At 71.1% G+C, this 56,700-nt stretch carries 50 protein-coding genes (2 of these 50 running past the window's edge); 21 read left to right on the forward strand and 29 right to left on the reverse strand.

Annotated elements, in window-relative coordinates; translation table 11 throughout:
- A protein-coding gene (locus ACIBH4_RS18045) for a Gfo/Idh/MocA family oxidoreductase (protein WP_362765851.1) crosses the window boundary here: on the reverse strand, nt 1-799 show its 5' portion. Its footprint begins 293 nt before the window's first position; the window shows 799 of its 1,092 coding nt (coding positions 1-799); its start codon is at nt 797-799; the stop codon falls past the left edge of the window.
- Nucleotides 800-1,062: 263 nt separating this feature from the next.
- Between ACIBH4_RS18045 and ACIBH4_RS18050 the strand changes: the two genes are divergently transcribed.
- Nucleotides 1,063-2,034 (forward strand): LacI family DNA-binding transcriptional regulator, encoded by a 972-nt coding sequence (locus tag ACIBH4_RS18050; protein WP_362504238.1) that lies wholly within the window; start codon nt 1,063-1,065, stop codon nt 2,032-2,034.
- Nucleotides 2,031-2,984, forward strand: a complete 954-nt coding sequence (locus ACIBH4_RS18055; RefSeq protein ID WP_362765854.1) for an aldose epimerase family protein — start codon at nt 2,031-2,033, stop codon at nt 2,982-2,984. The genes ACIBH4_RS18050 and ACIBH4_RS18055 overlap by 4 nt, the downstream gene beginning before the upstream one ends.
- Before the next feature lie 142 nt (nt 2,985-3,126).
- On the opposite strand, the gene ACIBH4_RS18060 is transcribed toward ACIBH4_RS18055, so the two are convergent.
- From ACIBH4_RS18060 to ACIBH4_RS18075, 4 genes are all read right to left on the reverse strand, one after another.
- Nucleotides 3,127-3,771: a LysE family translocator gene (locus tag ACIBH4_RS18060; protein WP_362765857.1), complete on the reverse strand. Its 645-nt coding sequence runs from the start codon at nt 3,769-3,771 to the stop codon at nt 3,127-3,129.
- A 52-nt stretch (nt 3,772-3,823) separates the two neighbouring features.
- Nucleotides 3,824-5,338 carry a DUF6297 family protein gene (locus ACIBH4_RS18065; protein ID WP_362765860.1) on the reverse strand — a complete coding sequence of 505 codons (1,515 nt, stop codon included), beginning with the start codon at nt 5,336-5,338 and terminating at the stop codon, nt 3,824-3,826.
- An 80-nt stretch (nt 5,339-5,418) separates the two neighbouring features.
- Nucleotides 5,419-6,060: a heme ABC exporter ATP-binding protein CcmA gene (gene ccmA / locus ACIBH4_RS18070; RefSeq protein ID WP_362504250.1), complete on the reverse strand. Its 642-nt coding sequence runs from the start codon at nt 6,058-6,060 to the stop codon at nt 5,419-5,421.
- A 101-nt stretch (nt 6,061-6,161) separates the two neighbouring features.
- On the reverse strand, nt 6,162-7,028 hold the full coding sequence (locus ACIBH4_RS18075) for a LysR family transcriptional regulator (protein WP_362765863.1): 867 nt from the start codon (nt 7,026-7,028) through the stop codon (nt 6,162-6,164).
- 75 nt (nt 7,029-7,103) lie between these two features.
- On the opposite strand from ACIBH4_RS18075, the gene ACIBH4_RS18080 reads away from it, so the two are divergent.
- Nucleotides 7,104-7,628: a cysteine dioxygenase family protein gene (locus ACIBH4_RS18080; protein ID WP_362504256.1), complete on the forward strand. Its 525-nt coding sequence runs from the start codon at nt 7,104-7,106 to the stop codon at nt 7,626-7,628.
- 61 nt (nt 7,629-7,689) lie between these two features.
- On the opposite strand, the gene ACIBH4_RS18085 is transcribed toward ACIBH4_RS18080, so the two are convergent.
- The 4 genes from ACIBH4_RS18085 to ACIBH4_RS18100 form a co-directional block, all read right to left on the reverse strand.
- Nucleotides 7,690-8,436 carry a PspA/IM30 family protein gene (locus ACIBH4_RS18085; RefSeq protein WP_362504259.1) on the reverse strand — a complete coding sequence of 249 codons (747 nt, stop codon included), beginning with the start codon at nt 8,434-8,436 and terminating at the stop codon, nt 7,690-7,692.
- A 10-nt stretch (nt 8,437-8,446) separates the two neighbouring features.
- The gene (locus ACIBH4_RS18090; RefSeq protein WP_362504262.1) at nt 8,447-9,178 is read right to left on the reverse strand and encodes a hypothetical protein; all 732 of its coding nucleotides are present in this window, start codon (nt 9,176-9,178) and stop codon (nt 8,447-8,449) included.
- Nucleotides 9,178-11,019 (reverse strand): substrate-binding and VWA domain-containing protein, encoded by a 1,842-nt coding sequence (locus tag ACIBH4_RS18095; protein WP_362765866.1) that lies wholly within the window; start codon nt 11,017-11,019, stop codon nt 9,178-9,180. The genes ACIBH4_RS18090 and ACIBH4_RS18095 overlap by 1 nt, the downstream gene beginning before the upstream one ends.
- Before the next feature lie 243 nt (nt 11,020-11,262).
- The gene (locus tag ACIBH4_RS18100; RefSeq protein ID WP_362504268.1) at nt 11,263-12,609 is read right to left on the reverse strand and encodes a M20/M25/M40 family metallo-hydrolase; all 1,347 of its coding nucleotides are present in this window, start codon (nt 12,607-12,609) and stop codon (nt 11,263-11,265) included.
- 281 nt (nt 12,610-12,890) lie between these two features.
- Between ACIBH4_RS18100 and ACIBH4_RS18105 the strand changes: the two genes are divergently transcribed.
- Nucleotides 12,891-14,285, forward strand: a complete 1,395-nt coding sequence (locus tag ACIBH4_RS18105; RefSeq protein ID WP_362504271.1) for an aspartate aminotransferase family protein — start codon at nt 12,891-12,893, stop codon at nt 14,283-14,285.
- A gap of 104 nt (nt 14,286-14,389) precedes the next feature.
- Nucleotides 14,390-15,505, forward strand: coding sequence for an alanine dehydrogenase (ald, locus tag ACIBH4_RS18110; RefSeq protein WP_362504274.1), 1,116 nt, complete (start codon nt 14,390-14,392; stop codon nt 15,503-15,505).
- 94 nt (nt 15,506-15,599) lie between these two features.
- Here ald and ACIBH4_RS18115 read toward each other — a convergent pair whose 3' ends face one another.
- The 7 genes from ACIBH4_RS18115 to ACIBH4_RS18145 all read right to left on the reverse strand — a co-directional run bounded on the left by ACIBH4_RS18115 (nt 15,600) and on the right by ACIBH4_RS18145 (nt 23,119).
- On the reverse strand, nt 15,600-17,009 hold the full coding sequence (locus ACIBH4_RS18115) for a tetratricopeptide repeat protein (RefSeq protein ID WP_362504278.1): 1,410 nt from the start codon (nt 17,007-17,009) through the stop codon (nt 15,600-15,602).
- Nucleotides 17,010-17,304: 295 nt separating this feature from the next.
- Nucleotides 17,305-18,486: a sulfite exporter TauE/SafE family protein gene (locus tag ACIBH4_RS18120; RefSeq protein ID WP_362765869.1), complete on the reverse strand. Its 1,182-nt coding sequence runs from the start codon at nt 18,484-18,486 to the stop codon at nt 17,305-17,307.
- 303 nt (nt 18,487-18,789) lie between these two features.
- Nucleotides 18,790-19,995: a hypothetical protein gene (locus ACIBH4_RS18125; RefSeq protein WP_362765872.1), complete on the reverse strand. Its 1,206-nt coding sequence runs from the start codon at nt 19,993-19,995 to the stop codon at nt 18,790-18,792.
- Nucleotides 19,992-20,510: a sigma-70 family RNA polymerase sigma factor gene (locus ACIBH4_RS18130; RefSeq protein ID WP_362504287.1), complete on the reverse strand. Its 519-nt coding sequence runs from the start codon at nt 20,508-20,510 to the stop codon at nt 19,992-19,994. Before ACIBH4_RS18130 ends, ACIBH4_RS18125 begins: the two co-directional genes overlap by 4 nt.
- 120 nt (nt 20,511-20,630) lie before the next feature.
- The gene (locus ACIBH4_RS18135) at nt 20,631-21,254 is read right to left on the reverse strand and encodes a Uma2 family endonuclease (protein ID WP_362504290.1); all 624 of its coding nucleotides are present in this window, start codon (nt 21,252-21,254) and stop codon (nt 20,631-20,633) included.
- A gap of 93 nt (nt 21,255-21,347) precedes the next feature.
- Entirely contained in the window at nt 21,348-21,995 is a 648-nt protein-coding gene (locus tag ACIBH4_RS18140) for a response regulator transcription factor (RefSeq protein ID WP_362504293.1), read from the reverse strand.
- Nucleotides 21,992-23,119, reverse strand: coding sequence for a sensor histidine kinase (locus ACIBH4_RS18145; RefSeq protein WP_362765875.1), 1,128 nt, complete (start codon nt 23,117-23,119; stop codon nt 21,992-21,994). The genes ACIBH4_RS18140 and ACIBH4_RS18145 overlap by 4 nt, the downstream gene beginning before the upstream one ends.
- A gap of 131 nt (nt 23,120-23,250) precedes the next feature.
- On the opposite strand from ACIBH4_RS18145, the gene ACIBH4_RS18150 reads away from it, so the two are divergent.
- Nucleotides 23,251-25,017: a gamma-glutamyltransferase family protein gene (locus ACIBH4_RS18150; protein WP_362765878.1), complete on the forward strand. Its 1,767-nt coding sequence runs from the start codon at nt 23,251-23,253 to the stop codon at nt 25,015-25,017.
- Nucleotides 25,018-25,205: 188 nt separating this feature from the next.
- Here ACIBH4_RS18150 and ACIBH4_RS18155 read toward each other — a convergent pair whose 3' ends face one another.
- Nucleotides 25,206-25,382: a hypothetical protein gene (locus tag ACIBH4_RS18155; RefSeq protein ID WP_350946585.1), complete on the reverse strand. Its 177-nt coding sequence runs from the start codon at nt 25,380-25,382 to the stop codon at nt 25,206-25,208.
- Between the two features lie 137 nt (nt 25,383-25,519).
- Between ACIBH4_RS18155 and ACIBH4_RS18160 the strand changes: the two genes are divergently transcribed.
- Together ACIBH4_RS18160 and ACIBH4_RS18165 are read left to right on the forward strand one after the other, a co-directional pair.
- Nucleotides 25,520-26,431 carry an SURF1 family protein gene (locus ACIBH4_RS18160; protein WP_362765881.1) on the forward strand — a complete coding sequence of 304 codons (912 nt, stop codon included), beginning with the start codon at nt 25,520-25,522 and terminating at the stop codon, nt 26,429-26,431.
- A 29-nt stretch (nt 26,432-26,460) separates the two neighbouring features.
- Complete coding sequence (locus tag ACIBH4_RS18165) at nt 26,461-26,778, forward strand: DUF3817 domain-containing protein (protein ID WP_350946587.1); 318 nt, start codon at nt 26,461-26,463, stop codon at nt 26,776-26,778.
- Between the two features lie 201 nt (nt 26,779-26,979).
- On the opposite strand, the gene ACIBH4_RS18170 is transcribed toward ACIBH4_RS18165, so the two are convergent.
- Nucleotides 26,980-27,171: a hypothetical protein gene (locus ACIBH4_RS18170; protein ID WP_350946588.1), complete on the reverse strand. Its 192-nt coding sequence runs from the start codon at nt 27,169-27,171 to the stop codon at nt 26,980-26,982.
- Between the two features lie 359 nt (nt 27,172-27,530).
- Here ACIBH4_RS18170 and ACIBH4_RS18175 point away from each other — a divergent pair, with 359 nt between their 5' ends.
- Complete coding sequence (locus ACIBH4_RS18175) at nt 27,531-28,451, forward strand: helix-turn-helix domain-containing protein (protein WP_362504306.1); 921 nt, start codon at nt 27,531-27,533, stop codon at nt 28,449-28,451.
- Nucleotides 28,452-28,525: 74 nt separating this feature from the next.
- Here the strand turns inward: ACIBH4_RS18175 and ACIBH4_RS18180 are convergent, their stop codons facing one another.
- From ACIBH4_RS18180 to ACIBH4_RS18200, 5 genes are all read right to left on the reverse strand, one after another.
- Complete coding sequence (locus tag ACIBH4_RS18180; protein WP_362765884.1) at nt 28,526-29,878, reverse strand: hypothetical protein; 1,353 nt, start codon at nt 29,876-29,878, stop codon at nt 28,526-28,528.
- 177 nt (nt 29,879-30,055) lie between these two features.
- On the reverse strand, nt 30,056-31,612 hold the full coding sequence (locus ACIBH4_RS18185) for a serine/threonine-protein kinase (protein WP_362504311.1): 1,557 nt from the start codon (nt 31,610-31,612) through the stop codon (nt 30,056-30,058).
- Nucleotides 31,605-33,464 carry a hypothetical protein gene (locus tag ACIBH4_RS18190; protein WP_362504314.1) on the reverse strand — a complete coding sequence of 620 codons (1,860 nt, stop codon included), beginning with the start codon at nt 33,462-33,464 and terminating at the stop codon, nt 31,605-31,607. Before ACIBH4_RS18190 ends, ACIBH4_RS18185 begins: the two co-directional genes overlap by 8 nt.
- Nucleotides 33,461-35,029: a serine/threonine-protein kinase gene (locus ACIBH4_RS18195; protein ID WP_362765887.1), complete on the reverse strand. Its 1,569-nt coding sequence runs from the start codon at nt 35,027-35,029 to the stop codon at nt 33,461-33,463. The genes ACIBH4_RS18190 and ACIBH4_RS18195 overlap by 4 nt, the downstream gene beginning before the upstream one ends.
- A gap of 417 nt (nt 35,030-35,446) precedes the next feature.
- Entirely contained in the window at nt 35,447-36,295 is an 849-nt protein-coding gene (locus ACIBH4_RS18200) for an arylamine N-acetyltransferase (protein WP_362504320.1), read from the reverse strand.
- A gap of 238 nt (nt 36,296-36,533) precedes the next feature.
- Here ACIBH4_RS18200 and ACIBH4_RS18205 point away from each other — a divergent pair, with 238 nt between their 5' ends.
- The 3 genes from ACIBH4_RS18205 to ACIBH4_RS18215 all read left to right on the forward strand — a co-directional run bounded on the left by ACIBH4_RS18205 (nt 36,534) and on the right by ACIBH4_RS18215 (nt 42,228).
- Nucleotides 36,534-37,514 carry a GNAT family N-acetyltransferase gene (locus ACIBH4_RS18205; RefSeq protein WP_362765890.1) on the forward strand — a complete coding sequence of 327 codons (981 nt, stop codon included), beginning with the start codon at nt 36,534-36,536 and terminating at the stop codon, nt 37,512-37,514.
- 193 nt (nt 37,515-37,707) lie between these two features.
- Entirely contained in the window at nt 37,708-38,397 is a 690-nt protein-coding gene (locus ACIBH4_RS18210) for a response regulator transcription factor (protein ID WP_362504327.1), read from the forward strand.
- Nucleotides 38,398-38,664: 267 nt separating this feature from the next.
- On the forward strand, nt 38,665-42,228 hold the full coding sequence (locus ACIBH4_RS18215; RefSeq protein ID WP_399172428.1) for a DUF4153 domain-containing protein: 3,564 nt from the start codon (nt 38,665-38,667) through the stop codon (nt 42,226-42,228).
- 139 nt (nt 42,229-42,367) lie between these two features.
- Here the strand turns inward: ACIBH4_RS18215 and ACIBH4_RS18220 are convergent, their stop codons facing one another.
- The 3 genes from ACIBH4_RS18220 to ACIBH4_RS18230 form a co-directional block, all read right to left on the reverse strand.
- A complete protein-coding gene (locus tag ACIBH4_RS18220; protein WP_362504333.1) occupies nt 42,368-42,799 on the reverse strand; it encodes a hypothetical protein in 432 nt (143 codons plus the stop codon).
- 115 nt (nt 42,800-42,914) lie between these two features.
- The gene (locus tag ACIBH4_RS18225; protein ID WP_362504336.1) at nt 42,915-43,232 is read right to left on the reverse strand and encodes a hypothetical protein; all 318 of its coding nucleotides are present in this window, start codon (nt 43,230-43,232) and stop codon (nt 42,915-42,917) included.
- Nucleotides 43,229-43,459 carry a hypothetical protein gene (locus ACIBH4_RS18230; RefSeq protein ID WP_362504339.1) on the reverse strand — a complete coding sequence of 77 codons (231 nt, stop codon included), beginning with the start codon at nt 43,457-43,459 and terminating at the stop codon, nt 43,229-43,231. Before ACIBH4_RS18230 ends, ACIBH4_RS18225 begins: the two co-directional genes overlap by 4 nt.
- A 330-nt stretch (nt 43,460-43,789) precedes the next feature.
- Here ACIBH4_RS18230 and ACIBH4_RS18235 point away from each other — a divergent pair, with 330 nt between their 5' ends.
- From ACIBH4_RS18235 to ACIBH4_RS18245, 3 genes are all read left to right on the forward strand, one after another.
- Nucleotides 43,790-44,944, forward strand: coding sequence for a hypothetical protein (locus ACIBH4_RS18235; protein ID WP_362504342.1), 1,155 nt, complete (start codon nt 43,790-43,792; stop codon nt 44,942-44,944).
- 72 nt (nt 44,945-45,016) lie between these two features.
- The gene (locus tag ACIBH4_RS18240) at nt 45,017-45,718 is read left to right on the forward strand and encodes a hypothetical protein (RefSeq protein ID WP_362504345.1); all 702 of its coding nucleotides are present in this window, start codon (nt 45,017-45,019) and stop codon (nt 45,716-45,718) included.
- Nucleotides 45,719-45,886: 168 nt separating this feature from the next.
- Entirely contained in the window at nt 45,887-46,486 is a 600-nt protein-coding gene (locus ACIBH4_RS18245) for a hypothetical protein (RefSeq protein WP_362504347.1), read from the forward strand.
- 81 nt (nt 46,487-46,567) lie between these two features.
- Here ACIBH4_RS18245 and ACIBH4_RS18250 read toward each other — a convergent pair whose 3' ends face one another.
- Nucleotides 46,568-48,277, reverse strand: a complete 1,710-nt coding sequence (locus tag ACIBH4_RS18250; protein ID WP_362504349.1) for a glycosyl hydrolase family 8 — start codon at nt 48,275-48,277, stop codon at nt 46,568-46,570.
- Nucleotides 48,278-48,480: 203 nt separating this feature from the next.
- Between ACIBH4_RS18250 and ACIBH4_RS18255 the strand changes: the two genes are divergently transcribed.
- The 4 genes from ACIBH4_RS18255 to ACIBH4_RS18270 all read left to right on the forward strand — a co-directional run bounded on the left by ACIBH4_RS18255 (nt 48,481) and on the right by ACIBH4_RS18270 (nt 52,979).
- Entirely contained in the window at nt 48,481-50,004 is a 1,524-nt protein-coding gene (locus ACIBH4_RS18255) for an amidohydrolase family protein (protein WP_362504352.1), read from the forward strand.
- Between the two features lie 210 nt (nt 50,005-50,214).
- On the forward strand, nt 50,215-51,324 hold the full coding sequence (locus tag ACIBH4_RS18260; protein ID WP_362504355.1) for an alanine racemase: 1,110 nt from the start codon (nt 50,215-50,217) through the stop codon (nt 51,322-51,324).
- Nucleotides 51,325-51,349: 25 nt separating this feature from the next.
- Complete coding sequence (locus ACIBH4_RS18265; RefSeq protein WP_362504357.1) at nt 51,350-51,736, forward strand: Rid family detoxifying hydrolase; 387 nt, start codon at nt 51,350-51,352, stop codon at nt 51,734-51,736.
- Between the two features lie 31 nt (nt 51,737-51,767).
- Complete coding sequence (locus ACIBH4_RS18270) at nt 51,768-52,979, forward strand: hypothetical protein (protein ID WP_362504359.1); 1,212 nt, start codon at nt 51,768-51,770, stop codon at nt 52,977-52,979.
- A gap of 175 nt (nt 52,980-53,154) precedes the next feature.
- Here the strand turns inward: ACIBH4_RS18270 and ACIBH4_RS18275 are convergent, their stop codons facing one another.
- Nucleotides 53,155-53,709: a TetR/AcrR family transcriptional regulator gene (locus ACIBH4_RS18275; protein WP_362504362.1), complete on the reverse strand. Its 555-nt coding sequence runs from the start codon at nt 53,707-53,709 to the stop codon at nt 53,155-53,157.
- 110 nt (nt 53,710-53,819) lie between these two features.
- On the opposite strand from ACIBH4_RS18275, the gene ACIBH4_RS18280 reads away from it, so the two are divergent.
- Together ACIBH4_RS18280 and ACIBH4_RS18285 are read left to right on the forward strand one after the other, a co-directional pair.
- Nucleotides 53,820-54,539, forward strand: a complete 720-nt coding sequence (locus ACIBH4_RS18280; RefSeq protein ID WP_362504365.1) for an alpha/beta hydrolase — start codon at nt 53,820-53,822, stop codon at nt 54,537-54,539.
- 461 nt (nt 54,540-55,000) lie between these two features.
- Nucleotides 55,001-56,461 carry an alpha/beta hydrolase gene (locus ACIBH4_RS18285; RefSeq protein ID WP_362504368.1) on the forward strand — a complete coding sequence of 487 codons (1,461 nt, stop codon included), beginning with the start codon at nt 55,001-55,003 and terminating at the stop codon, nt 56,459-56,461.
- Between the two features lie 94 nt (nt 56,462-56,555).
- Here ACIBH4_RS18285 and ACIBH4_RS18290 read toward each other — a convergent pair whose 3' ends face one another.
- On the reverse strand, nt 56,556-56,700 hold the end of the coding sequence (locus ACIBH4_RS18290; RefSeq protein ID WP_362504371.1) for a LysE family translocator. 476 nt of this gene lie beyond the right edge of the window; the window shows 145 of its 621 coding nt (coding positions 477-621); its start codon lies off the right edge, out of view; its stop codon occupies nt 56,556-56,558.

Consider the following 56,700-nt stretch of genomic DNA (forward strand, 5'->3'; position numbering starts at 1 on the left):
ACTCGACCCGGTCCTCGGTGTAGGTCAGCCGGATCCGCCCCCTCTCGCCGTGCACGATGAGGTACGGCTCATGCCGCCGGTCCGCGCACAGCGAGGCCGCGACCGTCACCGTCGTCCCGTCGTCCATCCGCACCCGTACGCACGAGGTGTCGTCCGCCTCGATCGCGTTGGCCCGGTAGAGCTCGACCTCGACGTTCTCCACCGCCGCGCCGGAGACGGCGAGCGCGGTCGCGGTCGCGTGCGCGAGCGGGTTGGTGAGGACGCCGTCGCCCGTGGGAACGCCGCCGGCCTCGCGCCTTCCCGCCCACGGCACCCGGTCGTAGTAGGAGTAGGGACGCTCCCACGCGCCCGCCGCGCCGATCCCGGTGACCCGGCCGATCGTCCCCTCGGCGACCATTCGCCGGATCGCGGGGATCGCCTCGGAGCCCAGGCTCTGGAATCCCACCTGGCAGGCGAGCCCGGTCTCCCCGGCCACCGCGACGATCCGCAGGTAGTCGGCGTACGTGGCGGCGGGCGGCTTCTCCAGCAGCACGTGCGACCCGGCGCGCAGCGCCTTCTCCGCCAGCTCGGCGTGGGTGTGGATGGGGGTGCACAGGATCGTCACGTCGGCACCGGTACGCCCGATCAGCTCGACCAGGTCATCGGAGAACTCCGCGCTCTCGGGCAGGTCGTCGACGGGCCGCACGTCGCATACCCCCGCGAGCCTCACCAGCCCGGCCTCGGTCAGCCGCCGCACGTTCGACAGATGCCACCAGCCGTGCCCGTGCGCTCCGGCGAGCACCACGCGAACCGGTTCCATTGCGCCATCTCCCATCGCGGTCCCGGGCCCCGGCATCCTGCAACCGGTTGCAAGAAACATTGATGACATCTGCGATTAACGTCAAGGGCCCAATTTAGTAAGGCGCTTCCCATCTGCGCGTTTTTCGATATTTCCGATCGCCAGGGCGACGCGATCGCTCCCGTATCGTTTGGCGGACCGTCCGATCTCGACGTTGACAGTCGCGCAACCGCTTGCACTAATGTGCTTCAAGGCCCCATGGTGGGCCAGGGCGAAGGAGCACGGTGGCAGCGACGATCAGGGATGTGGCACGGGCGTCGGGGGTGCACGTCTCGACGGTGTCCCGCACCTTCTCCGCGCCGCACCTGGTGAACGCCGAGACCCGCAACCGCGTGCTCGCCGTCGCCGAGGAGCTCGGCTACCGGCCCAACCGTGCCGCGCGGGCCCTCACCACCGGCAGGACCCACAACATCGGCCTCATCGTCGCCGACATCTCCAACCCGTTCTTCCCGCCGCTGATCAAGTCCGCCCAGGCGCAGGCCAGAGCCCGCGACTACCACGTGTTCGTGGCCGACACCGACGAGGACCCGCTGGTCGAGGAGGAGCTGATCCAGACGCTCGCCAAGCAGGTCGACGGGGTTCTGCTCTGCAGTCCCCGGCTGTCCAACCGGGTCATAGAGCGCCTCCGCGCCGACGTGCCGTTCGTGGTCGTGAACCGCAGGGTGAGAGGCATGCCGACGATCCTGATGGACGTCGGCCAGGGCGCCCGCCTCGCGATCGAGCACCTGACCCGGCTCGGCCACCGCAGGATCGCCCTGCTTCTGGGGCCGACCGGCTCGTGGACCAGCGGTGAGATGCGCGCCGCCGCGACCGCGATGGACGGCGTCGAGCTGGTGATCCTCGGCCCGAACGCGCCCACCGAGCAGGGCGGCCTCGCCGTCGCCGCCGAGGTGATCGCCGCAGGGGTGACGGGCGTGCTCGCCTACAACGACCTGGTGGCCATCGGCCTCATCGAGGGCCTGTACGAGCGCGGCGTACGCGTCCCGGACGAGGTCAGCGTGGTCGGCGTCGACGACATCGTTCCCGGACGGCTGAACCGCCCCAAACTGACCACCGTGGCCATGCCCACGGCCGCCGCCGGGCGGATGGCCGTGGACCTGCTGCTGCAGTCGTTCGACGCCGGCGCCACCCCCACCCTGGCCACCCTGGACACCAGCCTGGTCGTCCGTGAATCCACCGGAGAGGCACGAAAATGAGCTTCGGAACCACCCCGTCGGGCGAGCGAGTCGAACGGCACGTGCTGTCGAACGGGCCGATGCGTGCCGCGATCCTCAGCTACGGGGCGATCCTGCAGTCGCTGGAGGTCTCCGGCGTCAACGTGGTCCTCGGCTACGACAACCTCGGCGACTACCTGACGCGCAGCCGCTACTTCGGCGCGGTGGTCGGCCGGTACGGCAACCGCATCGCGGGCGGACGCTTCACCCTCGACGGCCGCGACCACGAGCTGCCGATCAACAACGGTCCCAACAGCCTGCACGGCGGGCCGCACGGCTTCGACACCCGGGTCTGGCGGATCACCCACGCCTCGGACACCGCGGTGACCCTGGAGTACGTGAGCCCGGACGGCGAGGAGGGCTATCCCGGCACGCTCACCGTCGCGGTCACCTACACGCTGACCGCCGACGCGATCCGGATGGACTATCGCGCGGCCACCGACGCGCCGACCGTGCTGAACCTCACCAACCACTCCTACTTCAACCTCGCCGGGGGCGGCGACGTCCTCAAGCACGTGGTCCGTATCGACGCCGACCACTACCTGCCGGTCGACGCCACGCAGATCCCGACCGGGGAGATCGCCCCGGTCGCCGGGACCCCGTTCGACTTCACCTCGCCGCACGAGATCGGCGAGCGGGTCGCCGACCCGCTGCTCGGGGACGGCTACGACCACTGCTACGTCCTGCGCGGTGGCATGGAGGTCCGCGAACCCGCCGGAGGGCTCACGATGGAGGTCACCACCACCGAGCCGGGCGTGCAGTTCTACACGGGCAACTTCCTGGACGGCGTCGCCACCGCGTACGCGAAGCACGCGGGCCTGTGCCTGGAGACCCAGCACTTCCCCGACTCGCCCAACCAGCCCGACTTCCCCTCGGTGGTCCTGCGGCCCGGCGAGCGGTTCGAGTCCACCACCACCTACCGCTTCACCTGACGGGCACCGGGCCCTCCGGAAGAATTTCCGGAGGGCCGGGCAGGGAGGTCCTTCCGAGGGTTCGGGACTCATGTCCCGCCAGGCTCCTCGGCGGGCCGGAAAAGGGAGGGCGGAGGAGGCCGAGGCGGGGTGTCTGCCCCGCTCAGGCCTTGGCCGCGGTGCTCTCGCCGCCGAAGGCCGCGACGGCTCCCAGGCCGAGGTAGACGAGGCCGCTGGTGACGTCCAGGCGGCGGCGGGCGCGGGCCGAGCGGCGCAGGCGGCCCGCCACGGCCGAGGAGAGCAGGGCGAAGGCGCCGTCGCTCGCGATGCCGAGCACCGTCCAGATCAGGCCGAGCAGCACGATCTGCGGGGCGATCGGTCCGGCCTGCGGGTCGGCGAACTGCGGCAGGAAGGCGAGGAAGAAGATCGCGGTCTTCGGGTTGAGCACGTTGACCACGAAGCCCTCCCAGAACATCCGGGACCTCGTCGCCATCCTCGGCTCGAAGGAGTCCTCTCCGTTCGAGCGGGTCATGAGCTTGCGCACGCCCAGCCAGACCAGGTAGGCGGCACCGAGATACTTGACGATCATGAATCCGGTCGACGAGGCCGCGAGCAGGGCACTGATGCCCAGGGCGGCGGCGGCCACGTGGACCAGCGAGCCGAGGTGGATGCCGAGCACCGATATCAGCCCGGCGGACCGGCCTTGGGCGACGCTGCGGGTCACGATGTAGAGGACCGCGGGCCCCGGTACGAGCAGCAGGGCGAGGGTCGCGGCGGCGAAGAGCGCGAGTGTGGACAAATCCGGCATAACCGGATCGTAGAGGCGTCGTCTCCCCGGCGCCTCGCATTTTCACCGTCGGTCAGCTCCGCACGGACGCCGCCCGGAGCAGATAGCCCAGCAGGACGGCCGTACCGGCCAGAGCCTGGACGGCGAGAAAACCGGCGAGGGAGGACGGCCGGAGACCCAGGGCGAGCGTCAGCGGGAGGCACCCGAGCACCGCGAGATCCACGCCGGTCAAACCCCAGGTGAGCGGGCCTGTCGGTATCGCCCCTCCCGGCGTCTCGATGACCGGCATGGAGTGGTCGATCGGGTTCCGGCGGGCCATCCGCAACCCTCCGGCGGTCAGCGCGGGGGCCGCGAGCGGTCCGAAGAGCCACCACGGGCCCGTTCCGAGCGCGCCCGTCAGGGACATGAAGGCGAGGGCGACGGTCAGCCAGGCGCCGCCCAGCAGCGTCGGCAACAGCGATCTGGCGGCCAGAGCCGCGCGGGCGCCGACCCCGAGGAGCCGGGCCAGAGCCGGATTGTCGCCGTCGCGGCGCGCGCCCGAGATGCCCGCCGTCGCGGCGGTCAGCGCCCCGGCGAACACGACTCCCGTCACGACCGCGCCGACCTCACCGGCCGCGAGCGCCGCCAGCGCGGGCAGTGCCGCACCCCCGAGCAGGGCGGCCAGGCGGCCCGGGCGCCGTCCAAGGCGACGCCAGTCCTGCCAGGCCAGGGCGAGCGGTGCGGGCAACGGCGGCCAGGGGCGCGAGCGCAGGGTGCGTCCCCGCCAGTGGTTGTCCTCGGCGATCCAGGTCAGGGCCGACGGATCCATGCCGACGGCGGCGGTGCTCACGCGACCCGCCCGGGTGGAGGCGGAGAGCACGGTCCGCGCCGGAATCCCGGCCAGGGCCGACCACGCCCTCCACCCGAGCAGGGCGGCCGCCACGGCGGCGAGGGCGGCCACCGACGCGCCGTGCGAGGCGGGCGCGTTCGCGATCTCGGCCACGAAGCGCCGCGTCGGGCCGCTCGCCGCCGACAGCGCCGCCGCCGCTGCCAGCAGGGCGGTCACGACGACGACCGCGTTCAGCCACGGCTGCCAGCTCTGTGACGACTGGGCGAGTACGGTCAGTGCCATGCCGCCCACACTCGCCGAGACACCCAGGATCACGGCGGTGGCCAGTCGCAGCGCGAGCAGGTCCGGCGCGCCGAGGACGGCGAGCGCACCCACCCCGAGCGCGACCCCGGCCAGGACGGACCCCACCAGGAGAATCGTCGCCGTCCGGCCCAGCACACCACGGCGGTGCAGCGGGGACAACAGCAGCCAGGCGGCGTCGGCGGACGGCAGCGCGACGGGACCGATCGCGCGGGCGGCGAGGAGAAGGCCGGCGTAGGCGAACGTGACCAGGGCGAGGCCGGCTCCCGCTCGCCACGGGTCCACCTGCCGGGAGAGCGAGGCGAGCGCGGAGGAGAAGGGTTGGGCCAGCACCATGAGCAGCATCGCGAGTCCGAACAGCCGCACGTAGCGGTCCAGCCAGCTCGCGGGGGCGCCACGGCGCGCTCCGACGAAGGCGCGGACGCTCCGGACCGTGCTCACGCCCTGGCCCGCGCTCACACCCGGCGCCGTGTTCGCAACCGTGCGTACGCCTTGGTCCGTGTTGGCACCTGGCGCCGCGTTCATGTCGTGTTCCGCGTTCACGATCGGCTCGTCGCCTGTCCGGCCTCCAGCACGACCCGGCGGGCCCGGGTGTTCTCGGCGAGCCGGTGGTCGTGGGTCGCCATGACCACCGTGCCGCCGGCGCCCGCGTAGTCCGTGAGGATCGTGGCCAGGCGCTCGCGGAACATCTCGTCGAGCCCACGCTCCGGCTCGTCCAGGAGCAGCAGCCTGCTCGGCCTGAGCAGGGCGGCCGCGAGCGAGAGCCGCTGCCGCTGACCGGTGGAGAGGGCCTGCGGCGACGCGTCGGCCCGCTCCCGGAGGTCGAACGACTCCAGCGCCGCCTCGACCTCCAGCCGGGCCGGAGCGTGGACGGCGTACGTCAGCTCCAGGTGCTCGCGCACCGTCAGACCCGGATACCAGGCCGGTTCGTCTCCGACCAGGGCGACGTCACGCCAGAAGCCGGCGTCGTCCCTCGGCGGGCCGCCCAGGACGCGCAACGCGCCGGAGGGCGTGGGGTGCAGCCCCGCCAGGCAGCGCAACAGCGTCGATTTTCCCGCGCCGTTCGCGCCGATCACGGCGATGACCTCGCCGGGGGCCGCCGTCAGGCCGATGTCGCGGAGCACGGGATTGCCGCCGAGCTCCACGCTGAGACCGCTCACCGTGATGATCGCTGTGGACACCATTCGAGCGTAGCCACTGCCGGCCCCGCGCGGGTCACGACGATCGCCGCGACCCGTGGCGGACTGCCCGCGCGTTCGGCCGGGGACCGATCGCGGGCGTGTCAAGGGCAGGTCACCGAGGTCAGGGCGCTGAGCAGGGCGGTGGTGGCCGGGGGGTCGGGAGGCTCGCCGTAGGTGGCGGCGTAGACATGGCGGGTCGAGCCGGGAAGCTCGGTCGTGGTGACCTTCGGATGCCGGTGGGCGTGCAGGGCGAGTCCCGGCAGGGCGCTCACCCCCACCCCGGCGGCGACGAGGGCCTGGACGGCGACGACGTCGTCGGTGGTGAAGGCGATCTCCGGCTCGAAGCCCGCCCTGGCGCACAGCTCCAGCAGGTGACTGCGGCACCGGTCGCAGCCGCCGATCCACCGGGAGTCGCGGTACGAGATCAGCTCGCCGACCGGACCGGAGGTGATGAGGTAGCTGGGATCGTCCAGCAGGGGGAGCAGCCGGATCCCGTCGGCCTCGGGGGCGGTGTCGTCGTAGCGGAAGATGACCGCCACGTCCACGTATCCGGCCTTGAGCATGCGCAGCGCGTCGGGAGGCTCGGTCTCGGTCAGCCGTAGCTCCAGGCCGGGGTGCGTCCCGGCGAGGGCGGCGGCGGCCTCGGGCACGAAGGTTCCCAGGGCGGAGGGGAAGGCCGCCAGCCTGACCCGTCCGGCGCGCAGGCCCACGTGCGCCGACAGCTCGGCGGACGCGGAGTCGAGACGGCCGATGATCTCGATGGCCCGTTCGGCGAGCAGGCGGCCCGCCTCGGTCAGCCGGATGCCCCGGCCGGCCCGCTGGATCAGCTTGGCCCCGGTCTCGGCCTCAAGCTTCGCGAGATGGTGGCTCACCGACGGCTGGGAGTAGTGCAGCTCCCTCGCCGCCGCGGTCACCGAACCGTGCCGGGACACCGAGGCGAGGACGCGAAGTCGCACGATATCGAGCATGTATCAACTTTATCTATGAATAAAGGGAAAGATGGGCATTAGACGTTATGGATCCCTCCGGAGCATCCTTGAGGCATGACAACCTTGACGCTCACCCGCCCGGGCCTGGCCGAGTTGGTCGCGGGGGTCCGGGAACTCGCCGACCCGTCCGCCGACCCTCGGGCGACGGCCTTCGCCGTGGCGGCGCTGCTGCGTGAACGGCTGCCGTCCCCCGAGATCCTCACCGAGGAAGAGCGCCTCGGCGACCCCGACCACTACGTCGGCCACACCCTGCACACCGAGGATGCCTTCTCGGTCGTGGCCGTGGTCTGGCGGCCCGGACAGAAGACCGTGATTCATGACCACGTCGCGTGGTGCGTGTTCGGCGTGCTGCAGGGGGTGGAGTACGAGACCCTCTACCGCGACCACGGCGACCACCTCACCGAGATCGGCAGGACCGCCAACCAGACCGGCGAGGTGAGCGGTTTCGCCCCGCCCGGTGACATCCACCGCGTCCACAACACGGGCGACGAGACGGCCATCTCGCTTCACGTCTACGGGGCCGACCTCGGCGCCGCTCCCACCAGCGTCCGCCGCGTCTACGACCTGCCCGTCCGCTGAACGAATCCCGCCCCGTCGGCGAGTGAGCCGAAGGGGCCGACGCAGGGAACCGCGCTCTCGCCTACTTCTCGACTTCGGGCTTCCCGTCCGGGTGCAGGCTCTTCCTGATGGCGTCCAGGCGGGCGGCGCCCTCGGCGTCGATGGCGGCGCGCTCGACCTCGATCATGCGGGCCTCGACGGAGCCCGAGGTCAGCTCGGCCTCACCCAGGGCGCGGGCGTAGCGCTTCTCGATCTTGTCGCGGACCTCGTCCATGGTGGGGGTGTCGCCGGCCGGGGTGAGGCCCGACAGGTCGGCCATCGCCCTGTTGAGCTCCTCCTGCACCTTGGCCTGGTCGAGCTGGGAGAGCAGTCGCATCCGCTCGGCGATCTTCTTCTGCAGGGCCATCGCGTTGGTCTCGACCGCGGCCCGCGCCTGGGCCGAGGCTCCCGCGGCCCGCTCGTGCGCCAGCCGCGACTCCTGCTGCGCGCTCTCGGCCGCCACCAGGCGCGAGGCGAAGGCGCGGGCCGAGTCCTCGTACGACGAGGCCTTGCTCTCGTCGCCCGCGGCCCGGCTCTGCTCGGCGAGCAGGAGGGCCTGGCGGGCGTTGGCCTGGAGCCGCTCGGTCTCCTCCACGGAACGGGCGAGCCTCATCTCCAGCTCACGCTCGTTTCCGATGACCGCCGCGGCCTGCTGGCTCAGCCGCCGGTGTTGCTCCTTGGCCTCCGCGATGGCCTGCTCGATCTGGACCCGGGGGTCGGACAGCTCGTCCAGCCGCCCGGAGAGGGCGAAGACCAGGTAGCGCCAGGCCCGACGGATGACCTTGAACATGGGGGACTCCTTATCGATCCAGCGCGTCGCGCGTGATCTGTTCGGTTTCGTGGAGGCCCTGGCGGACTCCTTCGAGGGTGTCGGCGAGTTCGTCCAGCACCCGCAGTGGCTCCAGCGGTCCGTTCGCCGACACCGCGGACAGTTCCACCAGCCGGGCGAGGAGCCCTTCGATGCCGATCGCGCTCGACTCCATCCGGGCGAGCACCCGCTGCCGGGTCGCGGAGAGCCGCTCGACCACGGCCCGCTGGGAGTCCAGCGAGGCGAGGGCACGGTCGAGGTCCTGGGCCAGGCCGGGTCCCGCCTCCTGCCGGGCCCGCGCCAGCCTGGCCCGCTCGTGTTCGAGCATGTCGAGGTCGAACCTGGCCAGCGCGGTGCCGGTGAGCGATGCCTGCTCGGCCAGCCGCTCCAGCGTGGCCGTCGAGTCGTCCACCTGGGGACGCATCAGTGCGATCCTTTCGGCGAGCGGGCCGCGCTCCAGCGAGGCGCTCAGCTCGCCGAATCCGTGCGCGGCGGATCCGGCCCGTGCGAGCCAGTACTCCTCCTGGCTGCCGAGGGTGACGGCGGGCCGGTCGCGGTCCCCGCGCTCCGACAACGCCGAGATCCCGGCCTTGGTCAGCCAGACGACGACACCGACGAACCCCGCGGCGATCGGGTGCACGCTGACGGCCCACGCGGCACCGCCGGCGGTCGCGCCCAGCAGCAGCCCCCATGGGTCCTTGAGTTCGTCGACGAAGCGTGCCATCAGAAGTTGGATACCACCGCGGTGAACACCTGGTCGATACTTCCGGGTTCGCGAGAGTCGTACGCGGCGGCGGCGGTCGCCTCGGAGATCTGCTTCAGCACGTCGAGGTCGGCGTCCTGGCCGTAGGCGATGGTGAACATCCGCACCGTCTCCTGGCCGGCCTCCGTACGCAGGTCGGGCAGCAGGTTCTCCAGGGAGAGGCTGTCGGGGTCCTCGTTCTTGCCGTCGGTCAGGAAGATCACCGCGTTGATCGCGTCACCGCCGCGCAGCTTGCGCACCTGCTCGTGGGCGGCGAGCGCGGTGTCGTACAGGCCGGTGCCGCCGTCGGGGGTGAGGCCCTCAAGCCTGGCCCGCAGCTTCTCGCGCTGGGCGTCGTCGACGGCGGAGAGCGGGGCCAGCTCCAGATGGTCCCTGTCGCCGTCACGCTTGGTGGAGAACATCCACAGCCCGACCTTGTCGTGCGCGGCGAACTGGGGCAGCGAGTTGATCGCGGCCTGCTTGGCCAGGTCGAGCTTGCTCTTGCCGGTTCCGGGCACGGTGGCGCCCATCGAGCCGGAGACGTCGATGACCATGAGGACGTTCGCGGGCTTGCGCAGGTCGGCCCAGCCGGTGAGCACCTTGTCGAGCACGTTCGGCGCGGGCGGGCTGAGGGTCGTCTTCGGCTCGGCGGGCAGCAGCCCGTTCGCCTGGGTGATCAGCTTGCCCGGCTTGCCCTCGTGGGAGCGGAAGGCGAACTCGGCGAACCGTTCCTGCTGCTCAGGGGCCTGCAGGTGCGCGAGGAAGTCGGCCGCCACCGCCCGCTTGGCGTCGTCGACCCATGGGGCGCTCAGCACCGCGTACGGGTTGTCGGAGTAGAGCGTGCCCTCCTTGGGATAGATCGCCGCCAGCGGCACCTTGGGCTTGGCGTGCTTGCCCAGCGTCGCGGGGTCACCGGTCGGGTTGCCCTGGTTGTAGTCCCAGACCGACTTCTCCTCCACCGCGACCGCGGAGATGTAGCTCAGGCCCGCGCCCGCGTCGTCGGCCCGCTGCAGGTTGGACAGGAACGTCAGCGTCGTGTCGCCGTAGTGCACGATCGAACGTTCCACGTCTCGGACGAAGTCCCTGGTCTTGGCGTCGGCCACGTTCTTCTCCGACAGGTCGCCCGACAGGCCCGTCGCCGCGAAGTAGGCGCCGATCGTGGCGTTCAGACCGCTGGTGGAGAAGTTGGGGTTGGTCTTGCCGAGCTTGAACCTCCCCCATTCGGGGTGGTCGTACTTCGCCCACGATCCGGCCGACACGGCGAGCACGTCGGACCAGCCGAGCTTCTTGTCCGGCCAGCCCAGCGCCTGGGCCATCGGCATGGGCATCGCGACGACCAGCGGCGTCTTGGCGATCGACGGGTTGTCGGCGGTGACGAGGGAGGCGGAGTCGTTTCCCGCGGCGCGCTGCTGGAGCAGGGTGATCCAGCCGCTGCTGGCGGGCGACCACACGTCGGGGCGGGGGCCGTCCTGGCGTTCGTCCCAGCCCCTGGCCAGCGCCTGCATCGCGCCGCCGCTCGCCTTGGTCTCGATGACGACGTCGGCGCAGCGCCCCTGCACGGTCTTGCCGTTGTAGTCGGAGGCGATCGTCCTGAGCAGCTCGGCCTTCTCCGACGAGGCGGCGACGGTGAGGGTGACGCCGTCGTCGCACATCTTGGACTTCTCGCCGGTCCCCGGCGCCTCCGACGCCCCTGACGCCCCCGCTCCTCCGGGTTCGTTCCCGCCGACGAAGATCCGCAGGGCGACGATCAGAGCTCCGGCGAGAATGATCGCGACGATGAACGGGGCGAAGTTCCTACGCCGTCGCTGCGGTTGCTGGTACAACCCTGCCTCCTGGGGGGATGTCTGTACTTATCCGACGAACGAACCGCCCCGAGAGTTCTCCGCGACCGGAGTTCGTCGCGGGCGCGGGAGCGGGCGGGGGAGGGAACGCTCCGCGATCGGAGACGCGAGCCCCGGAAAAACAGGGCGATCGGAGGGGGCCCGTACGCCAAGGGCACTCCCGGTAATCACCGGAAGTGCCCGATGGATGTCGGTCGTCGGACCGTCGCGGAGGCGTACAGCCTGTCAGATCACGATGGAGGCGTACTCCTGCAGGAAGAGCGCCTCGGCGGTGGCGGTGCGGCGCAGTTCCTCGATGTTCACCCGCTCGTTGGGGGCGTGGATCGCCGCGTCGTCGTCCTCGGCGCCGAAGAGCAGGATCGTGGCGGCGGGGAACTGCCTGACGAGGGTGGAGACGAGCGGAATCGAGCCACCGGCACCGACGTCGCGCGGGGGACGGCCGAAGGCGCGCTCCATGGCCCGGTTCAGCGCGGAGCGGGCCGCGCCACCGGTGTCGGCGAGGTAGCCGGAGCCCATGGTGTAGTCGCCGACCTCCACCTGGACACCCCAGGGGGCGACCTGCCGCAGGAAGTCGACGACGGCCTCGACGGTCGTCTTCGGGTCGCCGGCCGGGGGAACCCGCACGGTCACCCGGGCCCTCGCGACGGCCTGCACCGCGTTGATCGCGCCGGAGACCGTCGGCACGTCCAGGCCGGTGACCGTGATCGCGTACGAGGCCCACAGGCGGTCGGCGAGCGAGCCGGAGCCGACCGTGGAGACGCCGTCGAGCACGCCCGCGGTGACGCGGAACTCCTCTTCCGACGGGCCAGAGCCGAGGAAGCTGCCGCGAGGCAGGCCGGGGACGCGGATGTCACCGTGGTCGTCGTGCAGGGCGGCGAGCATCCGGATCAGCGCCGCGAGGGCGTCGGGGGCGGCACCGCCGAACGAGCCGCTGTGCAGCGACTTCTTGAGGGTGCGCACCTCGACGGTGAAGGCGCCCGTGCCGCGCAGCGAGGTCGTCACCGCCGGGTCGCCGACGCGGGGGTTGCCGGTGTCGGCGACCACGATCGCGTCGGCGCGGAACAGCTCGGGGTTGTGCGCGACGAAGGCCTCCAGGCGCTCGCCCGCGTACTCCTCCTGGCCCTCGACGACGACCTTGACGCCGACCGGGAACCGTCCCTGGAAGGCGCGGAGCGCCGCGACGTGGGAGATGACGCCCGACTTGTCGTCGGCCGCGCCACGGCCGTAGATCGCGCCGTCGATCTCCGTCGGCTCGAAGGGCGGGGTGCGCCAGAGTGCGAGGTCGCCCGTGGGCTGCACGTCGTAGTGCGCGTACAGGAGCACGGTCGGCGCGCCGGGCGGGGCGGGGGCCTCGGCGTAGACGGCGGGGAAACTGCCCTCGACGGGGATCTGCCGGACGTGCGGCAGGCCGGTGCTGCGCAGCAGTTCCTCGGTCACGGCGGCGGCCGCGTGCACGGGCTCCTCGGGGTGGCCGGGAAAGGCCACGGAGGGGATGGAGACGAGCCGCTTGAGGTCGGCCACCGCCTGGGGCATGCCGGTGGCGACGGCGTTCTCGATCTCGTCAGGAGTCACGACTTTCCCCCGCATCTCAATATCTGGTGCGTCCTATTGGATCACAGCCGTGAGTACGGCCGCTCTCGCGCACGATTTCAGCACATCAGGGTTCCGCCAAGTGGAACCGGGGTTTGGGTAATGATCGGCCCGCCATCTCATCTGATCGCGGATTTCGTCGTTGTTACACGGCGGTTTTGCGGATTTCGAGGTTCTCGCACTTTAATGCCACGTTTTCACTTGGCAAGCGCTGTTCTGGCAGGCAGACTGTTGGAAGCCCAGCTCAACGAGGGAAGATCGCGATGACGCACCCTGAAAACACCGACGTGACCTCGCTCATGAAGGCCGCCCAGGACAACCTGTGGATGCACTTCACCCGGCACAGCTCGTACGAGGGTGCCGAGGTGCCGATGATCGTGCGGGGCGAAGGCTCCTACATCTACGACGTGCACGGCAAGCGCTACCTCGACGGCCTCGCGGGGCTCTTCGTGGTCCAGGCGGGGCACGGCCGCAGCGAGCTGGCCGAGGCCGCCGCCAAGCAGGCCCAGGAGCTGGCGTTCTTCCCGCTGTGGTCGTACGCGCACCCCAAGGCCGTCGAGCTGGCCCAGCGGCTCGCCGCGGAGACCCCCGGCGACCTCAACCGCGTCTTCTTCACCACCGGCGGCGGCGAGGCCGTCGAGACCGCGTGGAAACTCGCCAAGCAGTACTTCAAGATCACCGGTAGGCCGCTCAAGCACAAGGTCATCAGCCGCCAGATCGCCTACCACGGCACCCCGCAGGGCGCCCTGTCGATCACCGGCATCCCGGCCTTCAAGCAGATGTTCGAGCCGCTGGTCCCGGGTTCCGTCAGGGTGCCCAACACCAACCACTACCGCGCCGACGAGATCACCGGCATGCCCGGCATGACGCCCGAGCAGTACGGCTACTGGGCCGCCGAGCGCGTCGCCCGCGCCATCGAGATGGAGGGCCCCGACACCGTGGCCGCCGTCTTCGTCGAGCCGGTGCAGAACGCGGGCGGCTGCTTCCCGCCGCCCCCCGGATACTTCCAGCGCCTGCGCGAGATCTGCGACGAGTACGACGTCCTGCTCGTCTCGGACGAGGTCATCTGTGCCTTCGGCCGCCTCGGCACCATGTTCGGCGGGCAGAAGTTCGACTACGTTCCCGACATCATCACCTGCGCCAAGGGCATGACGAGCGGCTACTCGCCGATCGGCGCCATGATCGCCTCCGACCGTCTCTTCGAGCCGTTCAAGAACGGCACCGAGATGTTCGCCCACGGCTACACCTTCGGCGGCCACCCGGTGTCCTCGGCCGTCGCGCTGGCCAACCTCGACCTGTTCGAGCGGGAGGACCTGCTCGGCCACGTCACCCGCAACGAGCCGGTCTTCCGCTCCACCCTGGAGCGTCTGCGCGACCTGCCGATCGTCGGCGACGTGCGCGGCTCCGGCTACTTCTGGGGCATCGAGCTCGTCAAGGACAAGGTGACCAAGGAGACCTTCAACACCGAGGAGTCCGAGCGCCTCATCAGGGGCTTCCTCTCCGGCGCCCTCTACGAGGCGGGCCTGTACTGCCGCGCCGACGACCGGGGCGACCCCGTCATCCAGCTCGCCCCGCCGCTCATCTGCGGGCCGAAGGAGTTCGACGAGATCGAGTCCATCCTCCGCTCGGTGCTGACGGAGGCGTGGAGCCGCCTCTGAGCGCGCACGTCCGCGCCTTCCGGGCGCCGGATCCGCCGGAGTGACCCGCGCCGCACCCGTAGAGACCTCGGCGCCACTCCGTTGAACCAAGGAAAGGAAATCCCATGAAGATCGGCGTGCCTGCCGAGGTCAAGAACCACGAGTACCGCGTCGCCGCGACCCCGGCGGGCGTGCACGAGCTTGTCCGTCACGGCCACGACGTCTACATCCAGCGCGACGCGGGCCTCGGCTCGCACCTCACCGACGAGGAGTACCTCTTCGCCGGTGCCAAGATCCTCGACACCGCCGACGAGGTGTGGGACCAGGCCGAGATGATCCTCAAGGTGAAGGAGCCCATCGCGGAGGAGTACCACCGCATGCGCCCCGGCCAGGTGCTCTTCACCTACCTGCACCTCGCGGCGGGCCGCGAGTGCACCGAGGCCCTCCTTGAGCGCGAGGTCACCGGCATCGCGTACGAGACCGTCCAGGTCGGCAACACCCTGCCGCTGCTCGCCCCGATGTCCGAGGTCGCGGGCCGGCTCGCCCCGCAGGTCGGTGCCTACAACCTCATGCGCTTCAACGGCGGGCGCGGCGTGCTGCCCGGCGGCGTGCCCGGAGTGGCGCCCGCCAAGGTCGTCGTCATCGGCGCGGGCGTCTCCGGGCTCAACGCCGCGCAGATCGCGGTCGGCATGGGCGCCGACGTCACCGTCCTCGACCTCAACGTCGACCGCCTGCGCTTCATCGACGCCATCTACCAGGGTCGTCTCAAGACCCTCGTCTCGACCTCGTACGCGATCGAGAAGGAGGTCCTGGAGGCCGACCTCGTCATCGGCGCGGTGCTGATCCCCGGAGCCAAGGCCCCGACCCTCGTCTCCAACGAACTGGTCTCCCGCATGAAGCCGGGCTCCGTGCTCGTCGACATCGCGATCGACCAGGGCGGCTGCTTCGAGGACTCCCGCCCGACCACGCACGCCGAGCCGACCTACCAGGTCCACAACTCGATCTTCTACTGCGTGGCCAACATGCCGGGGTCCGTCGCCAACACCTCCACCTACGCGCTGACCAACGCCACACTGCCCTACGCGGTCAAGCTGGCCGGCCTGGGCTGGAAGGAAGCGCTCCAGCAGGACGACTCCCTCGCGCCGGGTCTCAACACCCACGCGGGACGGCTCACCAACAAGCAGGTCGCCATCGCCCTCGAACTGCCGTACGTGCCGGTCTCCGAGGCCATCGCCGCCTGAGCCGGGCCCCGCACGTCCCGCGCGGTCAGGGTGCGGGACGTGCGGGACCCACAGGCCCGGCCGGACCGGCTCGTGAGACCGCGGTCGGTGCCGGTCACGGTGACAGGCCCGGGCGCAGGGCGCGGGCGGTGACCAGGACGTGTTCGATCTCCGCCGGCGTCGGCCAGGGGGCGCCGCCGGGGCGCAACAGCGCGGCCCGTACGGCGGCCAGGTGCTCGACCGCGCCCAACGGCAGCCCGCTCCGTTCGGCCAGCCACGTCGTGACGTCGGTGTGGTCGCGCAGCGGCCGGGTGACGAGATCCCAGGTGCCGAGGATCTCGGTCAGGTCGGCGATCCTCAGGGTGGCGCCGCCCCGCCGGGCGACGGCGGCCGCGGCCAGCTCGGCGCGGGCGACGAGCTCCGGCTCGGTGGTCCGGCCCCACGGGGGAGAGGGCGGATCGGACAGCCACCGTTCCGCCTCGCGGGAGAAACCCGCGGCCGACAGCAGCGCGGCCAGCTCGACCGCGGCCCGGTGGTGCCCGGCCTGTGCCGCCTGGCGGAACCAGTGCTGCCCGCCCTGCAGGTCGCTGTGCTCGGCGATGAGCAACAGGCCGAAATTGAAGGCGGCCTCCGGGTCGCCGCTCGCCGCGGCCCGGCTGAACCAGTGGCCGGCCCCCTGCGCGTCGCTCATCTCCACGCACACGAACCCGGCCGTTCGCTGGTCGTCGATCCTGCCGGTGCAGGCCGCCCGCTCGAACCAGGCACGCGCGGTGCGCAGGTCACCGAGGGAGAGCGCGATCCCGCCGAGCTGGGACGCGGCGCCGGGGTGCTCGTGCCTGGCGGCCAGCCGGAAGAACGCCTCCGCCCCCTCGGGATCGAGATTGGCCTGCAGGAACAGCCCGAGATGGTAGGCCGCGTCGGCATGACCGTTCCGGGCGGCCGACTCCCACCAGCGCAGCGCCTCGTCCTCCTCCCCGGCGGCGTAGGCGAGGAAGCCGAGATCGTGGGCCGAGGCGAGGTCACCGTCCATCGCGGCCCTGCGATGCCACTCCACGGCGGCCTTCACCTCGCCGCCGTCCTCGCAGAGCAGCGCGAGCCGCCTGGCCGCCGCCCGGGAGCCCGCCCCGGCCGCCGTCTCGAACCACCGCCGGGCGGCGGGGACGTCGCCGTGCTGGTCCAGCAGGAGGGTCGCCAGGTTCACCGCCGCCTCGACGTCTCCGGCGTTCGCCGCCAGCTCGTACCACCTCGCGGCCTCCGCGGGGGTGCCGTGTTTCTCGTGCCAGATACCCAGGTTGTAGGCGCTGTCGAGGTTTCCCGCGGCCGCCGCGCGCTCCCACCAGTGCCGCGCCGCCGAGCGGTCACCGCACTGGGCGAAGTGGCGGCCGAGCAGGTGGGCGGCCTGCGCGTCGCCGCCGTGCGCGGCGAGCAGCAACTCCGTCTCGCCGTCCATGTCGTTCTCGTGCTCGGTGCCGCGGGGGGTGGGTACCAGCCCCGCGGTCGTCTCCGGGTCGTCAGGCCACCCCATGATCACACTCCTCGCCGACGGCGCCCAACCGACAGATCACAGGGTGACACGTAAGCACTCCGTGACGGAGGGTAATCGCGGACTTTCGCTACCCGCCCTGCTCCCCGGTCCGCTCGGGTGTTCGGACGAGGCGTACGAATCCCGCCCGCACGCCTGTCGAGTCATCGCGGCGCTACGTTCGGTGAGTGCGGACGAACGCCTCCCGGCCGGGGTCGGCAGATCCTGTCGAAGACACCACGGTCAGGCAGACGACGAGCCAGACCTCACCGGGAGGCGTTCACCTCCATCCTCACTGTCAGACGAAGCGGATGAACCCCACATACATCCCCATCGAGCAGACGTAACGCAGCGATCCCGCGTCCCGCGCGCCCAGCCGTACGGTGGCGGGCAGTGTCACGTCGCGGCCGTCGATCGTGAGCGTCCGGGTGCAGCCGGGGGCGCCCACCAGGTGGAAGACGAGCTCCGTGGGGAATCCCGCGCGGGCGGTCACCACACCCGGTCGGTAGCCCCGGTCGGTGGCCCAGATGTCGATCCGCTGGACGCCGCCGGAGCGTACGGCCGCCCGCGCCTGATCGCCCGTCGTCCCTGCCGGACCGCCGGGGAGGTCGCCCGCCAGACCGTCCGCTGCTCCTGCCCTGTCCGTCGCCCCCGCCATCGGGTTCCGCGCGGTCCCCGCCGGGGCGCCCGCCGCCATCGCCGGGCCGCCGGATCCGGGGAGCCACCCTCCGAGGCTCAGCCCCGAGGAGATCGTCCACAGACCCGTCGCGAGTGCGACGACCCCGGTCAGCGCCGCCAGCCTGGTGGTCGCGGCCCGCCGCAGGACCAGCCCGAGAAGCGCGAACGCGGGCGTCGTCCCCACCACGAACCCCGCCATCACCGCGCTCCCGCCCAGCGCCGACCCGCTGGAGACCGCCACCGTCTCGATGCCGAGCGTCACCCCGCACGGCAGCAGGATCGTCGTGGCACCGAGCGCGAGCGCCCTGGGAGCGGGGGCGGTGATCCCGGTGATGCCGGTGATCCCGGTGATCCCCGTGATCCCGGATACGCCGCCGCGACGGGACGTACGCCCGCCCGATGCGACGCCCGGGTGGCATCCGGTTCGCGATCCGCGACCGAACATGCGGATTCCGAAGCCCGCGACCGCGATCCCGGCCGCGACGAGCAACGCGGCCCTGACCTGAGGGCCGAGCAGCACGGCGGACCCGGCCAGTCCGAGCAGCGCCCCGGCCACCGCGTGGGAACCGAGGCGCCCGGCGAGGAAGAGCGCGACGACCACGGGACCCGAAGGCCCCGTCCCGGCACCGCCGTCCTTGCCGTCTCCGCCGTTCCCGCGGTGCTCGTCGGTTCCGTCGGTCCCGCAGTGCTCGTTGGCTCCGCCGGGTTCGTCGGTCCCGTCGCATTCGCGGGTCTCGCGGTGCCGGCGGGAGCGGGCAGGAAGGTCACGCGAGGTGAGACCTGCGAGCAGGCCACCCTGCACGGCCGTGCACGAGGCCGTACCCGCGACCAGTCCCGCGGCGAGTCCGGCGGCGAACAGCGCGGCCGGCCCCGCGCTCAGCGGACATCCCCGGTAACCATCCCGATCTCCACTGACCCAACGTAATCTCGCCAGAGGATGACCGATAGTGATATTTCCTTACCGAGCGCTCACGCTGTCCTTACCGGACGTCCACCTTCCTCGGCGTTTTTCTGCGTCCCTTGACGACCCGGAAGTGCCCCTCCGGGGCGTTCTCGCTGTGCGATGGACATCACGGCGCGCGGTGAATCCCGCCGATGGCGAAACTCAGCGGGCGGCGGCGTTCAGGTCGACGAGAACCTGCGTGCCCGACCCCGACCGGAACCGGAGCATGTCCTCGTGCGTATACAGGGTGGGAGCGGCCTTGTCCCCCCGGCGCGTCGGAACCGGGAACAGCCGGCCGGTGCGTCCCGTGGCGAGGTCGTGCACAGAACTCGCCCCCCTGCCGTCGCGGTCCTTCTGGTGGAGAAGGACGAAGCGGCCCGAGTGGAGATACCCGCGAGCCGTCCCCGGCAGCGCGTGCCGCCCGGTTCCGTCGCGTCGCCACGCCTCGATGTCGTTGAAGCACCACGTCACCCCGCAGTCGTTCCACGACGTCCGCCCGGCCGGAGGAACCACGTCCCTGGCCTCGCCGGTGAGCACGTTCTTCAGGTGCTCCACGGGGCGGGAAGCGGATCTCTCCTCCGCGCTTCGCCGAGGCCGTTCGGCCCACGGCCAGTCGGCGAGGTGGAAACCTTTGGTGCCGTCGACCAGGGACGCCTTCCCACCCTTCAGCGGAGCCCGGTAGACACCGCCACCGTCGACCGGCGACCAGACGGCCGTGCCGTCGGCGACGGCCAGGTCGATCCCGCTGTAGCTGTCGTCGATGATCACGGCCTTGACCGAGGCGATCCGCCGCGGGACGCCGCCCGTGACCGGCACCGCCCATATCTCCGTCCTGCGGTCGTTGAGCGTGGACCATGCCAGGTAGCCGTCGCCGAAGACCAGCGTGCTCGACGCGTTCGAACTCGTGAGCGGCGCGATCCGGGTGAACCTCCGCCTGTCGACGTCGTAGGACCAGATCCCGTCGGGTCGGTTCCCGGTGAGTCCCGCCCCCACCACGACCCGGTCGGTGACGAACACGTCGGGGGTGAACACCCGGCCCCCCGGTGCCTTCGTCGGGATCTCGTGCACCGCGCCCGGCCAGACCTGCTTGACCGGCGGCGCGAAGGGACCGACGTAGGGCGTCGGCTGTGCCGCCGGAGCCGTTGGAACCGCCGGAACCGTCGGAGTAGGTGACGCGACCGTACGTGTTCCCACGACGGTGGCCGTCGTCACGATCGCGATGGAGGCCGCGACCGCCACCGGTGCCCACGACCTGAAGAGCGGCGACGACCTACGTGACGCGGGTAGCGTCCTGAACCGCTCGTCGTCCCGTACGGCCTCCGCCCTGGCGGTCATCGCGTCCCTGAGCCGATCCTCGATGTCGGTCATGCCTTGCCTCCCAGTTCGCGCTCAAGCCGTTCCAGGGCCCTGAAAACGGTGGACCGTACGGTGCTCTCTCTGACGCGCATCATCTGGGCGATGCCGGCGTGGGACAGGTCGAGGTAGTAACGCAGGACGAGGACCTCGCGCTGCCGCCTGGGAAGGCGGTTGAGCGCGGCCAGCATCTCCTGCCGTGACTCGCCGAGCAGCGCGGCCGTCTCCGCCGAGTCCACCGACTCCTCCCGCCGCCCCACCATCACCCTGGCGGCGATACCGCGCCTGCGCAGGACGGAACGTGAGGCGTTCAGCACGCAGACGCGGATGTATGTCAGGGTGAGCGGCTCGGGGGGCCTGCCGTGCAGCCTGGAGAAGACGTCCTGTACGACGTCCTCCGCGGCCTCCCTGTCGCCGAGGAGCAGTACGGCGAAGCGCACCAGGGCGAGTCGGTGCTCGCGATACAGGCCGACCAGTATCGTCTCGGCGCCTGGTGGTCCGGGCGCGCGAGCGACTATCTCACCGTTCATGACCTAAAGAACGCGTACCGCTCCCGATCCGCTGCTTCGACGGGCACGGTCATCGCGGCCCCGCCCTGTCGGCCGATCGGGGCCGCGGAGCCTACCTTCCGTGGCGTACGGCCCCGCTCCTCACGGTGCGCTCAGGGTGTTCGCGAAGATCGAGGTGTCGAGGGTGAAGTCGACCGGCTCGGGCAGGTGCAGGCGCGAGCCCATCTCGACCCGGGTGGAGGTCCGGTACTCGTCCTCCTTGGGGTCGCTCAGGACGGTCACGGTGGCGGGGGAGACCACGGGGTCGATCAGAAGCATCACGGGGACACCGCCCGAGGCGTAGATGGCGGGCTTGCGGTCGCGGTCGTCGAAGGTGCTGCCCGGGGACACGATCTCGGCGACCATGAGGAGGCCGGAGGAGAGCAACTCGCGGGCGCCCCAGCGCGGGCAGTCTTCGGGCGCCAGCACGAAGTCGGGGACGATCGGGTCACGCGGTCCGTCCATGCAGACGTCCACGTTGCCGCTGAAGCCGTCCCACTCTTTCTCCTCAAGGAGGGGAAGAAGGGCGCGATACAGGCGCATCGCGATCCTGGCGTGCTCGGGGGTGCCCATCGGGCTTACTACCAGTCTCCCATCGATGATTTCGGCCCGCAGTCCTGGAAGCTGCGGAAGCGCGTCGAAGAGTTCGCGCGCCGTTCCTGGCAAGGGCTGGGACGAGGTCTCGGGGGAGGGGCACAGCTTGGCGTGGCTCCGTCGCGATGTCATGAGCATGACGATATGTCCCTTCGTGTTCTTCTGAACACGTTGAGTATCACAAGTGGTGTGGGTCGGCGCGAGCCTTTACCGGAAGGTGGGGCGTCAGATCCAGCCGGGGCGGACGAGGCCGGATTCGTAGGCGATGACGACCAGCTGGGCGCGGTCGCGGGCGTGGAGTTTCATCATGGTCCGGCTGATGTGGGTCTTGGCGGTGGCGGGGCTCAGGAAGAGCTTGCCCGCGATCTCGTCGTTGGTCATGCCGGTGCCGACCAGGGTGAGGACCTCGCGCTCGCGGTCGGTGAGCAGGTCGAGGTCGCGGGCGTGGCGCGGCTCCTTGGCCCGGCTCGCGTACTCGGCGATCAGGCGACGGGTCACGCCGGGGGAGAGCAGGGCGTCGCCCGCGGCCACCACCCGGACGGCCTGGATGAGCTCGGCCGGTTCCGTGTCCTTGACGAGGAAGCCGCTGGCGCCGCCCCGGAGGGCCTCGAAGACGTACTCGTCCAGCTCGAAGGTCGTGAGGATGATGATCTTCGGCCCGGCGGGCATCTCCCGGGTGGCGGTCAGCCCGTCCATGCCGGGCATGCGGATGTCCATCAGGACCACGTCCGGCTCGTGCTCGGCGGCGAGCCGCAGGGCCTGGGCCCCGTCGGAGGCCTCGGCCACCACGGTCATCCCCGGCTGCGCGTCCAGCAGGGCACGGAACCCCGCCCTGACGAGAGCCTGGTCGTCGGCGAGAACAATCTTGATCATCGGGATTCCTCCGGGATCGGCAGCAGGGCCTCGACGCGGAAGCCCCGGCCGTGGTGCGTGGCGGTGAGCGTTCCCCCGAGCGCCGATGCCCGCTCCCGCATGCCGGGAACGCCGTTCCCGCTGCCCAGGCTCTCCCCGGGGGCGTCGCCGCCCGAGTCGGTGACCTGGACGGTGAGCGCGTGGGGAGCGTAGTCGAGCACGATCGTGACCGAGGCGCCGGGGGCGTGCCGGGTGACGTTGGTGAGGGCCTCCTGCACGATGCGGTACCCGGCCCGGTCGACGCCGGGAGGCAGCGGCCCGGCCTCGCCGACGATCTTCTTGGTGACCTGTAGCCCGCTGCGCTCGACGAGCTCGTCGAGCCGGTCCAGCCCGGCGGTGGGGGAACGGGGGGCGCCGTCGCGCAGGACGTTGAGCACCGACCGCATCTCGGTCAGCACGTCCTTGGACGCCTGCTTGATCGTGGTGAGCGCGGTCCGCGCCTGCTCGGGGTGGTCGTCGATGAGGTGCAGCGCGGTGGACGCCTGCACATGGATGAGGGAGATGTTGTGCGCGAGGACGTCGTGCAGCTCCTGGGCCATGGTGAGCCGCTCCTCGCTGGCCCGCCGCCGTAGCTCCTCCTGCTCCACCCGCGCGTGCTCGGCCTGCCGCTCACTCCTGGCCCGGGAGAACTCCGCGGCCACCACCGCGAGGCCCATCAGCGCGGCCACCGCGAGGTCGTGGAACCAGCCGGTCGTACGAACGGGGGCGAACCAGGACGTGTAAACCACGAAGAACACGTAGGCCAGGCCCCATATCGACCAGGCCACCCGCCGGTGGCCGGTGACCACGGCGGTGTGGAACGCGATGATCGGGCTGAGGAAGACCGGGCCGTAGGGGTAGCCGAGGCCGATGAAGATCACTGTGGAGCCCGCCGCGACGGCCAGGCTGAGCACCGGATGGCGTCGGCGTACGATCAGGACCAGCGGCCCGGCCAGCAGGAGCGCCCAGCCCAGTGGGTCGAGCGGGATCCTGAGTATGCCGGGGTCGTGGACCTGCCACCACTGCACACCGCGGGTGACCATGCCCTGGAAGACCCCCACGAGCAGCGGGAGCGGCAACTCGGCCCAGCGGGGTTTGGCACGCACGCTCAGCACTGTACGTGCGCCCACAGGCAGGGCGCGTCCATCTCGTGAGGCATGAGGTACTACACCCCCTGCGGTAGGGAAGGGGCTGACAAGGCTTACGGGCTGAGTCAAGCTGTCTGCGGGAGGTCATCATGATCAATCGTCGAATCGCCGCCCCCCTGGCGGGGGTCCTGGTGGGAAGTTCCTTACTGCTCGTCCAACCCGCCGCCGCCTCTCCACAGGCGTCACCGGTACGGCCGGGTGCGGAGAAGAAACCCGTCGCGGAGGGGTACGGGGGCGCGGTCTCGACCGTAGACCTCGACGCCAGCAAGGTCGCGCTGGGCGTGCTGCGCCAGGGCGGCAACGCCATGGACGCGGCGGTCGCCGCGGCGGCCGCCCTGGGGGTGACCGAGCCCTACTCGGCCGGGCTGGCCGGGGGCGGGTTCATCGTCTACTACGACGCGCGCCGCAAGAAAGTCCACACGATCGACGGCAGGGAGACCGCTCCGAAGGCGATGGGGCCGACCTCTCTGGAGGGCATCCCGTTCGAGGAGGCCGTGACCAGCGGGCTGTCCGCGGGGGTGCCCGGCAGCGTGGCCCAGTGGGAGCTGGCGCTGCGCAAATTCGGCACGCTCTCGCTGAAGCAGGCGCTGAGACCCTCGATCGAGCTCGCGTCCAGGGGATTCAAGGTCGACCAGACCTTCTACGACCAGACAGCCGCGAACGCCGCCCGTTTCAAGGACTTCACCTCCACGGCCAAGCTCTACCTGCCGGGTGGCGCCCCGCCGCCGGTCGGTTCCACCTTCCGAAACCCCGAGCTGGCCGAGACCTACCGCAAACTCGGCAAGCAGGGCGGCGGGTGGCTGTACGGCGGTGCCCTGGGCGCCGAGGTCGTGGCCACCGTCAAGAAGCCGCCGGTCACTCCGGGCTCCACCCGCAACGTGCGGCCGGGACTGATGGAGCTGGCCGACCTCAAGGCATACCGGGCGCTCGAACGGCCGCCCACGAAGGTGACCTACAAGGGCATGGACGTGTACGGCATGGCGCCGCCGTCCTCCGGAGGCTCCACGGTCGGCGAGGCGCTCAACATCCTTCAGGTCCTGCCGAAGGTCGGTGAGCACGAGTATCTGGAGGCCTCCAGGCTCTCCTTCGCCGACCGGGGCAAGTACGTCGGCGACATCCCGGGCGTCCCGCTCGAGGAGTTGCTCTCCGACGGGTTCGCCAAGGAGCGCGCCTGCCTGATCGGCGAGCGGGCGCTGACGAGCCCGGTCGCGCCCGGCAACCCCGACGGGACGTACGGGCCGTGCGCCCCCGCTCCCTCGGCGGAGGCCACCCCGTCGGCCCCCGAGGGGCCGGAGACCACGCACCTGGTGGTCACCGACCGGTGGAACAACGTGGTCGCCTACAACATCACCATCGAGTCGACCGGCGGCAACGGCATCGTCGTCCCCGGCAGGGGTTTCCTGCTCAACAACGAGCTGACCGACTTCACCTTCGGCCCGGCCCCCGGCGACCCGAACCTGCCCGCGCCGGGCAAGCGGCCCCGTTCCTCGATGGCGCCGACGATCGTGCTGGACGACGGCAGGCCGCTGCTGGCGCTGGGCTCCCCCGGTGGTTCGACGATCATCACCACCGTGCTGCAGATCCTGGTCAACCGCTGGGACCTCGGCATGTCGCTCCCCGAGGCGCTCGCCGCGCCCCGTGCCACCCAGCGCAACACTCCCCAGACCCAGGCGGAGCAGGCATTCATCGACCGCTACGGCGCCGAGCTCACCGAACGGGGCCACAGCCTCGTACTCAACCCCGAGATCGGCGCGGCCACCGCGGTCGAGTTCCTGCGGAACGGGAAGCTCCAGGCGGTGGCGGAGCCGACCCGTCGCGGCGGAGGCAGCGCGCTGGTGGTGAGCGAGCGCAGATAGGGTTCCCGTACTCGCGGCGGCACGTACGGTGACGGCGCGAACGGACACCGGACCCGGCGGCGCGGTCTCAGCCGCGCCGCCGGGGACGCCGAAGGGGCGTCGGCGGGACGCCTAAGGACGTCCAGGGACGTTCGGGAACGCGAAAAGCGCCGAGGGCGATGCCGTCGGCGCTGCGGACTCCCCGGTCGTCAGAGCAGCAGGTACGCGGCCACGGCGACGACGACCAGCACTCCGACCACCACCGCCGCCGTGATCGGCAGGACGAGCGACCGCTTCTCGGGGGCGGCCTCGGGGTCCTTACGCTGGGCGAACGCGCGGAACGCCTGGGTGTTGCCCGCGGGGTCAATCTGCTGAGGATCAGACATGGAGATGACTGTAGCGATACGGGATACCTCCCAACACTGATTTGTCCACTTTCACGAGACGGATTCCGCTGCCTGGCCAGGGACGAGGGCCAAGGGCCGAGGGCCGGACCGCCGACCCGGGCGGATAGCGTGGTGTCATGCTCCGGATCCTGTTCTCCGCCCGCGTGGTGGTGCTCCACCTGCTCGCGGTCGGGGCCCTCGTCGTGTGCGGGCTGCTGGGCAGGTGGCAGCTCGGCGTCTTCGAGGATTCCGGCATGCCCCAGTCGCTGCGGGATCCCGCCCCCGTGGCGGTCGCCACCCTCACCGCGCCGGGGAAGCACATGACGGCCGACGCGGTCAGCCGCCAGGTGACCGCCGAGGGCACCTTCGACGTCTCGAAACAGCTCCTGGTGGCCGAGCGCGACGGAGGGCTGTGGCTGCTGGCTCCGCTGGACCTCGGCGACGGCACCTCCATCCCGGTCGTACGCGGCTGGGTGGCCACGGCGGGAGATCCCGCCGTCACGGCCCCTGCCGAGGGGCGGGTGACCCTCAGCGGGCGCCTGCGGCCCTCGGAGTCCACCGACAGCGTCCAGCGCCGGACCAGGCAGCTGCCGCCGGGGCAGGTGCTGACCGTGTCGTCGGCCGAACTGGTCAACCTCTGGCGGGGCACGAAGCTGCGCGACGGTTTCGTGATCGCCACCGCCCAGTCACCGGCTCCCGCGGTCGCGGCCAGGCCGGTGAGCGCCCCTCCGCCGACCGAGCCGGGCGGGCTCACCTGGCGCAACCTCGCCTACGCCGCCCAGTGGTGGATCTTCGGGCTTTTCGCGGTCTTCATGTGGTGGCATTTCGTTCGTGACGCGCTGCGCGGCGGCACGCGGAAGAGCGACGCCACTCCCGCCGACGCCGACGCCGACGCCACCGCCACTGACACCGCCACCGACGCCGAATCCGGTGCCGTTCCCGACTCCGCCTCCGACGCCGGGATCGCCCCCGGTCCGGGGGCCGCCCACGGGGGCGGCGCCGGTGGAGAACCGGAGACATCCGCCCTGCCGGCCCGTACCGCCCCGTGAACCGAACCCCAAGACCGAGGTAACCGACCGTGGAATCCGCTCTCAAGCCCTTTCGCATCCTGGCCTACATCGTCGGCGTGATGCTGCTCATCCTGGTCACCTGCATCGTGCTCAGGTACGGCTTCGGTATCGAGGAGCCCTCGAAGATCGTCTCTCCGATCCACGGCTTCCTCTACATGCTCTATCTCGTGGCCACGATGAACCTGGGCATGAAGGCGCGCTGGACGTGGCAGTACATCCTCGGGGTGATGCTCGCGGGCACCGTGCCGCTGCTCTCGTTCGTGTTCGAGCGCAGGGTGACCCGCCGGGTGGAATCGGAGCTCGCGACCGCCGCCGCTACCGCCTGACCGATCCGGGCCGGGTTCGGAGGCGGCTCACGGTGCGTCCGACCGGGACCGGGCCAGGTCCGGAGGCGGGCTACCCGGCCCGGGCCGGGTTCGGAGACGGGCTCACGCGGTGCGCCTGAACGGTCCGGCCCGGAGGCGGGTCTGAACGGCCCGGCTCGGGAACGGGATCGCGAGGCCGGGCCGTGCGGGGGCGTCGCCGCGTCAGCGGCCGAGCCCCCGGCGACGCGAACGCTTGAGACGCTCGCGCTGAGACGGGTCGAGCATCAGATAGCCGACGACCGGGGCGGCGACGACGCCCAGGAGGATCAGCAGCGTCAGGAAACCTGGCAGGAACAGCCACGACAGGAACACCACTGCTCCGGCGCCGATCGCGTACTTCTGGACGGGCGACATCCTCAACATCCTCCGAACGCGGGGCGGACGCCCCGTCTGTAGTTCATTGTGCGTCGCCCGTCCAACGTGTGAACCCATCGCCGTGGTTCCAGCCGAGATATATCGCGATTTTCCTGTGATGGCAGCTCCCTGCCACGGGTGTGACAGGAGGGCATACCGGGCTGTCCGGGCGGCGCCGGGTTGGTAGTTTGGCGGTTTCGCCGGGAACGAGAGTGAACATGTTCCACCGGAAACCGACATGATCATGCTCGCCGGTGCCGGGTTCGGCGACGGGCACCACCGCAGGAGTGAGGACCGGACGGGCGCGACCACGCTCGCCGGCGGTGAGAACGATCACGCGACCATGTGGAGGACAGGCTGTGGACGGCACTGAGCGTGAGCCTGTACGAGGCGAGCTCAGTGCGATCGGACAGGCACTGGCGATCCTGGGAGACCGGTGGGTGCTGCTGATCCTGCAGCGGGCGTTCCTGCTGCGGATCCGGACCTTCGCCGGCTGGCACGACGCGCTGGGCATCTCCGAGTCGGTTCTCGCCGCCAGGCTCAGGGAACTGGTCGACCACGGCATCTTCGAGCTGTCGGCGTACCGCAGCGGTCGCACCCGCTACGAGTATCGGCTGACGGAGCGCGGGCTCCGGTTGTGGACCCTGCTGGTGGCGATCCAGGCGTGGGAGCGAGACTGGGTCGAGCCGAAACGGCGCCCGCCACTGCTGCACGAGCAGTGCGGCCAGGACGCCAAGCCGCACCTCGGGTGCGGTTCCTGCCTGCGGCCGATGAGTGCCCGCGACACCCGGACCGAGCCCGGCCCGCTCGCCACGTTCTCCCGGATCGGCACGCCGCGGCGGCACCGCCGCACGGTCCGCTCCGACACCCCGATCGACCTGATCGGCTACTACACGACGTCGATGGAGATCCTCGGCGACCGGTGGAGCACCAGTGTCCTGGCCGGGGCGTTCCTCGGCATCCGCCGGTTCGTCGACTTCCAGGCCGGTCTCGGCATCGCGCCCTCGGTGCTCACCGACCGGCTGCGCCGCTTCGTCGAACTGCGCGTCTTCGACGCCCGGCCCGACGGCTCGTACCGGCTCACGGACAAGGGACTCGCCTTCTTCGAGGTCTTCGCCTTCCTCGTCGACTGGGCCCAGCGCGAGTTCCCCGCCCCCGAGGGCTCGGCCCTGTCGATCACCCACGCGTTCTGTGGCGCCACCTTCCAGCCGGTCCTGCTGTGCAGGGCGTGCGGCCGACCGCTCCAGCGACGCGAGGTCCGCTTCATCCTCCCCGAGTGACGGCGGTCCGGGGCTCACCATCCCGATGACGACACTGGGGGGTCGCGACCGGAGGGGCGGCGATCGGGGATTCGCTACCCGGAGGGCGGCCTTTCTGGGGGCGTCTCCCGGACGCGGAGTGAGTCGACCGTCCAGCGGGCCGCCTGGAGGGCTCCGGCACTGCCCCTGCCATCGGTGTCCGGAACGGTGAACCGGTGATACTGCAGGGCCGTCACGATGTTTCCCGCACGGATGACGATCACCGAGTTGACGCTCGAATGGCCGTTGCTGATCTGGTAGGCGTAGGCCTCGTCACCGAGCCCCGGCACATCGGCGGGAGCGCTCACGGCCCGTGTGTCCTTCGCGTCCTGTGCGTGGAGGCGAAGGTATTTCGCGTGCGCGAGCGCCGCCTTCGATTCGCGGACGACCGTGATCTCCAGCGTGTTCCTGAGACTGCCGGGCGCGGTCGCGTCAGCCGCCTGCCACTTGCACGTCGTCTTCTCTCTCGACGGAGAGGGCGCGAGGTAGAGGCGGCCCGCCTGTTCCTCCGAGATCAGGGAGCACGGGTCAGGAGCCTTCGCGAAGAAGGTGGGCAGTGGCGCCGGAGCCGTGTTCGTCGGCTGGGACGCGGGACGGGACCAGAGCCAGAACGCCGTACCGCCACCGGCCAGGAGGACCAGTGCGGCGGCCACGACGAGCAGGCGGGTGCGGCGTGATCCGGCGGGACCGGGGGTGAGCCCCCGCAGGATCGTGCGGGCGGTGTCGGCGTCCGGGCGGTGGGCGGGGTCGGCCGCGAGCAGACTCTCCAACAGCGGGGCGAGCGGGCCGGAAGTCGCCGCGCCGGTGCCTCCCGAGGCGGGGCCGGATTCACCGATGTCTCCCAGAGGAGAGGCCGGAGCGGTGCCGTCCGCCGGGCGGGGGCCGGTGTCCGGCGCCTGCCCCTCGACGGCGGTGAACAGGACGGCGCCCAGGTCGCGCAGCTCGTCGGCGGCGTCGAACATGGCGAAGCCGGTGACCACGACCCTGCCGCCAGGGGTGAGAAGCACGCTCTCCGGGCCTGCCAGAAGGTGAACGCCGCGCTCGTGGGCGGCGGTCTGCGCGTCCAGTACGCACAACCCGACCTCGGCCGTCCGTGCGGAGGTGAGCGGCCCCTCGGCCCGGACGGTCTGCAGCACCGAGCGGCCCTCGACCGACTCCAGGATCAGCCAGACCTGGTCGGGGAAGGAGACGACGTCGTGCAGGGCGATGACGTTCGGGTGTCTGAGGTCCGCCGCGGCGCGGATCCTGGCGAGGAGCCCGTCGCGCTGCGGGCCGGGCGGCGGGAGCGCCATCCCGGTGACCGTGACGTCGCGCTGGAGCAGTTCGTCGCGGGAACGCCAGGTGGTCCCTGTCCGGTCGTGGCGCTCCAGCAACCGATAGCGACCGGCCAGCAGGTTCGGGTCGCTCATACCGGTTCCTCGGGTGCGATGGTGTCGAGCCGTGCGGGTCTCTCGGATGTGGCGGCGCTGAGCCGTGCCGGTCTCTCGGGTGCGGTGGTGCCGGATTGTGCGGGTCTGCCGAGAGCGGTGACGTCGAACCGCGCCGATCGCCCAGGGGCCGCCGGGGGAAACGCGGGACGGGGGCGCTCAGTCAAGGTTGTTCAGCTTCTCGGCGACCTGGCGGGCGGCGCGAAGGGCCCGCCCGCGCAGCTCGGCGTTCGGACGCTCGCCCTTCTGTGACACGTCGACCTCGATCAGCAGGTTGCTGATCCGGAAACGAACCGTGGAGTGGACCCGGTCCAGCGCGGTCACGTCGAAGGCGAAGGCCTCCGCGCCCACCCGATCGGCCTTCCTGACGGCACCGGTCGTGCCGAAGGGGCCTTCCCCCCTGTCGGCGATGGTCCTGGTGCGTTCGGAGACGAAGAACTCGTGGGCCACCTCCGGGGCGGCCTTCGCGTTCACGGGGGCCTTGCGGGTGAGTGAGACCCGCAACCAGCGCGCTTCCGACGGCCCGCCCCAGCCGCAGGAGGACCCCTCTTCCGCCGATGTGGTCGTCGCGGGCTCGGGGGTCGCGCCGGGCACCACGGCCTGGCTCTGGGCGTCCGCCAGCAGCGAGCAGGCGTCGGGCACGGTGGCGAACCGCCCGGCGCCGGCCGTGGGCGACGGGGTCGCGGGCGCTTCAGAGTCGTTCGACGTCATCAGGACCACCGCCCCGGTCGTGGCGAGCGCCACCGCGGCGAGTGCGACCCCGGTGATCAGGGCGGTACGGCGAGGCTTGGCCACCCGCCTTCCCGGCACGGTCTCCTGCGTGGAGAGGGGCGAGACGGCCGGGCCGGGGGAGACCGGGGAGACCGGGGAGAGTGGCCGCGGGGGCAGCCCCTGGGAGATCTGCCGCAGGGCCGTGCGCAGTCCTGCCTCTCCCGGGCGCAGCCGGGGATCCTTGCTCAGGGCCGCCATGAGCACCGGAGTCAGATCCCCCGCCCTGCGGGGCGGTGGTACCTCCTGGGTGAGGATCGCGCCGATGGTCGCGGCCGGGGTGTCGCGACGGAAGGGACTCCGGCCCTCGACGGCCGTGTACAGGGTCGCCGCGAGGGACCACAGGTCGGTGGCCGGGCCGTCGTCGGTGCCGCGCAGCCGCTCGGGGGCCATGTAGCCGGGGGAGCCGATCAGCGCGTCCGGGGAGGTGAGCTGGACGTCCCCCTCCAGGACGGCGATGCCGAAGTCGGTGAGCAGCACCCCGCCGTCCACGGCGAGCATGATGTTCGCCGGTTTCACGTCGCGGTGCACGATGCCCCGGCTGTGCGCGAGGGCGAGCGCGTCCAGCACGGCCAGGCCGATCACGGCCACCCTCCGGGGCGGGAGCGGTCCCTCGGCCTGGATCGCCTGTTCCAGCGAACGGCCTTTGACCAGGTCCATCACGATCCACGGGCGGCCGTCCTGCGCGACGACGTCGTGTACGGCCACGATGGACGGGTGTCCCAGCCGGGCGGCGGCACGCGCCTCGCGCAGGGTGCGTTCCCGCGCCTCGACGCGTTGCGCCTCGGGCAGGTGCGGGCCGAGCTTGACCTCCTTGATCGCGACCTCGCGGTGGAGCAGCTCGTCGCGGGCCCGCCACACGACGCCCATCCCGCCCGCGCCGAGCTTCTCCACGGCCCGGTAGCGACCCGCCAGTATCGGCAGCGGGCCCGCCATCCGATCAGTCATCGGTTTTCAGGGAGTCGTTGAGCCAGCGGGCCACCCGCAGCGCGCCTTCGGCGATCTTGCCGTCGGGGTCCTCCTTGACGCCGCCCCGCTCGTAGTCGACCTCGGCGATCAGGTTGCTGACCCGGAAGACCACGGTCGCCTTGTAGGAGCCGTTGTACAGGTTGATGGAGTTGTACGTGCCCGAGGTGAACGCCTCCTCGCCGACGCCCCGCAGGTCCTTGGGCGGGAGGGGCTTGGGGGTGGTGAACTGGCCCTTGTCGACGAGATCCTTCTTCTTGCCCGCCAGATACTCCCTCGCCCTCATGACCTCGGAACCGTCCTGCTTCTGGGCGATCAACCGGACCCGCAGGTCGTACTTCTCGACGTTGGGCTTGCGCCAGTCGTGCTGGTTGAGCCAGTTGCAGACGGAGTGCTCGACCTCCGAGCTCTTGAATCCCGGCACGACCTGGCTCACCTGGTCGTCGTCGAGCAGGCCGCAGGCCCGGGGAGCCGTGGCGAAGCGACCCTTGGCGCCCGACGGTTCGGCGGCGACGGTGTCGTCGGCGTTCGTGACGATCGAGGTGAGGAGGACGCCGATGGTGACCGCCATGCCGAAGAGCAGCGCGCCGGTGAGCGCGACGACGGGCCGGGGTACGAGCACCCCCGTCGTCCGCTCGGGAGGCTCCGCGGACGCGCCCGGTGGCGTGGGAACGGGAAGGGGGGCCGGCTCGCGCGAGGTGGGGGCGTCCTGCGGGCTCTGGTGGGACTGTGTGGGACCGGTAGGGAAGGGCGCGCCGGGGCGAGGCTGTCCCTGCTGGGGTGTGCCCTGGTGGGGCTGTCCCTGCGGGGGGAGACCGGGGGCGGTCCGCTGCTGCGGCGAGGGCTGGTTCTGCCAGGCGATCGGCGTGCCCGGAGATGAGGAGAGCGCGACCTGCGGGGGGACGGGGACGTCCTGCTGGGGGAGCTTCGCCGTGATGTCGGACATCTGCTCGGTGAGGGTCTTCCTGAAGGGCGCGGTCTCCTCTCCCGGGCGGGACGGGGCGGCCTCGTCCTCCTGCCTGCCCGCGACCCCGGGACCTCCGAGGGGCGCGGTCGCCTCGTACCTCTGCGGCCCTGTCGTGGTGGCCGCTCCCGGGGCCCCGGGAGCGCCGGGGCCCGGAGGGGGGGTCTGCCCGAAGGCCGCCGTCGCCGCGACAGCGGAGGGGGGGAAAGGGATGGAAGGGGAGGAAACGGAAGAGGAAGTGGGGCTGGAGGCTCCCGGCTCCGAGGTTCCCCCGACGAAACCTCCCGAGGTCGAAGGGAGCGCGCCGGTGGGAGGCGGCGTGGCCGGAGGTCCTGGACGGTACTGGGAGACCTCGATCAGGGCGCCGCGCAGGGTGATCGGGTCGGGCCGCTGGGAGGGATCGGCCGCGAGCAGGTGGAACAGGACGGGCGCGATCGGGCCCGCGTTGTCCAGGGAACCGCCGGGCGACGGCGGGCGGCCCTCGACGGCGGTGTAGAGGGTCGCGCCGAGTGACCACAGGTCGGCGGCGGGGCTGGTCACCCCCTCGGGGGAGGTGAAGAGCGGGGACGGCAGGGACGGCGCGGCGAGGACGATCTGCTCGTAAGGGCCGAGCAGCACCGAACCCGGCCGTACGTCGCCGTGGAGCATGCCCTGCCGGTGCGACACCGCGAGCTGGTCCAGCACGGCCACCCCGACCACCGCAGCCTGCTGCGGGGACATCGGCCCGAACCGGGCGATCACCTGTTCCAGTGAACTCTGTTCAAGCATCGGCGAGCCCTCGGCTCCGGCGATCCCGGGCCCCGGCGCGGTGGGAGCGGCGTGCGCACCCGCGTGCCTGCCCTGCGATCGAGGGACGTCTGGATGGTTCATCCGCTCGCTTTCTGCTTGTTCAAGGCGTTCGCGACCCATGTCGCGGTGGTGTGAGCGCCCGCCTGGATCGCCGGGCCGTCCTTGCTGCCGTCGACCACGGTGTAACCGACGTCGAGGACGAGGTTGTCCACGCGTACGACCACGTAGCTCTGCTCCAGCCTGCCTGTCTTGCGATTCTCGTAGACGTCGTAACCGAACGCCTCGTCCCCGACGGGTTCCACCGCCATCGGCGCCGTACTGCGGGAGGAGCGGATACCGGCCTGGATCTCCGGCCAGCTCCAGGCGTTCTCCCCGCTCGGTATGACCTCATGGCGCCGGTTCACGAACAGCTCGTGGGCCTGCCGCGGGCTCTTGCCCCACTGGTCGGCGCCGGAGAGACGCACCTCCAGCCCCATGCCGCTGGTGGCCCACTGGCAGCCACCGTCGTTGGTCGGCTTGCCCTCGCCCGCCAGCGCGGGCAGCAGTTGCCTGGCCACGGAGCCGGGGACGAGCGCGCATACGTCCACCGGCGTGGCGAAGGCGCCGGGACTCTCGCTGAGCCTGACCCTCTTCTCGGCGGCCGTGGGGTTCGAGGTGAGCAGGAACGTCACCCCGAAGGTGACCGCGACGACCACCGCGATCCCGGCCGTCTCGACGGCGGCCCACCGCGCCGTACGGCTCAGGCGCGGCTTGGGCGGCAGTACGGAGAAGGGGGCGGGAGACGGCGGGGGGACGGGCGGCGCGGCCGGTGTCCCGGTCGCCGTACGACCGGCGGCCAGCTCTCCCAGCGAGCGGGCGACGGACTCGAAGGACGGCCGGGTCTCGGGAACCGGGTCGAGCATGCGCTTCAGCAGCGCGCCCAGCTCGCCCGCGCGCTCCGGCGGCCTCGGCGGCTCGGTGAGTACCCGGCCGATCGCCGCGATGGGGCTCTCCGCAGGGTGCGGCGGCACTCCCTCGACGGCGAAGTAGAGCGTGGCGCCGAGGGACCACAGGTCGGAGGCGGGACCGCCGCGCTCGCCGCGCAGCCGTTCCGGCGCGATGTAGTTGGGTGAGCCGACCAGGTGGCCGGTCCGGCCCGAGGTGGCCTCGCCGTCGGCGACCGCGAACCCGAAGTCGGTGAGGACGGCCTTGCCGGTCCTGGTGAGGAAGACGTTGCCGGGTTTGACGTCGTGGTGGACCACCCCGGCGGTGTGGGCGGCACCGAGCGCGCTGAGGATGCCCACGCCGATCCTCGCCACCTGGTGCGCGGGCAGCGGGCTCCGGTCGTGGACGGTCTGCTCCAGGGAGGCGCCCGACAGCAACTCCATGACGAGCCAGGGCTGATCCCGATCGATGATCACGTCGTGGACGGTCACGATCGAGGGGTGCTTGAGCCGGGCGGCGAGGTTCGCCTCGCGGAGCGCCGAGGCGAAGATCTCCTGTCGCCTGGCGGGATCGAGGTCAGGCGGGAGTCGTACCTCCTTCACCGCCACGTCGCGGCCCAGCGTCTCGTCGGTGGCGAGCCAGACCGTGCCCGCCCCGCCCTCGGCGAGAGGGTTCAGCAGCCGGTAACGGCCCGCCAGCACTCGAGTGTCGATCCCGTTCACCCCGTTCGCTTATCCCATCGCGGACAGCAACATAGTCACTTAGTGGCACATGAACCAATGAACAATGATTCCGCCCCATCCATCGCCCCGTGGCTTCTGTTCTCGTAGTGTTACGAGCATCCTCATGATGCCCCTGGGGCGCGGTGAAACGGGAAGCAGGGGGACTGCTCGCAAGTTCTCCGAACGCCTGGAGATCGTCGAGACGCTGCTCCGCAACCCCCCGGGAAAGATCCTCAAACGGAGCCGAAGCAGTCACCGGTGACGGGCGGCGAAGGGCCGCGACCGGGGAGTACGGGAGTTTCGAGCCGGTCGGAGTCGGGCCGAGTCGAGAGCTGAACCGGGCCGGGTTGAGAGCTGGGCCGGGTCGGAGCCGGGAGCTGAACTGAGCCGGGTTGAGAGCCGGGCCGGGGCCGGAAGTCAGCGGGAGTCGGACCACTTCTCGTGGGCGGTCCACAGCTGCTGCCAGAGCTTGGCGCGTTCCAGCGGGGTGACGTCGGGCAGGTGCAGGCCGAAGACGTCGGCGAGGATCTGGAAGTAGTCGCGTTCGGTCCGCGCGGTCAGGGAGTGCTCGCGGTCGCCGCGACGACTCAGGATCAGCCCTCGCATGACGTCGACGCCGCCCGCGTCGCGCCGCTGGATCGTGGCCACGCGGACGAAACCCGAATCGGGCGAGGTGGAGAGAAACTCGTGCATCGCGGCGAACTCCCGCATCTCGGCGGGCGCGCCGCAAAAGTCCATGCCGAGGAAGTCGCCGCGCGGGTCGTGGTCGAACCGCCACCCGCCGGGCTCCACCTCGGAGGGACGCAGGCCGTAGGTGAAGGGACCCTGCCGGTACGTGCCCTCGACGAGCGGGAGCGGGTCGTGGAGCGCGTCGCCCAGGCCCTGGTCGACGAGCCACTCTCCTTGAGGATTGCCCGGGGTCGGCAGTCCGGAGACCGTGAGCACGAGGTGGCCGCCGTCCACGTTCGCCGGGCCCTGGGCGCGGCCCTGCACCCCGCCGCGATGCCGGGTCACCCGGTAGCCGAGCGCCTTCAGCAACTCGGAGAAGGCCCCGTTCAGGTGGTAGCAGTAGCCGCCACGGCCCCGGACGATCCGCGCCGCCGATTCCACCGGGTCGACGGTCGTCGGACGGCCCAGCCAGATCTCCATGCACTCGTACGGCACGCGCTCGATGTGTGCCCGGTGCAGCAGGTGCAGTGACTCCACGCTTGGAGGTCCGTCGACCTTCACGCCGATCCTGCGGAGGTACGCGGTGACATCGATCACCCTGTCACGTTAACGCCCAGGTGGGCGCGTACCTAGCCTCGGACATGCGCTTTCTCTGGAATGAACGGTGCGCGCCCGGATTATCCGGTTGAGGCCGCGCCGGGTACGCCGGTAGCCTGACCGTCCCCGCGAGTGTGAGGAGGTGAGGAGCACATGTTCGCCGTTTCGGTCACGCGCTCCCGCCCCGGGCGACAGGCCGCCTGAGACCGGGAAGCGCACCTGCTTTCTGGAGTTTCGCTTGTCCGAGCCGTATCTGTCCGACCTGTCCACCTCCGACCTCTCCGATCTGCGGTTCCGTCCGCTAGAAGCGGGCGAGTTCGACCTGTTCCACCGCTACGGCCCGCTCCCGGCCTCCGGCGTCGGCGCCCGCCACCTGCCCTTCGAGGAGCTCGACTACCGGCCCGGATGGGTCTGGGTCGCGCTGCGGGGCGACGAGGTGGTCGCCAGAGCCGCCTTCTGGGGTCCGCCGGGCTCCGAACATCCCTACAGCCTCGACTGGTTCGACCCCGGCTCCGGCCCGCGCCGGATCGAGGTGGGAGCGGCCCTGCTGCGAGCCGCGTACGCGGCCCTGGTCACGCCCGGGTACGCCACACCGTCCGGGGCACGACCCGACTACCACCTCTTCCTGCCCGCCGACTGGCACGAGCGCCCCGACGCGTTCGCGGACGCCTCCGACCGGATCGCCGCCGCGGAGAAGGCCGGGCTGCGGCGGTCCGTCGAGCGGCTCAACCTGCACTGGCTCCCCGAGTACGGTCTGCCGCCCAGGTCGGCCCGGCTCACCTTCGCCCCCGCCGCCGACGACGAGGTGGTGGTGAACCTGCTGGCCCGCGTCGCCGAGGGCAGCCTCGACGACTGGGACCGGCGCAACCTCGCCGAGCGGGGTGCGAGGGCGACGGCCGAGAGGACCGTGGCCGAGGTCGCCGACATGCCGGGAGGGCGCCGGAGGTGGCGGCTCGCCCGCGACGCGTCGGGAGAGCTCGTCGGCATCGTGATGGCGACGCGCAACTCCAGGAACGCCACGATCGGCTACCTCGGGGTCGACCCGGCCCACCGAGGCCGCGGTTACGCGGACGACCTCGTCACCGAGGCGCTGCACAACTTCGTCGCGGAGGGCGAGCCCGAGGTGAAGGACAACACCGATGTGGGCAACGCGCCCATGGCGGCCTCGTTCGCCAGGATCGGCTACCGGATCACCGGCCGTCGCCTGATCCTCGCCTGATTCCGGCCTCCCTCCGGATCCGCGGGGTCTTCGCACGCGCGGAAGGCCCTGCGGATCCGTTCGGGGGGCGCCGCACCCGCCGGTGGGGCCTCGTACGCGGGGCCCCGCCGGCGGGTCGGCCGGTCGCCGGGTGCGCAGAACCTTCACAATTCACCACAGGTCTTCTGCACGGCTCAGGTCTACGCTGCCGAGCATGGCAATCCCTCAGCAACGCCGTGTCCTCGTGGTCGAAGACGACGAGACGATCGCGCGGGCCGTACGCCACAGGCTGGCCGCCGAGGGCTTTGACGTGCAGGTCGTCGGGGACGGGCAGACCGCACTCGCCGCCTACGCGAAGACGGGACCCGACGTGGTGGTGCTCGACCGGCTGCTGCCCGGCCTCGACGGGCTGGAGGTGTGCAGGAGGATGCAGGCCGCGAGGCCGGTACCGGTGCTCATGCTCACCGCGCTGGGAGAGGAGACCGACCTTCTCGTGGGGCTCGGGGTCGGGGCCGACGACTACATGGCCAAGCCGTTCAGCATGCGCGAGCTGGTCGCCCGGGTGCACGCCCTGCTGCGCCGGGTCGAGCGGGCCTCCCAGCTGGCCGTGGCCGACACGGTCATCCGCCTCGCCGACGTCGAGATCGACACCGCCGAGCGCCGCGTCTACGTGCGGGGCGCCGAAGCCCAGCTGACCAGGACCGAGTTCGACCTGCTGTGCCGCCTCGCCGAGCGCCCCGGCCAGGTCTTCGAGCGGGAACGGCTGCTGGCCGACATCTGGGGCTTCTCCGAGGCCGCGGCCACCCGTACGGTCGACAGCCACGTGCGGGCCCTGCGCCGCAAGCTCGGCCCCGGAGTCGTCCGTACCGTCCACGGCGTCGGCTACGCCCTCGTCAAACCGTGAACGGTCGTCCCGGCACGCCGATGGCCGTTCACGGTCCGACAGGGGCGCCCGGCCGCGACCGCGCATCTCCGCGGTGCCACGGACCCACGCTCGTGTACGGCCAGAACGGCGGTTTCCGCGCGCCTTGGAAACGGTGCTCGCGCCCGGAGGAGAACCGATCGCCCTCTCCGTCACTCAGACACTCATGTGCCCTTCCACTCCAACACCGGGACGCGCCGACCATTGAGACCTCTCGACTTCCTGGGCCGGATCAAGGTAAAGCTCGGAATGGTGATCCTGCTGGCCGTGGTGACGGCGTTCGTCGTCAACGAGGTCGGCATCAACGCCGGCTACTCGCGCGACGTGCGCGTCGCGGTGGCCGTGGTGTTCGCGCTGATCATGGTGCAGCTGCTCGGGCGGGGCATGACCAAGCCGCTGCGCGAGATGGCCGCCGCCGCGCAGACCATCGCGAAGGGCCGGTACGGCCTGCGGGTCACCGCGTCCTCCCGTGACGAGGTCGGCGAGCTCGCCCGTGCCTTCAACGCGATGGCCGCCGACCTGGGGGAGGTGGACCGGCAGCGGCGTGAGCTGGTGGCGAACGTCAGCCACGAGCTCCGTACGCCGATCACCGCGCTCCGTGCGGTGCTGGAGAACGTGGTCGACGGGGTCTCAGAGCCCGATCCCGTCACCCTCGGCACCGCGCTCGCCCAGACCGAGCGGCTGGGCCGCCTGGTCGCGCAACTGCTCGACCTGTCCCGCCTGGAGTCCGGGGCACGGCTCATCGAGCGCGAGGACGTCGAGCTGCGTCCGCTGTGCGAGCAGGCCCTGCGGGAGGCCGTACTCGCGCGGGAGGGGGTGGTGGCGCGCTGCGAGGTCCCCGAGGGCCTGAGCCTGCGCGCCGATCCCGACCTGCTCGCACAGGTCCTCGCCAACCTGCTGGACAACGCGGTGCGCCACAGCCCCGCGGGCGGGGCGGTGGTGCTGGCGGCCACGGCCAGGGGAGAGGGGGTCCGGCTGAGAGTGAGCGACCAGGGACCGGGGATCGCGGTCGAGGACCGGGCACGGGCGTTCGAGCGCTTCTCCCGCCTGGACGCGGGCCGGGCCGCCGACGACGGCGGCGCCGGGCTGGGCCTGGCCATCACCAAGGAGATCGTCGAACTCCACGGCGGCTCCATCCACGTAGACGACGGTGTCGGTTGCCACATCGTGGCCGACCTTCCCGAAAGGATCGAGATGAACCCCCCGTCCCTCCCCGCCAAGGACTCCATCCCCTCGGGGGAGGACGCCGCCCGGGGCGAGGAGCCTTCGAGCGAGGCTCCCACGGAGCCCGCAGAACCCGCGGGTCTCGCAGCCTCCGCGCCACCGGTCCCGCTCGCGGCCGGTACGCCGTCGGTCCTGTCCGAGACCTCCACGCCGCCGCTTCCGTCCGTGGCCGGTACGCCGTCGGTGTCGCTCGTGGCCTCCACGTCGTCCGTCCCACTCGTGGCGGGTCCGTCGTCCGGACGCCGCGAGACCGTCGAGGTCACCGAGGTCACCGGGGTCACCGGGGTCGCCGCGACTGTCGTGTCCGACGAACCGGTGGAAGCCGGTCGGGCGTCCGGGGCCGATCAGGGTTCCGTGGCCGTCGAATCCAGGGAGCCGGTCGAACCGGTGGAGAGCGGTCGTACGCCCGAAGTCCCTGAGACGGTCGCGGCCGGACAGGTGCCCGCTTCTCCGGGACCGGGGTCGAAGTCGGGACCGGGGTCGGAGTCGGAGTCGGGGCCGGGACCAAGGTCGGGGTCGGGGCCGGCGCCTGCCGCCCTTGACCTCGGAGCCGCCGCCCCGCCTCCTCCCGTACGACCCTCCCCGCAGCCGTACCCTCCACGACCCGTGCTCGCCAGGGACGAGAGCGCGCGTCAGAGGCCGGTCGTGATGCGGAACTGGCCGGGAGCGTTCTCCGGGGTCTTCCTCGGCGGTATCGCGGGGTTGGTGTGCGGGGTGATCGTGGGCATCGCCCTCGCGACCCTCGACGCCCTGCTGGCCGCTTTCGCCGGATCCGTCCTCTTCGCCATCGGCGCGTTCGTCGGCACGGTCATCGGCGCCACCACCCCCACCACCGATTTCCTGGCCTCCGTCGAACCGCTCCCGCACCGGCCTGAGGAGCGAAAGCCCACCGCACGACGCGCAGCGGGCCCGGGAGCTCCCCGGCGGGAAGGCGAGGCGCGGGCGACGGGAGTCGGGGAAGGGGCGACAGGCTCACCGACAGGCTCACCGACGGGGTCACCGACGGGGTCACCGACGGGTCCGTCGGCGGTCTCCCGGCAGGGCGGGGGGAGCGGTCCCGGGGCGCCCGGAGGCTACAACGGCCCCGGGGCTCCTGGAGGGTACAAGGCGCCGCCGGTCTTCCCCCGCCCCGAGCTGCCGGACACCCCCCGGTGGGTGCTGCCGGTGTCCGCCGCCGTCGGACTGCTCGCCGCGGTCGCGGTGCCGTACAGCAGGGCCGGGCTGGGGCTCGTGCTGGTGTCCGCGGCGATGGGGGCGGCGACGATCCCCGCGGTGCGCAGGAGGATCACCCCGTGGTCGGCGGGGATGGGGGCGATCGCCTACGGGCTGGTCGCGACGGTGATGTTCAGGGACGCGGACTGGCTGGTCGGCATCCTGCTGCTGGCCGGGTTCCTGACGGCCGCGCTCGCTCTGTCGGGGGCCGGGCGCGGCTGGCTGGGGGTGATCAGGGGCGGCGCGTCGGTGATCCTGGGCCTGCTGCCGGTGCCGTGGTTCCTCGGGGCGAGGCTGAAGGGCCTCGCGTCCCGTCGCCGGGTGATGCCCCTGCTGCTGGGGGGTGGGCTGACCGTCGTGCTGCTGGCGGTGTTCGGGGCGCTGTTCGTCTCGGCGGACGCGGTCTTCGCCGAGGCCGTCGAGCGGGTGTTCAGCGCGCAGGAGTGGGCGGAGTCGCTACCGCTGCGTATCTTCCTCTTCGTCGTCTTCGCGTGCGTGGTCGCCTCCGCCGTGCTGGTCGGGCTGCGACCCGTGGCCGAGCCGAAGGCTCCCGACCTGAAGGTCACGGTCGGTCGCGGTCTCTGGGTGACCCCGCTGACGGCGCTCAACCTGCTGTTCGCCACGTTCGTGGGGATGCAGCTCACCGTGCTGTTCGGCTCCACCCGGTGGGTGGTCTCCGCCACCGGGCTGACCTACGCGGAGTACGCGCGTTCCGGGTTCTTCCAGCTCGTCGTCGTCAGCGTGTTCGTACTCGCCATCGTCGCGGTCGCCTCGGGGACGCTGGATCTCAAGGGCTCCGACCGCTGGCTGATGGCCGGACTGCTCGGCGTGCTCTGCGTGCTCACCCTGGTGATCCTGTTCTCCGCGCTGCACCGCCTGGACCTGTACGCGGACGCCTACGGGCTCTCCCGGCTGCGGGCCTCGGTGTCGGCGACGGTGCTGTGGCTGGGCGGGGTCTTCGCGCTGGTCCTCGCCGCGGGCGCGGCCCGGCTCACCGGGCGCGGGCACGCGCGCTGGATGCCCAGAACCCTGGTGCTGATGACGAGCGCCTCGCTGCTGGCGTTCGCGGTGTGGAACCCCGACCTGCGGGTCGCGGAGACCCAGATCGCCGTACGGGGCGTGGAGCGGGTCGACCTCGAATACCTGGGCGACCTCGGCGCGGAGGCCGTGCCCGCCCTGGACCGGCTGCCCGAGCCGTCCCGCAGTTGCGTCCTGCGGGATGTGGTCGCGGCCAACGACCTCGCCGGACCCGATTCGTGGAACGGCTGGAACCTGGCCCGCCGCGAGGCGAGGGACCTGCTGGCCCAGCGACCGGTGCTCAGCACCGTTTCCTGCCCGCAGACGATCTCCCGCCTGGAGATCCCCGACCAGGACTGAGGGATTCGAGGGCCGCCGGGCCGGGCGATTCGTCCACCGGTGGCCCGCACCCGTTCGGCGAGTCGCCGGACAGGGCGGGCCAGGTCGTCCAGGTCGGTCTACGCGATGTCACGGACGAAAGGGCGGACGGCGGCCTTGTTCACTTCGTCTCCGCGCCTTCCGGGTCGCCGGCGAGCGTGCGCGCGGCCGCCGCGTCGTCCTCGTTCCAGCCCCAGTGACCGTCGCGTTCCCCGGTCTGCTCGTCGATCCACCGGTTGTGGGCCTCCCACGCGGCCTGCTTGCTGGTCCCCAGCGCGGCACCGATCTGCGACCACGAGGCGCCTGCCCGGCGGGCGGAGCGTACGGAGAGCTGACGTCCGTAGCCCGCCTTCCGCGCGATCACCTCACCCAGCGCGAGGAGCTCCAGCGCCTCACCCCGGGTCAGGGGCTCGGCGCCGGGGTCGAGTGGCGCGAGCTCGGAGTCGTCCTCGTCGGCCGGTGCGGCCAGGGCCTCACGGGTGCGTAGCGCGTCGTAGCGCACGGTCGCGGTCAGCAGCGTGAACCGACGTTCAAGATCCTCTGGAGTCGCCATGGGTCGAGTATTTCGTCATGCTGTCTTGACGTCAAGCCTCCTTGACGTCAAGACAGCATGACGTTAGTTGGCGGCTCTCTTGGTAGTCATGCGAGAGGGCCGTCGTGCCCGTTCATCAGAAGTGGCCGATGCTGGCTGAGCTGGAGGTGAGTGCCCAGCGGTGGAGGACGGTCGTTTCTGCCTCGTACATCTGGGTCTTCAACCCCTCCAGGGTCCGGTCGCAGATGATCAAAGGTTCGGGGGTGGGCCAGGTGGCGATGGCGTGGAAGAGGCGGCTTCCGGTGCCGTAGAGCACCGACCAGCCTGGGCGGGTGGCCTGCAGCATCGCGGCTTCGGCTCGGGCTTCGTGGTCCCAGGTGTAGCGCGGGACCGCGATGACGGCCTGGCCGTCGCGGTGACGCCCCCGGGCTGCGGACAGGCAGCGGCGAATCATGAGATCACCTGCCCGGCCTGCGCCTCCCGCGCGATGGCCTCCTGCCGTTCGGTCTCGGCCCGCAGGGCCTCCAGGCTGTCGGCGTCGACGGTCCGCTCGGCACCGGCGTGGAATGCGACCGAAGGGAAGGGCTCCTCCCGGCTGGCCCATAGCCGCCCGGCATCACTGAGAATCAACCGCCAGCCGGGGATGGTGGATACAGGGTGGGTGGATTTGGCCTCGTTCACTGATTGGACCTCCATCCGATAACGGGCTTGTCCGATCGTTCGCAGTGATGGACGAGCCCGTTTCATGAGGTGGGCAAAGACACGGAGGGGATGCCGTACGGGCTGGATGGCCAGTACGAAGGCGGGGTGATTGCTGAGCACCTTCGGGTCCCGCCTGTTTGAATTCTCTGTCCATCACACGCGGTAAACCTGTGCATCGGTAGGTGGTGCTGGGGGAAAATAAAGGGATCGGCGTTTCCCTTCGGCCCTAGGTGCGTGATGAAAAAGCTTCCAGTATGGGCTGTTCGACTCCGCGAAGAGCGGTGCGCCCGGCTTTGGTCGCAAAAAGAGATGGCCAAACGCCTGGCCGAAGCGGCTGACGAGTGGACCCGCGAGCGCCTCCCGACCAGGGAGTCGCTGGTGCGATCGATCAAGGGATGGGAAGCGGGGAAACACCGGCCCAGGGAGCCTTATCTCACGCTGTACTGCCGGGTGTTTGGTTTCAGGGAAACCGAATTGTTTGAGGAGAACGTTCCTATTCGTCCAGATGCATCGGCATCACTGGGCATCGAGGCGCTTGATCCATTTGTCATAGACGGCCGACCGGCCGACGCGGACTATGTGATGACGCTCCGGACCACCGGGCAGGCGCTTGTCGCGCTGGACACCGCGTACGGGGGAAACGAGATCTTCCCCCTCGCAGTGCGGGTCTTCCGAACCGCCAGTGCCAAACTCGCCGCAGGAAACTTCACCGCGACCGTCGAGCGAGACCTCGAAGCCGCCGCCGGAGAGGCCGGAGAGATCGCCGCCTGGCAGGCCCATGACGCCGATCGGCAGGATGTCTCACGTCAGATCATCCACGAGGCGATGATGCTCTCCCGTCTCGCGGGAGATCGCAGTATGGAACTGCTGGAACTGGCCCATCTCTCGATGCTGTCCCAGTTCCAGCGTCGCCCGCACGAGACGTTGCGGATCGCCGACGACGTGCTCGCCGGTGGTGATCTCCCTCCTCGTGTCGAAGCGATATTCCAGGTACGGCGAGGTCGGGCGCTCGCCGCACTGGGTGACGGGACGCGGGGGTTCGAAGCGCTCCATCGGGCACGGTCCGCGCTCACCGAAAGCATCGGCGCTCGCGATCCGTACTGGTCGTGGTGGATGGACGAGGCCGAGTTGGCCGGGCATCAGGGGATGGCCTACGCGGAGCTGGGCGAGTGGGGCAAGGCTGTCATCCCGCTTACGGAGGCTTACGAGCATCACCTGACGCGGGGACGTTCTCGCTATAACTGCGGGGCCCAACTGCTCAACGGCCTCGTACACGCACAAGCGTGGCAGGAGGCCGAGCCGGTCATCGTGGAGGTGATGGCACAGGCGAGCGAGATCGCCTCGGCGCGTACGGTCAACCTGCTGCTCCGTGTCGCCGACCGCATCGAGCTCGCCGGAACGGGGCCGACGTCAACGCTGGCGGACTCGGCCCAGGACCTGGGCCGTGTGCTGACCTGCGCATAAGGCTCACGAACGAAACCCGCGTGGCACTTTCTGGCCGGCCCCGCCGGGGGCCGTCCGCCTAAGCACGGCGGCGTGTTCCGCTTCGTCGACCCGTCGACCTGGCACAGCCCGGACCAGGCCACCTCGACCCGGGCGACGCGCTACGGCACAGCGATCGCGACCGCATGGGACCGGCTGCATCATCAGCTCACTCGCCGGGCCGCCTGGATCGACCACGACGGCGAATTACCGATCATCGAGGGCACGCTGATCCGGCTGAGCGTGGAACGGCTGCCGGGCGATGCCCATCCCCGGCCGGTGTGGCTGTGGTCCTCGGCCCTGGGCCTGCCGGCCGCCCGGATCGACCTGCTGTGGCAGGCGTTCCTGCGCAGATTCGACCTGGAGCATACGTTCCGGTTCTTCAAGCAGACCCTGGGCTGGACCGCGCCGAAGATCCGCAGCGCTGAGGCGGCCGACCGCTGGACCTGGCTGATCATCGCCGTCTACACCCAACTGTGCCTGGCCCGGTATTTGGTGGAGGACCTGCGCCGTCCGTGGGAGAGACCTGTCCTGCCCGGGCGGCTGAGTCCGGCTCGGGTACGGCGGGGGTTTCGCAACATCCGTCCGGCAACGTCATGTCCGGCCCGTGCGCCCAAACCCGGCAAGCCCGGCCCGGGACGTCCGCCCGGTTCCCGCAACCAGCGCCGCGCTCCCCGCCACGAACTGGGGAAAGTCAACAAGCGACCGAAGTCCCTCACAGCCAAACGTGATCTCGGAGGTCAAACAACACGCTGAGAAAGAGCTACACCCATGCAGGTTCCCGCAAGTTACCGACCGGTACGGCCGGGTTTTGGGTCTACCGGGTCTCGATGGCGTTGCAGCCAGCCACAAGAGGATTCCCAGTGATCCGAACGATCCTTGACACGAATGCGGCGGATCATCGTCGTCTGGAAGGAGACAGTGGTGAGGGTAAGCAAGGGGTCACTGGCCATCGGCGCGGTGCTGGGGCTGGTCGTCGGCGGATCGGGGATCGCCGTCGCGGGAGCGGCGGACACCAGCGAGGTGATCACAGCATGCGTGAGCACGAACGGGGCGGTACGGATCCCGCCGGCCTCCCCCTCGCCCGGCGAGACCATGCTCGCCCCCGCTCCCACCACTACGGCGTCCCCTGGCAGGTGCCTGGCCACTGAGCGGCAGATCTCCTGGAACCAGTCGGGCCCCGCCGGTCCAGCTGGGCCGGCGGGCGACAGCGGCCCGGCTGGACCCAAGGGAGAAGTGGGTATCTCCGGGCTGGAGGTAGTCACGCGCGACGTCACGTTCCCCGCCGGTGCACAGAAAAGCGCCACAATCACCTGCCCGGAAGGCAAAGTGCCCATTAGCGGAGGGTACATGTATGGGCGTGCCGACCACTGGTACCTTGAGGACAACATGGCGGTGGGCTACCTGGGCTTGAGCATGGGCCAAGACGGCAAACTGGAAAACACCTGGGGCTATCGGGCCAGCAATCACAACACCTGGCCGGTCACGGTCCGCACGACCGCTCTGTGTGCGATCCTGCCCTGAACCAGTGGCGGGCGTTTGCGCGGCCCGCGCTAGTAGGCGGCCCTCGCTGGAAGGCGAGGGCCGCTTTAGTTCGGGTGAGGGTCAGGGCACCCAGTGGTTGCCGGTTACGGTGATCATGACTTGGAGCTGGACGCTGGTCGAGTAGTAGTCGTTCGCGGTGAACGGGGTGTTGAGCATCTTGTTCCACAGGGCGTCCAGCCAGGCCTGGCTGCCGGAGTCGGTCATCGCCGCCACCGCGAACGGGGCGAAGTGGGCCGGCGCGCTGCCGCTGGAGATCTGGGTGCCGTTGAGGGAGTAGCCGATCGCGATGTTGTTCGGGTTGCCGCCGGTCTTGCCCTTGATCCAGGTGTTGAGCTTGCGTGCGGCGGCGAGGGACTTGGCGTCGCCGCTGGTCACCGCGTCGTTGCCGATCCGCCACGGGTCACGGCAGGCGTTCCACCAGAACTTGCCGTCGTTGGCGGACTCCAGGACCTCACCCGGCGCGGGCTTGGGGGTGGTGTTGGTGTTGACGACGAAGTCGGCCAGCAGGCCGGTGTTCGGCGCGTAGGTCGACTGCTGGGAGGCGATCAGGTTCTGGTGGTTGGTGCGGACGGTGTCCCAGGTCGTGTCGCCGGTGGCCTTGCGGAACGCCCTGAAGTGATCGATCATCCAGTCCGAGGAGCGGCTGATCCAGTAGTACTGGTCGCCGGAGCTGCTCCAGTCGCCGAGCTTCATCAGCTTGGTGGTCGGGTTGACCTCACCGGCCTTGATCGCGTTGATGTGGTTGATCGCGAGCTGCCGGTAGTTGTAGGTGCCGGTGCTTCCCCACTGCCGGTCGGCCAGGAGCAGGCCGTAGGCCACGTCCAGGTCGCCGTCGGTGGCGGAGTCGCCGCCGTTGACGCTCTGGCAGGCGGTGTTCTGCTCGGCGGCGAGCAGGCCGGGGGTGATCGACGACGGGTGGGCCAGGACGTACTTCACCAGGCCGTCGAAGATCTTCTTCGCGTCCGGGTCGGCCCCGGCCATCGTGGCGGTGATGACCATGCCGTAGCCCTGCGCCTCGGCCACGTACGGGTGGTCGGCGTCGGGGGAGATGATCTGGTACCAGCCGTTGCCGCAGTTCTGCTTGACGAAGGCGGCCTTCCAGCGCCGGTAGTAGTCGACCACCTTCTGGTCGAGCGTCGCCTGGGTTCCGGTCGGGCGCAGCATCCCGGCCGCGTAGGGGATCTTGTGGGAGCCGAACGGCACGCCGGGGGCGCCGGGGGACGGGGTGGCCGTGGGGGTGGGGCTCGGGGTCGTGCCGCCCGTGCTGCCGTAGACCTCCATCTCGTACAGCGAGTAGCCGTACACGGTGCCCCGCGCGGTCCCGTACATCCGCACGTAGCGGCCGGTGCCCGAGAGGGTCAGGTCGTCGACGCCGCCGTCGCCGGTGGTGGTCGAGTAGACCGACGTCCAGGTGGAGCCGTTGGGCGAGACCTCGATGCGGTACGACTTCCCGTACGCGGCCTCCCAGGTCAGCTTGACCCGGGAGACGGTGGCGGAGGCGCCGAGGTCGACGCGGATCCACTGGGGGTCCTGGCCCTCGGCGGAGGCCCAGCGGGTGGCGGTGTTGCCGTCGAAGGCGGCGCCGGGAAGCAGGGTGGAGTCCTCGGTGGAGGAGGCGGTGGCCGGGCGGCCACGGGAGAGCAGGGAGTCGGCGGCGAAGCCGGCCGGTGCCGCCAGTACGAACAGCGATGCGATCAGTGCCGACGCCAGTGCCAGGGCGAGGACGGGCGAGGGGCGTTGGAGGCGTTCGAGGCGCGGTCTCGCGTGCACAGGGGTGCCCTCTCTGCGATCATCTAGTTAGGAAAGGTTCCTAACTAGGGAAAGATGGCGCCATCCCTGACACGCTACGGTCAAGGGGATGGGGGGCCCAAATTCCTCCCATACCTAGAACCGGGGAAATCCGGGACAGCGGCAGGGAGAACGAAGACGAGCGCTGGATGCGGCGCAGACCTTTCGGGTGATTGAATCCCCGCATGTCGTTCGATGTGTTGATCAGGGATGGCTGGGTGCTCGACGGTACCGGGGCTCCGGCTCACCGGGCCGACGTCGGTGTCAACGGAGACCGGATCACCGCCGTGGGCCGCCTGGAGGGCGCGGACGCCGCGACCGTCGTCGAGGCCGCCGGGCGCCACGTCATGCCCGGCCTCGTCGACTGCCACGCCCACGGTGACGCCCTCGTCTTCGACAAGGACGTGCAGTTCGCCGCGCTCCGCCAGGGCGTGACCACGTTCGTCCTCGGCCAGGACGGGCTCTCCTTCGCACCCTCCACCACTCCGGAGACCTTCGCCTACGCGACCCGCTACTTCGCCGCCGTCAACGGCGTCCACCCCTCGGCCGACGGGCCGATCGGCGTGGCGGAGCTGCTCGCGGGCTACGACCGGGCGACCGCGCTGAACACCGCGTACCTGCTGCCGCACGGCACGATCCGCCACGACGTGATGGGCGCCGCCGAGCGGGCAGCCACCGCCGACGAACTCGCCGCGATGCTGGCCCGCGTCGAACGCGGCCTGGCGGAGGGCGCCGTCGGCCTCTCCACCGGCCTGGAGTACGCCCCCGGCCGCTACGCCGACGCCGCCGAGATCGCCGCGCTCTGCGCACCGCTGGACCACCTGCCGTACGTGACGCACATGCGCGGGTACGGCGCGGCGGCCCCCGCCGGGATGGCCGAGGTGAGCGACATCGCCCGGCGCTCGGGCGCCGCCGTGCACGTCTCGCACTACCACGGCCCGGCCTCCACGCTCCTGCCGCTCGTCGACGAGGCCCGGCTCATGGGGGTCGACCTGACCTTCGACACCTACCCCTACCTGCGGGGCAGCACGATCCTCGCGATGGTCGCGCTGCCGCCGTGGGTCCCGGCCGCCGACGTCGAGCGCACGCTGGAGGTGCTGGAGTCCGAGCCGATCCAGTGGGACGAGACGCTCTGGCCGAGGATCACCTTCTCCCACGTACCCGGTGCCGAGTGGGCCGAGGGGATGACGCTGCCCGACGCCGCGGCCGAGGCCGGGCTGGAGCCGGGGGAGTTCTGCCGCAGGATCCTGATCGACACCCGGCTGGAGGCCGGATGCGTGGCGGCCCGCCCCGACGAGGGCCCCGAGGGTGAGGCGTCGGTTCGCGCGATCCTGCGCCATGCGGCCCACACCGGCGGCTCCGACGGCATCTACGTCGGCGGCCACCCCCACCCCCGTGGCTACGGGGCGTTCGCCAGGATGCTCGGCCACCACGTCCGCGAGACCGGCGACTGGACCCTGGAGCAGGCCGTCGTCCACCTCGCCTCGCACCCGGCCCGCCGCTTCGGTCTCGAAGGGCGGGGCCTCGTCCGTCCCGGCCAGGTCGCCGACCTGGTCGTCCTGGACGCCACCGCGGTCGCCGACCTGGCCACGTACGCCGTCCCGCGCACCCCGGCCACCGGGATCGGCGACGTCCTCGTCTCCGGGGTCCCGGTGCTCACCGCGGGAGCGCTCACCGGCGCCACCCCCGGCAGAGCGCTACGCCCCTGAGAAACGGCGTCACCCCTCGGCAAGACGCCGGGCTTTCGAGGAACGGTGCCCTCTCCAGGGCCGCCCCCGGAAGCCCTTCGGGCACGCCCCTGAAAAGGTCGCCGTGAGGATAGGGTCCTCAGGGCGGCGAAGGGGAATGCGATCTCCCACGCCCGGATCCGGCGGCCGACGAGCCGTCGAATCCACCAGGCGACCAGAGGGGGACGGGACGTGAAGGGCATCGTGGATCCCGGGGCGGTGCTGGGAGCCTCACTGTTCGGCGGGGCGTTCACCTTCCCGGTGATGGTGGCCCACCGCAGCGCGCTGAAGCACAACATCGCGACCCTCGCGGCCTTCACCCGCGAGTACGGGCTCACCTTCGCCCCGCACGCCAAGACCACCATGTCGCCCGAGCTGGTGAAGGCGCAGCTCGACGCGGGCGCGTGGGGAATGACGGTCGCCACCCCCAGCCAGGCGCTCACCCTGCGCGGGTTCGGCGTCTCCCGGATCGTCCTCGCCAACCAGGTCTTCGACCCGGCGGGGCTGGCCGCCCTCGCCGCCCGGCTGGACGAGGATCCCGCGTTCGAGTTCCTGTGCTTCGTCGACTCGACGGCCGGGGTCGAGGCGCTCTCCCGGCACGCGGGAGCCAGGCCGTTCCGCGTGCTGGCCGAACTCGGCCACCAGGGCGGGCGCGGCGGCAGCCGTACGCTCGCCCAGCTGCTGGAGGTCGCCTCGGCCGCGCAGGCGGCCGAGGGGGTGGAGCTGGCGGGCGTCGCGGGATACGAGGGCTCGCTGGGGTCGGCGGAGGAGGTACGGGCCTACCTGCACCGGCTGCTGGAGGCGCTGGAGCACCTGCGGGTGCGCGACCCGATCCTGTCGGTGGGCGGCAGCCAGTGGTTCGACGTGATCGGCCGCGAGCTCGCCGCCTGCCAGGCGAGGGTGATGCTGCGCAGCGGCGCGTACGTCTCCCACGACGACGGCTACTACCGCGAGCGCACCCCGTACACCCGGATCGACGGGGAACTGCGCGCGGCGCTGGAGATCTGGGCGCACGTGCTGAGCGTCCCCGAGCCCGGCCTGGCCGTGGTCGGGTTCGGCAAGCGCGACGCCCCCTTCGACGAGGGATTGCCGATCCCGCGTGGAGCCGTCGCGGACGCGACGGTGCTCAAGGTCCAGGACCAGCACACGCTCCTGAGGCCGGCACCCGGCTCGCCGGTGCGGCCGGGCGACCTGGTGTCGTTCGGTATCTCCCACCCGTGCACCGCCTTCGACAAGTGGCGGACCATCCCGGTGGTCGACGAGGAGTATGTCGTCGTCGATCTGATAAACACCTTTTTCTAAATTTCCATCGCTGAGGATTGGTGAGATGAGCGACAAGCAGGAGCTGAGGACGAGCGAGGGCGCGGCGCCCGTCGGGGCGTACTCGCAGGGTCTCGTGGTCGGCGACTTCGTCTACACCTCGGGCATGGGGCCGCTCAGCCCCGAGACCGGCGAGGTCGTCGGGACCGATGTGGCCGAGCAGACCCACCAGGTGATGCGCAACCTCGGCGCGATCCTCGCGGCCCACGGGCTGGGCTTCGACGACGTGGTGAAGTCGACCGTGCACCTGGAGCACCTCAAGCGTGACTTCGCCGCCTACAACGAGGTGTACAAGTCGTATTTCACCCGCCCGTACCCGGTTCGCACGACCGTCGGCTCGGACCTGATGGACATCCTCGTCGAGATCGACTTCGTGGCCTACAAGCCGCGTTAGAGTCTGACCGACTTCGTGGGAGGGCGGCGGCTTGGACAGCTCGCTATACGTCTACGTCGAGGACGTGCGCGGGGAGGGCCTTGAGGCGGTCCTCGACCGGATCACCGGATACGGCGTGACGGGCGTGACCGTGGCCGCGGCCTACCACCGTGCCCGCGACGTCACCCCGCACGGCCGCCCCCGGGTGACGATCCGCAGCGACGGCGCGCACTTCACGCCGCCCGCCGACCTGTTCGGCGGGCTGCGGCTGGTGCCGCCCGTCCAGGACGGCGCCGAGGACGAGCCGCTGGCCGCCCTGCGCGGGGCCACCGCCGAACGCGGGCTCGCCCTGCACGGCTGGACCGTCTTTCTGCAGAACACCACGCTCGGCCTGGCCAACCCGGACGTGACCGTACGCAACTGCTTCGGCGACCGCGGCTCGCCCGCCGACCTGTGCCCCTCCCACCCCGACGTGCGCCGGTACGCGGTCGCGCTGGGCCGGGCGGTGGCCAGGCAGGGCGTCGACAGCGTGGTGGCCGAGGCGTTGCACTATGGAACCTTCGGCCATGGCTACCACCACGAGCGCAGCTTCGTCCCGCTCGGGCCGATGGACGCCTTCCTGCTCGGCCTGTGCTTCTGCGGTTTCTGCATGCGCCGCGCCGCCGACCTGGGCGTGAACGCGGAGGTGGCGCGCGAGGAGTGCTCCAGGATCGTGGGCGCCGTGTTCGACGGCGATCCTCCCGCCCAGGGCGAGGTGACCCGCGCCGCCCTGACCGCGTACGCGGGGCCCGAGGTGGTCGCCTACGCGCGGGCCCGCTCGGAGACGGTGACCTCGCTGGTCTCCGAGGTCTCCACCGCCGTCACCGACGAGGGCTCGCGTCTCGTCTTCCTCGACGGGACCGGTGCGGTGAAGGGGTACACCGACGGGCTGCCCTCGCCGGGGTTCGCCGCGCACGACTCCTGGCAGCTCGGCGTCGACCTGGTCGCCCTCGGTGACCTGGTGCCCTCGCTCGGCGTGCTCGCCTACGCCCGGGACGTGGCCAGGGTGGCCGACGACGTCGCCGCCTACCGCCGTTCCACGGGCAAGGACAAGGAGTTGCGGGTCGTCCTGCGCCCCGGCCTGCCCGACACCGACTCGGCCGACCGGCTCGCCGCCAAGGTTCGCGCCGTACGGGCCTCGGGCGCCGACGCGGTCGACTTCTACGCGTACGGGCTCATGCCCTACCCGATCCTGGACCGCATCCCGGGCGCGCTCTCCACCTGAGACCGACCTGGTCCGGCGAGACCGGCCGGAGGAGGCCGATGTCTGGTCGGCCGGGGGTCTTCGCGAGGCGGGGCTCGGGTTCTGCGGCGGGTCCACGAGCGGATCTACGAGCGGGTTCGTGGGCGGGGTCGCGAGCAGGTTCATGAGCGGTTTCACGAGCGGGTCAGTGGGCGGGTCAGGAGGCGCGGGCGCCGTCCAGGACGGTGCTCACGGCGCGGGCGGCGAAGTCGTCGTCGAGGGGCAGGCCGCGGAAGACCGCGCGCAGCCAGACCGCTCCGGCGAGCAGGTCGACGATGAGCATGGGGTCGGCCCCGGCGGGCAGCTCGCCGCGCCGCCGCGCACGGTCGAAGACGGCCTGCTCCCGCGCGAACCGGTCGGCGAAGAAGCGCCGGGTCGCCTCGGCGAGCTCGGGGTGGTGAACGGCGGCACCTAGGGCCGCGACCGCGACGTCGGCGGCGGGAGGACGGGTGAGCAGGGCGGCGACCCCGCCGACCAAGGCCTCCAGATCCCCCCTGAGGTCGCCGGTATCGGGCGGCTCCATCGCGAGCAGGTCGGCCTCGACCAGGGCGGCGGCGAGCAGTGCCGCCTTCGATGTCCACCACCGGTAGATCGTGGTCTTGTTCACCCCCGACCGCTCGGCGACCCCTTCCACCGTCAGGCCCTCGTATCCCTTGGTGGCGAGAAGTTCGAGCGTGGCCTGGAAGATCTGCTGTTCCTTGCGCGGTGCCATGGGCCGACTATAGCGACTCATAGCAACGCAACGGTGCGTTGTGTTTTAATCGACGCCAGCTCCCCGGCCGGGTCATCTCCCCGATCGGGACGACCCTCTGGAGGCGTGCCATGCTCCCCGTCGTTCTCGTCCACGGCATCCGGCTCAGCGCGACCATGTGGGACCCCGTCATCTCCCACCTCTCCCGCCTGGGGCGTCCCGCGACGGCCGTGGACCTGCCGGGCCACGGCACCCGCCAGGGCGAGCCGTTCACGATGGACGCGGCGGCGTCGGCGGTCGCGGACGCCGTCGGCGCCCTTGGCGGCCGGGCGCTCGTGGCCGGGCTCTCCCTCGGCGGATACGTCGGCATCGCCACCGCGGAACGCTTCCCCGAGCGGGTGACCGGGCTGATGGCGATCGGATGCACCGCGCTCGGCTCGGCAGCGGGCCCCCACCGGGTCGCCGCCTCGCTCGCCGCCCGGAATCCGTCGCTCGCGAACCGGATCAGCTCCTACGCCCTTCGCCGTCTCCTGCCGGGACCCGTGGGGGAGGCGATGGTGGCCGGGGGAGTCTTCTGCGAGGTGATGCCCCAGGCCGTCGACGCAGTCGCCGACCAGGATCAGCTCACGGCCCTGGCCTCCTACCCGGGACGCGTGTGGCTGGTCAACGGCACCCGGGACCCGTTCCGGGTGCACGAACGCGCCTTCCTGCGCGCCTGCGGGAACGGACGGCTCATCCTCGTCCCCCGCAGGGGGCACCTGGGCGTGCTGGCGGCGCCGGGAGCGCTGGCCAGGCTGGTGGGCGACCTGTGCGACCAGGTGGACCACTGTTCACCCACCGGGGCGGAGTAACGCGTCCGGGTGACTTCGTACCCCTTGTGCATCACGGAGGTCTCGTACGTCCGGTCGCTCTCGTACGTCCGGCCGGAGCGGGCGGAGAGGGCGGTCGCGACGCCGAGATCCAGGTGGAGGACCCCGCTGAAGCGGCAGATCAGGGGCACTGCTCCTCGGCCGCTCGCCGACGGCACCCGCCGCCCTTCCGGGCGCACCATGCCAGATCGCTTCGCGGGACACCAATGACGCCACGTCATGGTGCCATCCGCGGAAATGTCATGGCGAGGACGTGACGTGGCCGCACTGCCGGACAGGCGCCGCGACGACTGTAATCGACGGTGTGAAGCACTCACCCCCCGGCCGCCGTCTCGGCCACCGGGGCGGGTGACCAGCCCGGACGCGCGCCGATCACGTCTTCCGACGGCGGTCCACACCCGCGCCCGTCTCCCGACCAAGCGATAGTTCACAAAAGGAATCAGATGCGAACAGCCCTGAAAGCCCTGACCGTCGCCGCCGTGGCGACGATCCTCCTACAGGGAGTTCCGGCCACGGCGGCGACCGCACCGAGTGCGGTGCGGTGGGGGGCGTGCCCCAAGGACGTCGCCGCGCCCGGCCTGGAGTGCTCGACGATCAAGGTCCCGCTGGACTACCGCAAGCCGGACGGGCGGAAAATCGAGGTCGCGATATCCCGCCTGGCGAGCAAGGACCAGGCGCGGCGGCGTGGTGTGCTGCTGCTCAACCCGGGCGGCCCGGGGGCGGCGGGCCTGCGGTTCCCGGCCGATCTCGTGACCGCCGGCCTGCCCCGGAGCGTGCTGGACACCTATGACGTGATCGGGTTCGACCCGCGCGGCGTGGGCCGCAGCACACCGGTGACCTGCGCTCTGACGCCGGAGCAGCAGTTTCGGGGCAACGTCCCGCCGTACGCGGTCACCACGGCCGACGTGGCGAAGCGGGCGAAGGAGGTCAAGGCCGTCGCCAGGCAGTGTGCCACCTCGAAAACAGCCTGGATGCTGCCGTACGTCACCACCGCCAACACCGCCCGCGACATGGACCGCATCCGCGAGGCGCTGGGCGAGCCGAAACTCTCCTACCTCGGCTACTCCTACGGCACCCACCTCGGTGCGGTGTACGCCACGCTGTTCCCGCGGCGCGGCAACCGGATCGTGATCGACAGCAACACGCCCCCCGGTGGCATCACCTACGAGGACAGGAGCCTGTTCGCCCGGGGCTTCGAGGACCGGCTCCCCGACTTCGCCGAGTACGCCGCCGCCCACCCCGAGCATGGGCTGGGCGACACACCGGAGCAGGTGACCGAGAAGTACTTCGAACTCGCCGAACGGCTGGACAGGACACCGGTGCACGGATTCGACGGCCCGATGTTCCGGATGACCACGTTCGGCATGCTCTTTCGCGACACGACCTTCCCCGCGCTGGTCGATCTCTGGAAGATGGCCGACACCGGCCAGGCGCCGTCGCCGCCGCCGGCGCAGGATCCCGTGCCGGACGTGGACAACTCGTTGTCCAGCCATCAGTACGTGGTCTGCGGTGACTCGCGCTGGCCCAGGTCTGTTCGTGCCTACCAGCGTGACGTCGAAGCCGACCGGAAGCGGTACCCGATGTTCGGTGCGGCGGCGGCCAACATCCGGCCCTGCGCGTTCTGGCCGTCCGGCCCCGTCGAGCCGCCGGTGCGCGTCAACGACCGAGGTCCGTCGAACATCCTCATGATGCAGTTCACCCGCGACGTGGGAACACCTCTGGCCGACGCCAGGAAGATGCGGCGGGCGCTCGGTGACCGGGCCCGGATGGTGACGGTCGACGAGGGCGGCCACGGTGTCTACCTGCTCGGCGGGAACGCGTGCGCGGACACCGCGGTGACGACGTTCCTGACCACCGGGAAGCGCCCGGTGCGCGACCTGGCCTGCGCGGCGGATCCCGCCTGATCCGAGCCGCCGCGACGGGGCCGACCTCCGTCCTGTCACGTCGCGGCGGTCCCGTGTGTCCGGATGGTCTTGTGTGTTCGGGTGGTTCGCGCGTTCAGACGGAGCGGCCGGAGAGCGCGGTCGCGACGCCGAGGCCCAGGTAGACGATCCCGCTGAAGTGGCCGATCAGAGGTGCCCTGCTCCTCAGCCGCCCGCCCACGGCGCCCGCCGCCACCGCGTAGATCAGGTCGGAGAGCAGG

It is taken from the genome of Streptosporangium sp. NPDC050284, from assembly GCF_044459525.1.
GTDB lineage: Bacteria > Actinomycetota > Actinomycetes > Streptosporangiales > Streptosporangiaceae > Streptosporangium.

Excerpts from the sequence above, each read along its gene's own strand:
- ACIBH4_RS18190 (WP_362504314.1), bottom strand. The coding sequence starts at position 33,464 with ATGAACCATCCAGACGTCCCTCGATCGCAGGGCAGGCACGCGGGTGCG.
- ACIBH4_RS18185 (WP_362504311.1), bottom strand. The coding sequence starts at position 31,612 with ATGACTGATCGGATGGCGGGCCCGCTGCCGATACTGGCGGGTCGCTAC.
- ACIBH4_RS18285 (WP_362504368.1), top strand. The coding sequence starts at position 55,001 with ATGCGAACAGCCCTGAAAGCCCTGACCGTCGCCGCCGTGGCGACGATC.
- ACIBH4_RS18105 (WP_362504271.1), top strand. The coding sequence starts at position 12,891 with ATGACGCACCCTGAAAACACCGACGTGACCTCGCTCATGAAGGCCGCC.
- ACIBH4_RS18150 (WP_362765878.1), top strand. The coding sequence starts at position 23,251 with ATGATCAATCGTCGAATCGCCGCCCCCCTGGCGGGGGTCCTGGTGGGA.
- ACIBH4_RS18140 (WP_362504293.1), bottom strand. The coding sequence starts at position 21,995 with ATGATCAAGATTGTTCTCGCCGACGACCAGGCTCTCGTCAGGGCGGGG.
- ACIBH4_RS18090 (WP_362504262.1), bottom strand. The coding sequence starts at position 9,178 with ATGGCACGCTTCGTCGACGAACTCAAGGACCCATGGGGGCTGCTGCTG.
- ACIBH4_RS18060 (WP_362765857.1), bottom strand. The coding sequence starts at position 3,771 with ATGCCGGATTTGTCCACACTCGCGCTCTTCGCCGCCGCGACCCTCGCC.
- ACIBH4_RS18255 (WP_362504352.1), top strand. The coding sequence starts at position 48,481 with ATGTCGTTCGATGTGTTGATCAGGGATGGCTGGGTGCTCGACGGTACC.
- ACIBH4_RS18160 (WP_362765881.1), top strand. The coding sequence starts at position 25,520 with ATGCTCCGGATCCTGTTCTCCGCCCGCGTGGTGGTGCTCCACCTGCTC.
- ACIBH4_RS18280 (WP_362504365.1), top strand. The coding sequence starts at position 53,820 with ATGCTCCCCGTCGTTCTCGTCCACGGCATCCGGCTCAGCGCGACCATG.
- ACIBH4_RS18080 (WP_362504256.1), top strand. The coding sequence starts at position 7,104 with ATGACAACCTTGACGCTCACCCGCCCGGGCCTGGCCGAGTTGGTCGCG.
- ACIBH4_RS18115 (WP_362504278.1), bottom strand. The coding sequence starts at position 17,009 with ATGGGGTGGCCTGACGACCCGGAGACGACCGCGGGGCTGGTACCCACC.
- ACIBH4_RS18210 (WP_362504327.1), top strand. The coding sequence starts at position 37,708 with ATGGCAATCCCTCAGCAACGCCGTGTCCTCGTGGTCGAAGACGACGAG.
- ACIBH4_RS18180 (WP_362765884.1), bottom strand. The coding sequence starts at position 29,878 with ATGAGCGACCCGAACCTGCTGGCCGGTCGCTATCGGTTGCTGGAGCGC.
- ACIBH4_RS18265 (WP_362504357.1), top strand. The coding sequence starts at position 51,350 with ATGAGCGACAAGCAGGAGCTGAGGACGAGCGAGGGCGCGGCGCCCGTC.
- ACIBH4_RS18225 (WP_362504336.1), bottom strand. The coding sequence starts at position 43,232 with ATGATTCGCCGCTGCCTGTCCGCAGCCCGGGGGCGTCACCGCGACGGC.
- ACIBH4_RS18155 (WP_350946585.1), bottom strand. The coding sequence starts at position 25,382 with ATGTCTGATCCTCAGCAGATTGACCCCGCGGGCAACACCCAGGCGTTC.
- ACIBH4_RS18170 (WP_350946588.1), bottom strand. The coding sequence starts at position 27,171 with ATGTCGCCCGTCCAGAAGTACGCGATCGGCGCCGGAGCAGTGGTGTTC.
- ACIBH4_RS18085 (WP_362504259.1), bottom strand. The coding sequence starts at position 8,436 with ATGTTCAAGGTCATCCGTCGGGCCTGGCGCTACCTGGTCTTCGCCCTC.
- ACIBH4_RS18235 (WP_362504342.1), top strand. The coding sequence starts at position 43,790 with ATGGCCAAACGCCTGGCCGAAGCGGCTGACGAGTGGACCCGCGAGCGC.
- ald (WP_362504274.1), top strand. The coding sequence starts at position 14,390 with ATGAAGATCGGCGTGCCTGCCGAGGTCAAGAACCACGAGTACCGCGTC.
- ACIBH4_RS18055 (WP_362765854.1), top strand. The coding sequence starts at position 2,031 with ATGAGCTTCGGAACCACCCCGTCGGGCGAGCGAGTCGAACGGCACGTG.
- ACIBH4_RS18130 (WP_362504287.1), bottom strand. The coding sequence starts at position 20,510 with ATGAACGGTGAGATAGTCGCTCGCGCGCCCGGACCACCAGGCGCCGAG.
- ACIBH4_RS18075 (WP_362765863.1), bottom strand. The coding sequence starts at position 7,028 with ATGCTCGATATCGTGCGACTTCGCGTCCTCGCCTCGGTGTCCCGGCAC.
- ACIBH4_RS18215 (WP_399172428.1), top strand. The coding sequence starts at position 38,665 with ATGGTGATCCTGCTGGCCGTGGTGACGGCGTTCGTCGTCAACGAGGTC.
- ACIBH4_RS18125 (WP_362765872.1), bottom strand. The coding sequence starts at position 19,995 with ATGACCGACATCGAGGATCGGCTCAGGGACGCGATGACCGCCAGGGCG.
- ACIBH4_RS18220 (WP_362504333.1), bottom strand. The coding sequence starts at position 42,799 with ATGGCGACTCCAGAGGATCTTGAACGTCGGTTCACGCTGCTGACCGCG.
- ACIBH4_RS18135 (WP_362504290.1), bottom strand. The coding sequence starts at position 21,254 with ATGACATCGCGACGGAGCCACGCCAAGCTGTGCCCCTCCCCCGAGACC.
- ACIBH4_RS18275 (WP_362504362.1), bottom strand. The coding sequence starts at position 53,709 with ATGGCACCGCGCAAGGAACAGCAGATCTTCCAGGCCACGCTCGAACTT.